A 52,013-nucleotide genomic window follows, 5' to 3' on the forward strand; every position below is an offset into this window, starting at 1 on the left:
GACAAAGCCGGCCAGGAAGACGGTTTCCGTCGTCTGGATGGTGATCGGAAAGCTCTCGACGCCGGCCGCTGGCACAAGATTTGCGCTTAGGCTCACGGTGCGTGCGGACGTCACGGCGGTGATCTTGAGCACGAAGCCGAACTGGGGCACCGCATTTGTCGGATTGCCGATCGTCACGTTCGTCGACGCAGCCAATGAAGCGTTGTTGCCAAGCGACATATCCCACGAGACCGACGCGCCGGACGTAAGTGTCTGGTAGGCTACGGTCGACTTTAATGCGGCCGCCGTGAGAAGCTTGTTTGCCGTGCCGAGCTGGAATTCGCTGTTCGAAGCGATCGCCGCCGAAGCGAGCATGGCATAAGTCACCAGCCCGGCCGGCACCATGCCTGCCGTCAACTGGCCGAAACCCAGCGCCGAGGACACGCGCCGCAGCAGAGTGTCATCCGACCCGGCCGCGATGTCCGCGCGCGTGCCGCTCGAATTGGCCGATCGGCCGAGGACCGACACCGCAGCGCTGTCAGCCAGGGTATTCAGTGCTATGGCGTTCGTCGGCGGGCTGAAGGTGCCGGTGAAAGAGGCATTGGCTTTCGGCGCCAGGCTCGCCACCGCTACGCCGCTGTCCTTCACCAGTTTGCCCGTCGTGCCGTTGAATGTGGCGATGTTGTCGGCCGCGGCCGAGGCCGGCCCTGCCACCAGGCTTCCCACCGCCACCCCACTGTCCTTACCGGCCTTCCCCGTGGTGCCGGCGAAGGTGACGATGTTATCGGTCACGGAGGAGGCCGGGCCTGTGAAGTCACCCACGCCGGTGCCATCCGCACCCTTGTCGCCAGCGCGGGTGAAGATCAGCCAGATGCCGTCGGTGCTGGTCGGCAAAGTGCCGGCGCCGCTGACATAGGCGAGCGTAAGCTTTCGATAGCGTGTCGCGGCCATGAGATCGTCACGCAGCTTCACCACTTGGCCGTTCTTTCGATGAAAAAGCCTGAATTCCTCAAACCATGCGTGAAGGGTGGAAAACACCTTGAAGCGGCCGGACTGCATGCGGTCGAGCATTTCCATCAGCCCGGCCTCGACCGAAACCGAGCCGTCGGCGAAGCGGGCGTGGCTGGTCAGCATGTTCAGCCCGTGGGCGGCATATTGCATTGCCAGCGCCACACCGGCGCCTTCCAGCGTTTCACGGCGGCCATCGCGCGGCCAAGCGAAGGGCAGCCAGTCGCCCCAGCCCTTCAGCGCCAGCGCCTGCATCGCCGGCGTCTGCTGCGAAGCCCGGTGAGCTTTCGTCACATAGACGACATCGGCTTCGGTATCCCAGGCCAGCTCGACCGCGGCCGAAGGATGGTCCCAGCCGAAATCGAGCGCGCCGATGCGCGGCCACCAGCGCGGCAATTTGAAGGGCTCACAGGCGATCGTCTCCTCCGCCACCGGGAAGATGCGGCCGGAGCCCAGCACCGGAATGCCTTTCGCGCGCGCTTCGCGCTCGTGCTCGGGATAGGCCGCGACGATCGTGGCACGCTGCTCGGGCGAATAATGCCCGGCTTCGTCGATGGTCATGAAGGTAACGTGGCGGGACATGGCAAACCTTTCCCTTCTCCCTTGTGGGAGAAGGTGGATCGGCGCGCAGCGCCGAGACGGATGAGGGGTGTTCCAGCGGAGAGACGCGCTGGCGTTCCCTGGAGCACCCCTCATCCGGCCGCTTCGCGGCCAACTTCTCCCGCAAGGGGAGAAGGAAAAGAACTTCACGTCGCGATGTCGTTGACCGGCGCCAGCGGCGCGGGAAGCGCGGCCTCGCCAAGCCCACGCCGCAACTCGATCTCGATGTCGCGGCAGATTTGTGAGATCGGCACGTCGTTGGCGTTGCCTTCGAACGGATTGGCGCTGCTTTCGCCGACCAGGTCCAGCGACATGTAGACCCAGCCCAGCAGCGCGCTGAACGGGATGGTCAGCCAGATCGAGATCCAGCCGAGCACGCCGCCTAGCTTGGCCATGTCGGCAAAGACCGGAACAACGCCGAAGGGCAGCAAGGTGCAGAAGATGATCATGAACATCGAGCTCACGATCGCGTATTGCCGGGGATAGGGATTGTTCTTGATGCGATCGCAACGCGCCTGCTGGTCCTGCAAGTCGCGTATCAGCTTGATCAGCTCGGAGTAGACCTGCGTCGGAACGGCTGAACTCTTCAACAAGCCGTTGACCTCGGCCAATTGCCTGTCGAGAAGCTCTATCGCCGGCTGTGGCGATTTCAGCACGCTTTCGGCTTCCTCGCCCAGCAACCTACGCAGTTCCTCGGCAAGCGAGGTCTTATCCTCCTGGATGTGATAGCGCCGCCGCCGGAACTCGATGTTGGCCGCTTTCGCCAGCGATTCCCAAGGCATCGGCCGCCGCAGCGAAAAGCGCAGCGCCGTCAGCCAGGCGAGATGACGGTAGATCAGCTGGCGGGCGGTGGCAGCATCCATGAAATCCCGGCAGAAGCCGGACAGCATCCGGCTGCTGGCGGTGATCTGCGAGAAGGCCTGCAGAGCCTCGTTGGCGCGGGTGAAGACCTGCGAATTCTTGAATCCGGCGACGAGCGACACCGTGGTGCCGAGCACCAGCACGACCGACCACGGCACCGAGAAGCCCGCGGTCGCCGGAAGGCGGTAGGCGGCGATCGCCAACCCGCTCACCACGACCATGTAGATGACGCTGCGCCGCGACCAGAGCGCGAAGTCCAGCAACCTGTAAGAACGGCCTACATACATTCCTGAAATCCCTTACGGCATGCAAGTCGCGCGACCGCGCGTTCGCGCACCATAAGGGGTGGAAATCGTTTTGACAGAGCCTACGGCAAGCTCCAGTTCGTCGCCCCCACGCAAGTGAGGGAGAGATGGCGCGGCGAAGCGGCGATGGAGTGGCGGCAGCGCTGGCCTTCGATGCAAGAGCGGAAAGCTATTCGTAGAGCTTGTCGCCCTACGAAGCCCCCCTCTCCGGCCGCTGCGCGGCCACCTCTCCCCCGCCTTGCGGGGGCGAGGAACCCAAGTCCTGAACCGCCTCCGCGCTCAAAAACCGCAGCACCACGTCGCTCATGCCGAGCAGCGGCGTGAACGTGACGATCGTGATGCCGTCAGTGGCATTCGTACGGGTGAGGCCCTCGGAATAGATATCCAGCGGCGGTTCCTCGTCAAACCAGACGCCGTGCAGCGTCTCGCCCTGCCATTTCTCGCGGCCTTTTTCGTAGCTCTTGAAGGAAAGCACGCTCTCGCCGGTCTGCACATCGCCGCCACCGCCCCAGCGCACGACGACGCTGTCCAGCGCTCCCGGCGCGCCGCGGCCCATTACCGTGTCGGCGATGGCATCGGCCGGGATCATGCCGGTGCCCCACTCACTTTGCTGCTGCGGCGGGCCGACCAGCACGCGCTGCGGATTGTCGCGCGTGCCCTCGCCTGTGACGCCGGCGGCCCAGAGCCTGACGGGTTGGCCGAACACCTTGCCCTTCCACCAGCCCGGATAGCGACCGGTGAGGTGCATGGCCCATTCCGCGCCCCCTGCCCTGGTCTTGCCGAGCTGGTTTCCGGCCATGAACAGACGCTCGCGGTGCGTCGCGCCTGCCGAATGAAATTCGGCCTGCTGCTTGTAAGGCGCGTAGGCTGCAAGAAGGTTACGGCGACGCCTGCGGTCCAGCTCCTCGAGCAGCGCCAGATAGGTCTGCATCGCTGTCCAGGAGAGGCCGGAGGCTCGTTTCGAGGCTGCGGATGCGGCTGCGGATCTCCTCATTGCTCAATTGCCCGAGGCTGGTTTGCTTGGCATCGACACGTTCCGAGAAATCCTTGGCCGAGAAATCCTTGGGCAGCAGCGTCAGCACGACCTTCAGATACTGCTCGGGTTTTTCGGCGCGCACCGCGGCGATGACGCCGGCGCCATGGACACGGAAATCGGCGCGAAGCGCGGCGGCGAAATCGTCGACGAGCGTCCTTCGCGAGCGCTTGGGGCGGGGGGACGGAGCGGCAGCGGCTTTGGTAGCTTTCGGCTTTCGCCCCGCCCGCTTCGCGCCTACGGGCTCGCGGCGTCTGTTTTCGTCAGTCATGGATGACAGAATCCGATGGCGCTGCTTTCGCCGCCTTCGCCTTGCGGACCTTGCGGGCCGGCTTCCTGCGCGGCCTTGCCATGGCCGGCCTGGCGGGCCGGGCATCGGCGGACGGCGCGGCCATTGCCTTCAGCCCCGCCGTGGCTGTGCGGACCGCAGCCGGGCCGAGGCCCTGGCGCGGGAAACCGAAACCGGCGACGGCTTCATCAAGGCCACCGCGAACCATACCGATGCGCACGCCCGGCGCGACCTGCTCGAAACGGCCCGAGCGGTGCGGAAGGCTTGCGCCTTCGAATTCGCCGATAGCGCTGACGATCTCGGCGTCGTCGTCGGCGGTGACGATGGTGGCATAGCGTGGCATCTGGGCCTCCAGCAGAATGTTGAAAGCGCCGCAGGACAGGGAAGGCGCCGCCAGCGCTTCGAAAGAATGGATGGCGCGAAAAACAAAAAACCCGCCGGCGGCGGGTCGTTGGCGCAAATCAGCACCATGGACAAAATAGTAGCATAGCTGCCTTCACCAGGCAATAGCCTCTAGGTACATTTTCCTAAATTTCTCAAAATACCGGCGGCAAAGCCCCCGTGCGCGCCACACCTATAGATTGAAACGCCGGGCCAGATCACAACAATTTTTGTCGGAACCAACCTTGGTCCGACGGATTCCACCCCTAGTCGCAACGCGACAGATGACCGTCTCGCAACAGAGGAGAAGAGATCATGCTTACAAGGATTCTTGCAGCTTCGGCCTTGACCATCGGCCTCGCGACGGCGGCGATGGCCCAGAACGCGGGTACCGCCGGAAATGACGGCACGGGCAGCGGCCAGACCGTTACCGTCGAGCCGAAGACGCCGGCCGCGCCGTCGCCTGACCAGGCCGCTCCGCCCGATACCGGCACGACCGGCAGCATCACAGGCGGCGACATGAATTCGAACGCCGACAAGAACTGCGCGAATCATCCGCAGGGCGCAATGGGCGATGCCAACAACAGCACCGCCACCACGGTGCAGCCGAACGTGAACGACAACAACTGCGGCAAGTAACTGCGGCAAGCAAGGGCATCGGGCTTGGACCAAGGGCCGTGGAGTTCGCTTCGCGGCCCTCGTCTTTTGGTCTGGCGGCGCGCCTGCGGAAAACCGCGGGGGAACAATGGCACGGCTCGGCCGTTCGTTCCCAGGAGGCAAAAAGGAGAGACCGATGGCAGACAATGACACCAGCACCACCAATTCAGCCAACGGCAACGCGAAAACCGCCGCCGCGCGCGCCACGCGCACCCGTCCCGCGTCCCGCAGCAGCGCACGAGCCTCGCGGGCATCGGAAGACGCGATGAAGAAGCAGATCGCCGAATTGAAGCGTGAGGTGAACCGGCTGAACCGCACGCTTTCCGAACAGGCCGGGGAAGCCGCAGAGACCGCGCATGGTTGGTATCGGGGCGCGGCCGACCGGGCTTCGAACCTTTACAGCGGCGCCTCTGACCGCGCGTCGCGCGCGGCGAGCCAGTTGCGCAGCCAGGCGCAGAGCGTTTCGGAGACCGTGCAGCAGAACCCCGGCACCTTCTCGACCGCGATGTTGATCGGCGGGCTGGTCGGCTTGCTGGCCGGCATGGCGATCAGCCGAAGCTCCGCCCCCGAGCCGGACTGGCTGCATCGTTGGCACAGGTAGGCATTTCCGGCCGGCTATAGAGCCGAGCCGGAAAACAATAGTGAGCGAGGGTTGCCTTGCGGCGACCGCGCGGAAAGGCTGGACCGTCGCGCCCGACCTTTTTCTTTCCCGCCGGTTTTTTAGTTTCCGAGGTTCTGCTGGGCCTGCTCTGTTCCGGCGGCCGTCCCGGGCTGGTCATTAGCCGATGCTTATGGGATCATTCCCTGAGGGGAATCGCGGAGAGCAGGCATGGACAAACCTGCCATGGCATCCGTCTTTCGGATGCGGCATGTGCCAGCAAGCATTTCGGGCGTTCGCAGCCTGGGCCGGGGCCAGGCCGATCCGATCTTCCATTCGAGACCGCTCGGCGAAGCGATCCGCTTCATCGCCCAGGCCGAGGGCCAATATGACCTCAGCGCCGTCGCTGTCTTCTACGGTGACCGCCAGACGCCGCCGCTCGGCAACCGCGAGATCAGGCGGCTTTGGAGCGAATATGGAGAGCGGTGGATGGAGGCCTAAGCGAGGCTCGCGCATCTCCGGATCGTAACCGCGGCTCGCGCGTTTCACCCCGGTCAATGGGAGCAAAAGCCATGAATGTCGCCAATCTGCAGCTCGAGGGCCTACTGATGGCCGTCGCTTCGGTCAACCAGGTGCTGGTGCGCAAGGGCGTGCTGACGGTCGAGGAGATCGACATCGCGTTGCGCAAGGCGGAGGCCAGCGAAACCAGCGAGGAGCGCTCGGAAGGCATGTCGGCCTCGAGCCGCGACGCCGTCAACTTCCCGATCCGGTTGCTCGAACTCGCCAACCAGTGCCAGCCGGAAGCCGACATGCCGTCCTTCTCGAAGCTGGCGCGCATGGTCGGCCAGATGAAAGAGCCGTATAACGATCAGATGTGAGCATGTGGGAAGGCGCCTTGTCTTGAAATGTTGGCGCCGCCCCTCATCCGGCCTTCGGCCACCTTCTCCCGTAGAACGGGAGAAGGAAAGTTCATGCCCTGCCCGGCCAACCCAGCTTGACGGCCAGCACGCTGCCCGGGCCGTGGGCGGCGGCGTAGAGCAGGCCGGCGGCGAACGGGAAATGCGACATGAAGGCGCCAAACTCGGCCTGGTTTCCGGCCCAGTGCGACGGGCCGTGAAAGGCGAAGCCGAGGAAGGTGACGTAGACGGCGCCGATCAACGCCAACGGCGTCAGATAAGCGCCGGTGAGGAAGGCGATCACCAGCAACGCTTCGAGGATCGCCGCGCACCAGGCCAGGAACAGCGGGAACGGGAAGCCGGCGGCCGCGATGTAGCCTGCGGTGGCGCCGATATCCATCAGCTTGAAGGCGACGGCCATCGCGAACATGGCGGCGAAGATCAGGCGGGCGATGAGAATGGCGGCGGTCTGCCAGGTCGACTGCATTTCCACGGTGTCCTCCGGATTGTTGAAGCGGTTGATGCCCCCAAGGACGGGCGGAGAGAGATGGTTCCGACAGGCGCTGGAAAAATTGTTTGGCGGGGCGCCACAACTTTCTCCTTCTCCCCTTGTGGGAGAAGGTGGATCGGCGCTTCAGCGCCGAGACGGATGAGGGGTGTTCCAGCGGAGTGAAACGCTGGCTTTCCCTGGAACACCCCTCATCCGGCCGCTTCGCGGCCACCTTCTCCCACAAGGGGAGAAGGAGAAAGTTGCGGCGGATGGCTGATCGAATCCCGAACGGTGCCGTATTCGGCGCCCCAGCGGTCCGTCATGGCGCAGCGAATGTCCCAGAGCTCGGGGAAGAAGCGGTGGCGGGCGCCGCCTTCGAGGATCTCCACCGGCCTGCCTTTCAGCGACTTCGCGCCGAGCCCGATCGAGCGGTGGATCAGATAGAGGTGGTTGGCGCGGAATTTCTGGAACAGCTCGTCGAACTCGATCAGCGCCTCGGCCACGACATAGGAATCGCCGTGGTCGTAATGCTCGTCATAGATATCCTCCACGGTCAGCCCGCGGCCGTCGAGATAGGCACGCCTGAAGGCCCGCCAAAGGTCCGGCGGCAGGCGCAGCAAAAGCTTGAAGCCCGGCGATTCCTGGCCGCTGCCATTGCCGAGCTGCAGGCGGATCTGCTGGTACTCCTTGGGCGACATGGTCTCCAGGAGGTCGAGCTGCGCCGTCATCATGCGCATCAGCCGGTGTACGCGGCCCATCAGCGTGACGATGCGATGCGTGTCCTGTTTCTCCAGATAGTCGAGGACGTCAACCAGCGTGTAGGCGATGAGCTTCATCCACAGTTCCTCGACCTGGTGCACGATCTGGAACTGCAGCTCGTCGGCGTTGACCATGTCGGAGAGCGGTTTTTGGCAGGCGAGCAGCTGATCGCATTTCAGATAGACGCCGTAGTCGCGCATCTCGGGGGCCTCGATGCGGGCGTGGTAATCGTTCTTGTCCATGGCTTCTCCTCCTCGCGGCAGGTTTTTCGACCGGGCGACAAGGATAGCGCTCTCGGCTTGAACATTGTTCCTTTCTGTTATCCAAATGACGTGGAATGAAGGACGATCGTCGACATCTCCTGTCATATTGGAGAACGAATGACGCTGGATGCTCTCGACCGCAGAATAGTCGCCGCGCTTGAGCGCGACGCACGCATCTCGTTCGGCGAACTCGCCGAGGAGGTCGGCTTGAGCAAGACGCCTTGCTGGAAACGGGTGAAGGCGCTGGAAGAGGCCGGCGTTATCCGGGGATATTCGACCCGCATCGACCCGGCCAGGATCGGCTTCGGCATCGAGGCCTTCATTCAGGTGTCGATCGACTTCGAGGTGTCGGATGCCTTCGAGGCGGCAGTGAAGAAGCACCCGCTGATCCGCCGCTGCTACGCCACCACGGGCGAGGCCGACTATCTGCTCCAGATCGTCACCGTCGACATGATGGCGCTCGACCGGATGCTGCGCGAGGAACTCAGCCGCCTGCCCGGCGTGCGCCGCACGGTGACTTCGATGGCGATGCGCGAGATCAAGGGCGACATCTCGTTCGCCGAGGCGGCGGCGCGTGCGCTGAGGGGATAATGCGAGCGCCAAATTGAGACGTCGGCTCGACGGTATCCCTGTCGGCAATCGAGCCGTGGACGCGGGCCGCGCAGGCCCGCGCCGCATGGTGTCTTTATGGCGACGCAAGGCGCGATCTACTGGTTGGAGGACGCGTGACGAGAATATGGGAGCCTGATCACGGCCGGCTCCCGCTCCACCTTTTCCTTCTCAGCGTCGGCCTTGCGTTTCGGGCATTCCTCGAAATCATGGTCGCGGCCGCCGCAGTATGAGCAGCACTTGGCCGGGGTGTCGGGGTTAAGCATCGAGACCATTCCCAAGAATGCACCAAAACGCTTCCCGTTGCAGCAATCGCGTGAAGACGCTGCAATGGCCGCTCAGCCCGATGCCCAGACGCCGCAGTAGCAGGAGCTCGCCGCTTGCGCGGCGGGCTCCCGCTCAATCACCGCTCACGCATGAGCGTGGGGATGACGGAAGTCCCAGACAGCCCAGGCCGATGCCGCGACCACCAGCACGCCGAGAACAACATGCGTGGCCATGACATACGTGTCAGCCGCGAAGTGTAGCAACCAGGGCGACACGATCAGCCAGAGCCCGAGGACGACGTTTACCCATTCTTCCCATTCGGCGAACACCGAAAGCGTCGCGAGCGCCAGCGCGCCGAGGAGAACGCCGACAATCCAGGCGTTCCACGCGGGCACCGTCGCTGCGGTGAATCCGATGACCCATGGTGAGATGAACAGGCAAATCGCCAGGATCAGGGTGATCCAGTCCTGACTCTTTCTTGCTTCCATCAGTTTGCTTGGCATAACAACCTCCATAGACGAAGCTTGACCAAAGCAACTGTATCCGCGTGGACATTGCACGCTTAGCGATTGATGTAATTACGTTTCTATCAGGCTGCAAGTGGCGGTCAGGCGGGCCCGGACTGCGCGTCGCCCGGCGTGGGACGGCAGAAATCCCGCCGCCTGCCGCTCAGACGCCGAAGTCGGTGTCGCCCTCTGCCCCCAGCTGCGGAACGACGATCGCCTCGAGCGGCGCGTCGAGCGTCCATTTCACGCTGCCGGGCGAGCGTTCGAGGCTTGAGGAACCGCTCAGCGACTGCGGCGCCACCCGCTGCAGCACCACGGTGCCAAAACCCTTGCGCTCACTCGTCTTCTGCTCAGCTCCAGCGGCCGTCGCGCCGGATGTCTCGTGCCACAGAAGATGAAAGCGCCGCTGCGCTTGGGGGCCGGGCTCGACCTGCCAGGTGATTTCGATACGGCCGCCTTCGCCCGCCAGCGCGCCATATTTGGATGAGTTGGTGCCCAATTCGTGGAAAGCCATGCCGAGATTCTGCACGGCGTTGGACTGCAGCGTCAGAAGCGGCCCGGAAAGCGAGATGCGCTCCTCATGGCCGAAAGGCTTCAGATGCTCCTGGATCAGGTCGAACAGGCTGGCGCCGGCCCATTCGGAGGTGACCAGGAGATCGTGCGAGCGCGACAGCGCCATGATGCGCGAACGGATCAGTTCCTCGAACTCGCCCGGATCGGTGGAGCGCTTGCTGGTTTCCCTGATCATCGACAGGATCACGGCGAACTGGTTCTTCACGCGGTGATTGACCTCGCGCATCAAGAGCCGGATGCGGCGCTCGCTTTCCTTGGCAGCGCTGATATCGCGGGCGATCGTCGAGGCGCCGATGATCTCGCCCGCATTGTTCTTGATCGGCGAAATCGTCAGTGAAACGGTGATCAGCGAGCCGTCCTTGCGCCTGCGCACCGTCTCAAAGCTCGGAATGCGCTCCCCCTTGCGAATGCGGCCGATGATCTCGGTTTCCTCGTCTTGCATATGCTCTGGGATCAACATCAGGATCGACCGGCCGATGGCCTCTTCGGCGGTATGGCCGAACATGCGTTCGGCCGCGTGGTTCCAGTCGGTGATCACGCTGTCCAGAGTCTTGCCAACGATGGCGTCGTAGGAAGAATCGACGATCGCGGCCAAGCGCGCATCGGCGTTCGGATCGTGTCGGAACGTCCCCCCGGTATTGGTCATGGACGGTAATTAGGGCCGGCCGAGGTCAAGGCAATCTGCCGCGAGCGAGCGTGCATCTCCTCAGGGTTTCGAGTCGCTGGAGCCATCTGCGACCTTCCGATCCAGCGATATCACGCCGAAATCCTGCGACTTCGCGCCCAGGTCAGCGGTCAGAAACCCATCGGACGCCAGCCCACGGCGCAAAAGCTCGCGCACGGCGGCCGAGCGGCTTGGCATGCGTTTTTCGAAACGCCAGTTTTCCAGCGCCGCCAATTCCTCGTCGGTCAGCATGATCTGCAACCTTTGCGGCCGTTCAAGCTCAACCACTTCCGCCTCCATCCGAGCCGAATACCGGGAGTTAGTATGTGCCTAACTGTGAGTAGAAATAGGAAGCGGCCATAAGGCGTCAAGAGGGGATGATCTGCCGACTGGCAATGAAGCCAACGATGCTAAGGATGCGGTGAAAGCGCGTTTGATATACTTTGCTAACCGGTTGATTTATTTATTGTTTTTAAAATTTGTGTATTGCCAACCGCACTGCTCCAGCGCATGGTCGCAACAGAGGGATAGACCCCCGCGAAAGGAGGGTTTTCCAATGATGCGAGGATTTTCCAACCGGCTGCGCGACGACTCTCACTGCAAGGTCCAGCAGGCCCTGCGGATCGACGGGATCGTCAACATCATTCGGGTTGCGGAAGAAATCAGGCTCAAGAACCTCGCCGAGAACATCGCCCGCGAGGACATAGAAAGCCTGGTGATGCAAATCGCCCAACTTTACGGGGCGGCGATCGAGTTCGACGACCAGGCCTTGACGGCGCTCGACCTGCCGGAAGCCACGGGCGGCGACAACCGCAACGACCTCGAAAGGGCCCTGTGGGAGCACTCGCTGCCCGACGCGCGGCTCGATTTGCTGCAGCTAGACGAATAGCGGGGCGACGCCGGCAGCAGCCTAGTGCCCCCAACGCCGCTCAGTCCCTGGCGGCCAACTCGCCCAGAATGTCGAGGCCCGTCTCATACCGGTCCGGCGCAACGCCCGCCTGATGAGCTTGCCACAGATTGTCGCGCAGGTCGGCTATCTTAACCGGCAGGGCAAGCTCGTTCGAGGCGGCGCGGAAAATGAAACCCTCCTCGCTCTCGTCCATGCGCCTGGTCAGCGCATCGACCGCCGCCACCACCGGCAGGCCGAAGCCGGCGCCGTGCAGCCGCTCGAGACTCCAACCCTCGCCTTTCTCGACCACGTCATGCAGATAGGCAACCGTCTTTTCGTCCAGCGTTTCGACCGCATCGGCAACCCGTCTCAGATGTTCGATGTAGGGTCTGCCGGTCTTGTCTTTCTGACCCCGATGGGCCTGCTCGGCGATTTTGGCGGCTTGGTGAAGCATGGTCCTTCCGATCTCGTCACGATAAAGCCCGTCCCGGCGAGGGACGGCCGAGGCGGGCTTGCTCGGGTCGGAACCCGGTCCGGATGACGGGCCTTCGGGGAAACTGCGCGCCATCCATGCCGCAAGAACCTCGGCACCCGCCTAATGTTCCAACGCTGCCGGATTTTTGAGGATGCGCCATCGCCAATCCGCGCCACCCGTTCCAGGCGGGATGCCAGCACCTGAGGCGCGTCGCTGAAATGAATTCAGACGACACGCTTTAAGTCTTAAGTCTTTGTTTTGATGCCCGTCGTCCCAGAACCGCTGCGCATTCTGGGCGACATGCATTAAAAAGAAGCCCGGACCAGGAGCCGGGCAAGAGAGGTCTTGGGAACATGCTGACCGGGGGTCACGTTCAGCGTTTGCTAATTTGGCGGTTCATTATGACGGCCAGATGAAGGCACATTCGTCCGTGTCGTTGTGCTCAGTGCCTGCCTCGACGCAGAAAGAGCTTTCGACAGGAACTTCGCGGTCGTGTTGCCGTTAGCCCTCCGTGTCCAACAGGAGGTCCGGCCATGGACTGGAACCGCGTCGAAGGCAATTGGAAGCAGGTTAAAGGCAAGGTGAAGGAACAGTGGGGCAAGCTGACCGACGACGATCTCGATCGTATCGCCGGAAAGCGCGACCAGCTCGAAGGCGTAATCCAGGAACGCTACGGCCTGGAGAAGGATCGCGTGCGCCGCGACATCGACGACTGGTACAGGATGCAGAGCTGGTAACAGCCGGCTCCCCAAAACGAAGGGCGTTGCCTCGCGGCAGCGCCTTTGAGTAAGCCGGTCACCCGCGCGACGGCGGCGTGTCCGTTTCGACCTGCAGGTCGGGCGGGATGAATGGCTCTGATGGGCTACCATGGCCGAGTTCCGCCCGCGCCGAAGGCGCGCTGGATTATCCGCATCGGCTTGCCTTCGCGAGGCGCCTGGCGCGCCGCCTTGCGCCGGTTCCAGAAAGGCGCCGCATCGGGGATCAGCCGCGGATCTCATGGTCCGCCGCCAGCGGGACGCCCCCGGATATCAAAATTGCAGAAACGCATGAAACATGCCGCCGCCTCGAAAGTTCCTACCGGAAGGAGTTGGCTCATGATCAACCGAGGCGACGGCGCCGAACCCGGCGATGGCAAAGCGGCTCAACCAGCACAGGGCGATGTGGAATTGCTTGCTCGCCGCCTGGCAAAGGATACCGACATCTCGGAGGACGAAGCTCGCGAACTGATCAAGCTTATCGGCCCTGACTGGACTTCACTGGTGAGAGAGGCGAGGTTCCTCAAGGGACGGCACTGATCAAAGGCTTATCGGGATTTTTCCCGCAGCCGGGGCGACCATCTCAGGAAAGGGTGAACCCAGCCCGGCCGCCACGGCGCCGCTCACGCCGCGCCCTTATTTGGCGGCGGCCTTCTTCTTCATCTTCTTTACCGGCTCCTCCACCGGCTCCTGCGCAAGCCTGGCCTTGCGAAGACGCGCCGTTTTGGCAACCCTGGCCGCCGCCTCGCTGTCGATGATGGCGCGCGCGGTTTTTGTAGTGGCCTCGTTCTTGGCGTCGCCTTTCGGCTTGAACACATTCGTATCAGCCATGTGCTACCTCGCTATGCAAATGAAAAAGGCCGGGCGAACCCGACCTTCCCTCAAAGCCCCAGCGCCTGTGCCGGTACATCCGTGGTCAAAGGCGCCGACGCATGGCTTAGGCTGCCTGGAGGTTCTCCGCGGCGCTCTTGCCGCTGCGAGCGTCCTTGACGACGTCAAAGCTTACCTTCTGGCCTTCGACGAGAGAACGCATCCCTGCGCGCTCCACGGCGGAGATGTGAACGAACACGTCCGGCTGGCCGCCGCCCTGTTCGATGAAGCCAAAGCCCTTGGTGGCGTTAAAAAACTTCACGGTTCCAGTAGTCATACGATTTCCTTTCAAATCGACGCAAATTACCGCCGCTTGGCCGAATGCCAAACGTCACGGTTTTCGAAATTGAGAGGGAAGATCGTCGGGCGCAAAGGCCCTGAAACAACGTTCGTTCAACAAGATCGATGTCACACATATAGCGTTTAAACTGACTCCCGGCAAGACAACCCCCGATATATTTATGTAGGACCCTTTTCGGCACCCGACCCGATCCGCTCTCTGATGCGAAAGTGACGATGACGGCGGAACCGACGTCATCGCCGCCAGTTACTCACCATCTTCGTTAGCTCTTGCTTATCTACGCAAAACACCTGTCCGAGCCTGTCGTGCAAGTCGCTCCGATTACCCCTGGCCTCGGCTGCCATTGCGCTAGCGCTCGGCCGGGCATGGAAGAACCAAGGATGGCCGAAGTCGGTTCGCACATCGAGAGAGAACGAAGCAACACGTCGGCGAAGGGACCTTTGCAACGGTTCTTGCGTACGATCGGCCCCGGTTTTATCACCGGCGCATCCGACGACGATCCCTCCGGTATCGGAACTTACAGCCAAGCCGGCGCGCAGCTCGGTTTCGATATCGGCTGGACCATGCTATTCGCCTTCCCGCTGATGGCGGCGATCCAGGAGATCGCCGCCCGCATCGGCCGCACCACCGGCAGGGGGATTTCCGGCAACCTCAGCAGACACTATCCCTCCCCGCTGCTCTACGTCGTGGTGGTGCTGCTTTCCGTCGCCAACGTCATCAATATCGGTGCCGACCTCAGCGCCATGGCGGACGCGTTGGAGCTGCTCATCGGCGGGCCGAGCCCGCTCTATGTCATCGCATTCGCGATCGTCTGTATCTGCGCGATCGTCTTCATCGACTACACCCGCTACGTGAAAGTGCTCAAATGGACAACTTTGAGCCTCTTCGCCTACGTCATTGCCATGTTCGCCGCGAATGTAGCCTGGGCCGATGCGGCCAAAGGCCTGCTTGTTCCGCACATTGAATGGAGTGGCGCTTTCTTCACCACGCTGCTCGCGATCCTCGGCACGACGATCTCGCCTTATCTGTTCTTCTGGCAGGCCTCGCAGGAAGTCGAGGAGGAGGAACTCAAGCCAAGCGCCAAGCCGCTGCGATGGGCGCCGTGGCAAGCTTCCAGGGCATTCCGGCGGATACGCGCCGATACGCTGGTCGGAATGGCGTTTTCGAATTTGATAGGTGTCGCGATCATCTTCACCACGGCCGCCACGCTTCACAAGGCGGGGGTGACCGATATCGCTTCGTCCACGGACGCGGCCAAGGCTCTGGAGCCGGCCGCCGGAAAGTTCGCCTTCATCATTTTCTCGATGGGAATTATCGGCACCGGGCTTTTGGCTGTGCCGGTGCTGGCGGGGTCAGCGGCTTTCGCCGTCGGCGAAGCCCTGCACTGGACGGTGGGGCTGCAGCGCAAGCCGAAGGAAGCGTTGGCGTTTTACGTCACACTCGCCGCCGCGACCGCTCTTGGCACCGGGATCATGTTTACCCCGATCGACCCGATCAAGGCGCTTTACTGGAGCGCCGTCATCAACGGCATATGCGCCGTTCCCGTGCTGATCGTCATGATGCGGATGGCCGGCCGCAAAGACATCATGGGTGAATTCCCGGTTCAGGGTTGGCTGCGCGCGCTGGGATGGCTAACGACAATGACAATGGCAGCCTCGTCAGTGGGCCTCATCGCGCAGTGGTTTGCGTGAATCCCGAGCAGGGGAAAGCGGCTTTTCAGATGCGACAGTCGGGCGATTCATGCGTCGGTCCGGCCAATTGCCTGGCCGCGGCGGTGCTTCGTCGTCGTCAATAACAATTGATGCTTTTAGCTGTGTCGCCGCATGTATTTCTTTCTGGAACAACTTTGGTCGGGCCGTGTTGGTGGTGATCCAACCCCACCAGGAGATTCAGAATGGCGACGACGAAAGCGGCCTCGAACAAGGGCCTCAACGAACTTTTCCATGACACGCTGAAGGATATCTATTTCGCCGAGAAGAAAATCCTGACGACGCTGCCCAAGATGGCGAAGGCGGCGCAGGACGACGCGCTGAAAATGGCCTTCGAGAAGCATCGCGACCAGACGGAGGAACATGTCGCCCGTCTCGAGGAAGTGTTCGAGGTGATCGATAAGAAACCGGCGGGCAAGACTTGTGCCGCCATCATAGGCATCACCGAGGAAGGTGCCGAGATCATGGACGAGTACAAGGGCTCGCCCTCGCTCGACGCCGGCCTGCTGGCTGCCGCCCAAGCCGTCGAGCATTACGAGATCTCTCGCTACGGCACGCTTAGGACCTGGGCGCAGGAACTCGGCCTGACGGAGGCCGTCACCTTGCTCGACAAGACGCTGAACGAAGAAAAGGAAACGGACGCCGCGCTCACCCAGCTTGCCGAATCCGCGGTCAACGTCGCGGCTGAAGCCGCATAGCGGACGATCCGCTGACGCCGCCGAGCCCCGGCAGCTTGCCAGGGGTCTCTGCCACATTGCAGGTCTAATCGAACGACGGCGGCCGCTGCCCGCGCCACCAACGATCTTAGCTGTTTGTTGGACCGATAATTCGTCGTGGATGGCAGAATTGGCGCGCCGGTTCTTGCAGCGACCCCGGGCCTCTTGACGGTCAAGATCTACAAACCCATATCGCCGCTGAGCTTGGGCCGCTGTCGGCACCAAGCCGTTGCCTGAACTCAATTGTTCGTTCGATTGGAGGACGTTATGAACGATCGCATGTTCGACAGCCCTGTTTTCGTGAAGAGCGGAGACAGCCTCATCCAGGAAATCGCGTGCCTGGAAGATGCCCTGGAATTTCTTTACGCGTGGCCCAAGAACAGGCGCGGAACCATCTTTGAAACGGCACTTCGTGCCTGCCAGCGGGCATTCGACAGCGGCTATCCGCTGACTGCCGCCAGAGATGCCTTTAGCGGTTTCGCAAGGTCGGTCAAAATTCTCGAGGACGTGAGTATGCCCTTGCCATGGATGACCGGCAAAGGCGGCCGCGGCGGCGGACTGACTGTTTGAAAGTTTCGCGATTATGGGAGTTCGCGATGCTTTCCAAACCTTTCGAGAAACCCCTTCGCGTTTGGGTCGGACTGGGCTTTCCCCGGCAACTGAACACCGTCGTCGATGCCTATCAGTTCGCGACCGACTGGTGCGGCAATAGCCCGGAGCAGAAAGCGGCTATCCGTGCCTGCAAGGCGGCTTTGGCCGGTGATGTCGACGCGGAAACCGCACGAGGCGTTTTCGCCGCATTCGCGCGCAAGAAGGATATCCTTGTCGAGGACGGACCAATCCCCCTCGCGATAGAAAAAGCTCGGCCGTCAGATTACCGATGAGGATCGGGGCGCGCCCCGCGACCGCTGTCGGGGCGCCTCACAGCGTGCCGCATGTCATCCGGTCCGCCCCTTGGCACTGGATCGTTGGCCTCGAATGAACGCCCACCAGTCGCGGGAATGATGCGCGTTCAAACAGTTGACGATGAAGGGACTCAAATATCCGTCAAACCGTCCCCCAACCACCAACGGCGGGCCAAGGTTTCACTGCTTGGACCAAAGCGGCGCTGCGTGCGACTTCAGTCCCAAGTGAGTTGTATGTCGCGGCCGGGCCAGCCTGCCTTCCCGGTTTCCAGCAAGTGCCTCATGCGCAACCTTCGTGGAGGAATATCGGCTAGATGGAACCTCGATCCTGATTGTCTGTTCATTGGAAGGCGGGCCAACATGACCAGATCGTCGCTTCATCTTCTCAAGGGTGCAGGGTATCTGATTTCCACAGTGAGCGTGGCGCTGCTGGCGATCGTCAGCTGGGACAGTGCCTCGAAAAGTCCGTTGTTGATTGCTTGTCTGCTCGGCGGAGCCGCTACCTCGGTTATCGGCATGTTCTGCCGCTGGCTGTCCTACGAAATCGAGAAACGGCAGGAAGAACGGCGGTAAGGCACGAGCCTGGCGACGAGGTCGTATCAGCCTGAGCGGCGCAAGACCCGCGTGACAAGCAGAGTGATCAGGCTGCCGAGGACAATCCACAGGACGATCCCGCCGCCGGATGCCCGAGGCGCCGCCGCGCCGACACTTGCACCAGCGTCGGCCGGCATCGTCGTCTCGGGTTTGGCTACTTCTTCGGCATGGTGCAGCGCAGCCCGGTCGGTTGCATTCGCAACGACCGGCGCGAGGTCGCGCCGGCTGCCGCGCCGTACCGAATAGGCGCGGGTAATCTCGGCGCCGAAAAGAAAAATCTGTGCCGAGTAATAAACCCAGACCAGCACCACCATCAGCGCGCCCGCCGCTCCGTAAGACGTCGCTATGGCGCTGGTGCCGATGTACCAGCCGATCAGCGATTTGCCGATGGTGAAGAGCAGCGCCGTGACCGCGGCGCCGATGCCGACATCGCGCCATTTGAGCGTGCGGTCCGGCAGGACCTTGTAGATCGCGGCGAAGAGCAGCGCGATCAATGCGAAGGAGACGACCGTGTTGATGCCGCTGACGATCAGCGTTCCAAACGGCAGGCTGCGGTTAATGACTTCGCCAAGCGCGGCGATTGCGGTGCTGGCTGCAAGCGACACCAGCAGCAGGAAGCCGAGCGCCGCCACAAGTCCGAGGCTCACCGCCCTCGCCCGCACCAGGCGCGAAAACGACACGCTGGTGGGCTTGACCTTCCAGATCTCGTTCAATGTCTGCTGCATCTCGCCGAAGACGCCGGACGCGGTGATTAAAAGCGTGACCAGCCCGATCAAGGCGGCCAAAGTACCGGACCCGCGCTGCGAGGCGGTCTCGACCGTTGCCTTGAGAAGATCAGCGCTCTGCGGTCCCATGACGCCCGATATCTGTGCCGAGAGCGCCAGTTGCGCGGCATCGTTGCCGATGACGAACCCGGCGATCGCGACCACGATCAGCAGGATCGGCGCCAGCGAGGTGGTGGCGTAGAAGGCCATCGCCGCGCCGTGGCTCAGCGCATTGTCGGCAATATAGCCGGAGACGCTTTCCTTGAGGATTGTCCAGCCTTCGTTGGCCCAGCGCGGCATCTTCTTCCTCTATTTTGGGCGTGGATCCTTGAGGTCGGCTCCGATGGTGGGGAATTCCCCTGCCCGGCGCCTCGCCACCGCTTCGGCCAGGGCTAGCGCGGCGTTGGTTACTTCAACCTGAACGTCCTTGTCAGCGTCGAGCTCGTCATGGCTGGTTGCATAGGGCTTCCAGTAGCCAATATAGCGGTCGAGTTCGGCAATCTCGCCGACGGGATCGAGCTTCATCGAACGCAGCCAGTCGGCAAGCGCATGCCGCACGTTCGCAGCGCCTTCCGTATCGCCATGAACGACAACCGAAAACAACCGGCCTTCGAGATGGCGGGGATAGCTCCAGCCAGCGAGTTCGGCTTGCTTGGCAAGCGCTGCATCCTTGCCCTGCGTCAAAGACGGATCGGGATTGCCACCGTCAGCGCAGACCAGCCGGTCCATCATCAACTTCACCGGCGAGGAGGTCTGGTACCAGTTGACGGGCGTGACGATCATCACGCCATGCGCCTCGACCCAAAGGGGATAAATGTCGTTCATCCAGTCGTGCACCTGGCCGAGCGAATGGTTCGGATAGCACGAGCACGGCCAGTGGCAGAGCGCCGCCGCTGTCGAGAAGCAGGCCTTGCAAGGGTAGATCCTGCGGCCATATTCGGAAGCGAGCCGCGACAGATCGAGCACTTCAACGGAAAAGCCCGGCCTGCCGGCAATGGCGCGGCGCGCCAGTTCGACGAGACGAAAGCTTTTCGACATTTCGCCCGGGCAAGTATGCTCGCTGCGTGAGGAGCCGTTGATGATCAGGATGCGCGAGGGTGCAGTTCTGTCCTCGTGGCGCCGTTGCGCGGCCTTGACCGCATCGTGAGCGGCGATCCATTCGACGGAGAGATCGTAGCTTGGGTCGTGAAAACCCTCCCCCGCTTTGCGGGTCACCGGACTTTTGCGTTCCTCGCTATAGGCCTGCCAAGCGATTTCGGCCAGCCTGCCTATGGCTTCGGCCTCCGGCTCGAAGGCCGGATCGTAGAACAGCTTCCTGTAGCGTTGCTTGAACTCGCTCTCGCCGAGACGCGGGCTGGGCATGCCCTTGCGCGGTTCGACGCCGCCACCGTTTAATTCCGTATCCACTGCCATGTACTGCCCCAAGCTCGGAGCGGGCCGGGTGGGACAAGAGCTCGACTGCCTTTTCGTTGGCCAGGGCGGGAAGCCGGAGAAACCAGCCCTGTTCTCTTTGCCACCAGGTCCGGCTGACGCGGCCCGCAAGTCACAATCCTGTGCCGGCGCGATGGTTCCGGCCGCCTGTCGATGCGTGGCCGCGCACGACCAATGCTGAAGCCTAGGCAAAGCAATGGCGTTCAACTAGCCTCAGGCCGGGATCAGGGACGTGTGGGGGCATGCGATGAAGGTCAACGTCGTCTACGCGCATCCGGCGCGCGACAGCTACCTGGCGTCGCTGCACCGGCGTGTCGTGGAGGTCCTGAAGGCCAGGGGCGACGAGGTCGTCGACTTCGATCTCTATGCCATGAAATTCGACCCCGTCATGCAGGTCGATGAGTTGAAGGGGCATGCCGGTCCGTCGCCCGCGCCGGCGGATCTGCAGGTCTACATCGACGCACTGCAATGGGCGGAAGCGTGCGTGTTCTGCTTCCCGACCTGGTGGTCGGGCATGCCCGCTGTTCTCAAGGGATATTTCGACCGCGTGTGGCGGGCCGGGCGTTGCCTTCGAGCTGCCGACGGATGGCGGCACGATCAAGCCGGCGCTTCTGAACATCCGCCGGATGGGCGTGGTCACCACCTTCGGCTCGCCGTGGTGGTACACCAGGCTCTATATGCAGGACCCGGGCAGAAAGGTGCTTTTGCGCGGCTTGAAATCCATGTGCGGACGCACGCAGAAACACCTCTATCTGGCGAAATACTCCGTGGAAAACATCACCCGCGAGGAGCGGGAAAAATTCGCTCGCAAGGTGGAGCGGCGGTTCGAACGATTTTGAGCGGGTCCGTCGTCGGAATTTGCAATCAGAAACAATGGGTTTATATTTAGCTGACTAAGTGATTCATGGCGCGGTGAACCGATGGCCAAGAAGAAGCACAGACGGCCGGCTTCCACTGTTTCGGCGGCTTCCGAGGCCGAGATCCTCGAAGCGGCTTACTTTGCCCGCAAATGCGGCCTCACGCGCGAGGAGGCATTGCAGATGATACGCGAGGCCCACAACTTGCCGGCCGCCAAGGCGACCGAGGGCGAGAAGCGCAAGCATTGAACCCTTGTTGTTGAAGACGGCCTCATTGGCCGGTCTGCGGCGGAATTTCGCCCGGCTTGATCACCGGCATGTCGCTGCCTGTCGGGGGCGGCGGCGTCGCGTTCTTGTCGCCGGTCGGCGGCGGCTTCAGCACGCCGCCGCAATTGCCGAGTTTTTTCGACAGCTCATCCGTGTCGGCCTGCTGCTTCTGTTTCTGCTGCTGGTCGTTGGCGTCGGGCTTGGCCTGGCAGTTCTGCGCCTGCTGATCGTTCGGCTGGGCGGCATTCTGGGCCACCGCCGGCAGGGCCGGAATCAGGGTGACTGCAATGAGAAGCGCTTTTTTCATGAGATCCTCCTCATGGGTGTCAGTAACCCCCGATGATCGGCAGGATTTCGCCGGTGATGTAGCTCGAGCATTGCGGCGAGGCCAGGAACACATAGGCCGGCGCGATCTCCTCCGGCTGGGCGGGCCGCTTCATCGGCGTCTTGGCGCCGAACTGCGAAACGTCTTCCGCTTGTTTTTCGGATGGGTTGAGCGGCGTCCAGACCGGACCCGGTGCCACCGCATTGACGCGGATGCCCTTCGAGATGAGGTTGCCGGAGAGAGCGCGGGTGAAGGCGTGAATGCCGCCCTTGGTCATCGAGTAGTCGACCAGTTCCTTCGAACCCTCGATGCCGGTGACCGAACCCGTGTTGATGATGGCAGAACCCGGCGCCATGTGCGGCACAGCTTCCTGAGCCATATGGAAATAGCCGTAGAGATTGGTCTTCAGCGTGGTGTCGAAATGCTCCTCGGTCAGATCGGCGAAATCGGCCGAGTGGATTTGAAAGGCAGCATTGTTGACCAGCACGTCGAGCTTGCCGAAGGCCTTGAGTGTCTCAGCCACCGCCTTGCGGCAGAAGGCGCGTTCGGCGACATCGCCGCGCAAGGTGATGCAGCGCCTGCCCTCCGCCTCGATCGCATGCTTAGTCGCCTCGGCATCGCGGTCCTCGCTGAGATAGGCGATGGCGACATCGGCACCCTCGCGTGCGAACAGCACGGCCACAGCGCGGCCGATGCCGGAATCGCCGCCGGTGATCAGCGCGACCTTGTCCTTGAGCTTGCCCGACCCTTGCCAGAAGGGCGCATCATAAAGCGGCGCGGGCTCGATCGCCCATTCCTCACCGGGCTTGGGATGATGCTGCCTGGGGAAAGGCGGCGTGGGGTATCTGCGCGCGCCGGCCTGCATGGCGCCCGGCGCTTCCGGCTTCGGCTTGCTGCGGTCCGTGGCATCGACCTTGCGCTGCACGCCGCGCTGCCTGTTCGCGGCCTTCGCCGTGTCTGTCTTCTTGGCGGTCGCTGATTTTCTGGCTGTGTCGGTTTTCGTTCGGCTGCTGGTCGGCATGGTCATCTCCTTTCGGAGGACAACGCATGCCAACGGAAAAGGTTGGCCCTTGGATCGCCGCACCTCGCCAAGATGCCTGCGCGTACATCAAAGTTAAATGCGGCCGCCTGGCCGCGGTGCTAACGCTTGGTCGCTGGGGGACTCTTCAGGAGGAGTCCACATGGACGTTCGAACTCTCATCGGCAGTCTCTCGGCCGCAATGCTGCGCCGGCGCGCTGCAGCGCCACCGGTCCCCGTCAGGGTGATCCGCGCTTCGCTGGCCGAGGTGCCGCTCAGGCCGCGCCCACGTCCGCCGCACCGCCCGGCGCCGCCGGCCCGGCCCGCGAGCAATATGTAGCCTCGGATTTGCAGCCTCGGACCAGTCGGCCGGATGCAACCGACTGCCGAAGTCATCGTTTACTGCCATCCGCAATTTTTACGGTGAAACATGAAATCCATGCGTACGAACAGCCCGCTTTTTGTCCTCGCCGCCGCCATGATCACGGCCGCGCCCTTTGTCGGTCTTGCCTGGCGCACGCGCGAATGGCTCGGATGGTGAAAGACCGATGAGCCGTTTCCTGCCCCTCACGATACGCTTCGTCAGCGGCGGCACGATGGTTGTCACCACCGTCGCCGAGGCCAAGAAGGCGCTCGGAGGCGCGTGGAAGAACAAGGAGGCGCCAGCCTATCTCGAAGCGGCCCGGCTGGTGGACGACGCGATCGCCGGCACCTGCCGTCCGGCCATCGCTTTTGCCGCCTTCAAGAAGGTCGCCGCGCAGCAGGGCCTGCTGAGGCCTGCCCAGCCGAGTGCCGCACTTACCATGCTGGACGAGTTGTGGTCGCGCTCCAAGACTCCGCGCAGCTAGATGCCTATCTCGGCTCGCGCGTCATGCTGAGATAGGTTGGATCGAATTCGGCAATCGCAACCAGCCGCTCCCATTCGAGGATCGTGATCATATGGTTCGTCCAGCTGACCACGTTCATGCGGCGCAGCGTGCCGATGACCCGGTTCATATGGACGACGGAGAGGCCGAGCACGTCGGCGAGCTCGGCCTGCGACAGCGGCAGATGGAAGCTCATCTCGCGCGTCTTTTTCACCACCTGCAGCCTGACGAACAGCTCGCATATCAAATGCGCGAGATGGGAGGTCTTGGAGCGCCGGCCCATGGCCACGATCCATTCGCGATGGATGGCGCCATCGACCAGCGTGTCCAGCCACAACAGCCGGGTAAGGTGCGGCGCCTGCTCGGTAATCGTCTTGAGCTTGCTATGCTCCGCTGCGGCGACGTGGCAGGGAGATAGCGCGACGATGCCATGGTCCATCGTCTTCAGCAAAAACGCATGAAGGTCGACGAAATCGCCCGCGACCTGCAGCGAGGTGAACTGGCGGCCGCCATGCTCCAACACCTTGTAGCGGGCGGCAAACCCGTCGATGATGAGCGTGCTGTAGGTCGGCCGCGTGCCTTCCGTGACGATATCCTCGCCGGCGGCGACGTATCTTTCGAGCGGCATGGCGCCGGCGAGCAGTGCCTTCTCTTCTTCTGACAGCGCGTCATGCTGGCCGAGGTTGAGGTAAAGCGATTCCAGCATCCGCGGTTCTCCATGCGCAACAGCTAACGCCGCAGGGCTGGGCCGGTTGCATGCGGCCGCGCAGCAAGGGCCGGTGCGCCGCGGATTCCCCTGAGGATCAACTGCTTGGAACCATGATCGGGGCCAGGGATTGAACTTGCCAAACGCCCGGAGTGCTTCACCGATGGAACGCTATTATTTCGACCTCCATAACGCCGAGCATGGCCAGATTGACGACCACGGGCAGCTTTTTGCCGACCGCGAGCGTGCCCGTCTTGAGGCGTTGCGCATCCTGCACGACATTGCCCGCGACGAGGCGCCCGGGACCGAACAGTTGAAGATCACCGTGAAGCTGCGCACCGAGAAGGAGCAGATATTCGAGGCGTCGCTGACGCTGGACTCGGCCTGGAAGTGAGGCCTTTGCCATCAGCATCGCATCCCGCCGGAGCCAAGCATGTTCGCCGATTTTGACACATTGGAAGTAGACACCGGCGAGGCGCGTATCTTCGTCCGCCATGGCGGCAGCGGGCCCGGCCTGCTCCTGCTGCACGGCTTTCCCGAAACGCATGCGATGTGGCGCGACGTGGCGCCCAGCCTGGCGCGGGATTTCAGCGTCGTCTGTGCCGATCTGCGCGGTTATGGGCAAAGCTCCTGCCCGCCATCGGCCACCGACCATGCGCCCTACGGCAAGCGCGCCATGGCCGCCGACATGGCGGCGCTCATGGGGGACCTCGGCTTCCAACGTTTCCTGGTCGCCGGCCATGATCGCGGCGGGCGCGTCGCCTACCGGCTGGCGCTCGATCATCCGGACCGCGTCGAGAAGCTCGCCGTGCTCGACATCGTCCCTACCGCCGAGGTCTGGGACCGGGCCGATGCCAGGCTGGCGCTAGGCTTTTGGCCATGGTCGCTGCTGGCGCAGCCCGAGCCGCTGCCGGAGACGATATTGGCGGCGACGGCCGAAGCAATCATCGACAATGCGCTTTCCGGCTGGGGATCCGCCGCCGACGCGTTCCCGCCCGGCGTGCGGCAGGCTTATGTCGATGCGCTGCGCGATCCGGCGCATATCCACGCCATCTGCGAAGAGTATCGCGCGGCGGCTTCGCTCGACCGGCTGCACGACCATGCGGACCGCGAGGCCGGCCGGCGTATATCCTGCCCCGTGCTGGCGCTGTGGAGCGAGCATGGCGCGCTGGCCGAATGGTATCGGGACGAAGACGGACCGCTGGGCATATGGCGGAACTGGGCCGACGATGCCAGCGGCGGGGCGATGCCCGGCGGCCATTTCTTTCCGGAGGAATCGCCGATCGAAACGGCGGCCACGCTCGACGCCTTCTTTTCCGGAAGATAGAGACGATCCTTTCCGGCAGATAGCGCCGGCCGGCCAAGCGGCCGGTCGGCCTGGCTCACCTCAGCATCAGCCAGAGCAACGGCAGGGCCGCCAGGCCGATCGCCATTGTGATGAGCGCGGCATGGCCGAGACGCTCTGCGCGCCTGGCAATATCGGCGACCTCGTCCTCGTCATTGATGATGTCGAGGAACGAAAGATCGGCAAGGGTGGTACGCTGGTTGTCATTGGCAGGCAGGCTTTCGGCATCCTGCCGAGCGGGCTTTGCAGAGATATAGGTCAAAACGTCGTCTCGCTCCGAGGTCGGCTGCGCGGCCTTCTGTTTATGGATAACGGTGCCCGCCGGAATTGCGCGGGGCTGACCGGCGGGCACCATGATAGCCGGCGATGGAGGGGGCTTTCTCGTCGGCCGCTCACCAATTCGCAAAAGGAGGTTTGGTTGCACAAGCCAGCCCAATGCGCTGGCCGGATCGGACTTCAGTCTGACGAGTCACAAAATGTTTCGACCGGAACATCGGTTGCCGACGCCTGTTGCCCTTACTCAGGGATGTTGGACGCGTCCTTGAATTCACCCTCAAGAAAAATCCGAATTAACGGAGAATTCGATATGCCCAATCAAGGCGGAACCCACGAACAGCACGTCAAGGCCGGCCAGCAGAGCCACAAGAACCGCGAAGACCAGCATCGCGGCAGCGGGCAGCAGCAGGCCGAGGACCGCAACATGGGTCAGCGGAGCGCCGGCCAGCACCGAGGTGGCAGCGGCAACTTCGCCGAAGACCGCCAGCGCGCCTCCGAGGCCGGCCGTAAAGGCGGTCAGCGCTGAATTCAAATGGCGTCCGTGTCCTTCACGGACGCCATTTCATCTGCCCGCGGGATCTCCCCCGCGATGGAACTTCTGCCCCGCCCTCCAGTTCCTCTTCAGTCGGTTGCCCAGGCTGCCGCCGCAGGATGTTTGAACGGAGGCATCAATGTCGCTGCAAACGCTTCATCCCGAACAGGTCGATGAGACCCGCATGCAAGCCTACTCGACCTTCGGTCCGTTGCTGATCCAAGCTCTGGCGCAGAAACTTGGGCACTGCCAGGGCATGCGCGAGTTGGACAAGCTCGAACAATCGCTTGTTCGCCTGGTCGAGGAGACCGACGTCGCCGCCCCGCACGGCGAGGAGATGAAGGAATTCGCCGTCGAACTCGTCGTGTCGACGCTGCGCAATGTGCGCGAGCATCCCGACGCCAAGCAAGATCTGGAAGAGATCGAGGGACGTCGCGCCGAAGGCCGTTCGGAAGACCCGGATACGCTGGAGGAGCAGTTGCAGTCCGGCCTTGAGGACTCCTTTCCGGCAAGCGATCCGCCGGCCGTGGTCTCGACCGCGATCACCGGCGGCTCGAAGGACATCGTCGGCACCGACGAGGTGCTGCGCCGCAAGAAGGAAGCACGCCGCAGGCAGTCCCAGACGGCGAACTGATACGGCGGAAATCGAAGGAGGCCTGCGATGACCCAGGCGAACGACAATATACCGAACCGGCCGGGCGCCGCCGATGCGACGGCGACCGGCAATTTGCCGACCAAGGGCGGCGACGATCCCGACGTACGCTTCCTGGCGGAGAACACCGATCTGTCGCCAAAGCAGGCGCGCGAACTGATCCGCGAGCACGGGCACGACCGCGACAAACTCTTGAAGATTGCACGGACCATGAAAGCGGAAGGCTGACGGATCTCCAAGGATGGAGGCCAAACGGCTTTCTCGAAAGCGAGGTTAAGATGAGCAATTCACCCAATACCGGACGTCCCGGAACCTCCGATCAATGGCCGCGCTGGGAAGGCCCGAAGGCCAACAAGCCGCGCGGCTATCTGCCGGCCAAGGATGATCCCGACGAGGATCGCGACGCGGCCGACGAGAACAACAAGGATCCGCAACGGGCCGACCTCGGCGACGTCGCCAAGAAAAAGGGTTCCTGAGACTCTCATTCACTCAGCGCAACAAGGAGCAGGACAATGCCACGCGGAGATAAATCGAAATACACCGACAAGCAGGAACGCAAGGCCGACCATATCGCCGAAGGGTACGAGAAGCGCGGCGTGTCCGAGAAGGAAGCCGAGCGCCGCGCCTGGGCGACGGTCAACAAGGACGACGCCGGCGGCAAGAAGGCAGGCGGCTCCGGCCGCGGCAAGCACACCGGCCATCCGGCGGCGCATAAGGGCGGGAAGGCTGGCGGCAAGGCGTCGGGCGAGCGATCCGCGGCCGCGCGCTCCGCTTCCGCGAAGAAGGCAGCGGCCACGCGCAAGCGCAACGCGGAGCACCACGCCCATCATTAAGGACTTTGCCTTCTCCCCTTCTTGTGGGAGAAGGCAAGAGCCTCACAGCGGCATCTCCGAGGTCTGCTTGATCGTCTGGCTTGGCACATCCGTCTTGACGTTCTGCACGCCCTTGATGCGGCTCAGATGCTCCGACTGGAAGCGGCGGTAGTCGTCGATGCCGGCCGCCACGATCCGCACCATCGCGTCGCAGTCGCCCAGCATCAGATAGCACTCCATCACTTCGGGGAATTTCGCCACCTCGGCGGCGAAATGCTCGATCGTGTCCTCATCCTGCTGCTTCAGCCAGATGCGGGTGAAGAAGGTCTGGCCGCGGCCGATCTTGGCCGGGTTGAGCACCGCGACGTAGCGGTCGATGACGCCGGCCTCCTCCAGTAGCTTGACGCGCCGCAGGCAAGGCGACGGCGAGAGGCCGACTTCCTTGGCTAGAACGTTGTTGGCCATGCGTCCGTCGCGCTGCAAGGCGCGCAGGATGCGCCTGTCGATCTCATCCAGCTTCATGGTGTCAGATTCCAATCTTTTTTCTGAATGCGCCATTCAATGCCAAATCTTGGCAGGAACGACGCATATTCGCAACCCGATTGCGAGGCAATTCGGCTATGGTGTCCCACCGATAGCAACCCACAACCGAGCGGGAGAACGGCGGCCGCGAGGCCAGCCGAAAGCAAAGCCATGAGCGTTTCCGAGATCGCCCTCGCCGAGGGTCAAAGCGCCGATGGACGCGGCGGCGAGTTCCGACGCGGGCTCGCCGCTTCGACGCCGGTGCTGCTCGGCATCATCCCCTACGCGCTGGTGCTCGGCGCGCAGGCCGCGCAGAAGGGCCTGAGCGTGGCCGAGGTGCCGCTGATGACCGGCCTCAACTTCGCCGGCGGCTCAGAATTCGCCGCGATCCAGCTCTGGACTTCGCCGCCGCATATCCTGTTGATCGCCGCCATCACCTTTCTGGTCAACAGCCGGCATTTCCTGATGGGCGCCGCACTCGCGCCGTTCATCAACCATCTGCCGAAGCGGCAGGTTTTTCCGGCGCTGTTTCTGATGTGCGACGAGAGCTGGGCCGTAGGCCTCGCGGATGCGCGGCGGCGCGCCGACGTCGGCATGCGGCCGGCCTTCAGCCTGGCCTTTTATCTGGGCGCCGCGCTGCCCTTCTATCTCGCCTGGGTGGCGTTTACGACCTGCGGCGCGGCACTCGGGCCGGTGCTTGGCGACGTCGAGACCTACGGTTTTGCCTTGGCTTTCCCTGCTGTCTTCCTGGTGTTGCTTCGGGGCATGTGGACGGGCTTTGCCGCGGCGCGGCCCTGGCTGGTCAGCCTGGCGGTGGCGGCGCTCACCTATCTCGTCGTGCCCGGCGCCTGGTATGTGGCGGCCGGTGCGCTGTCCGGCCTGGTGGCCGCGTGGTTCCTGGCAGGTGAGAGATGATCGATCCGATGACCGTGCTCGCCATCCTGGCGATGGCCGGCGTGACGTATCTCACCCGCGTCGGCGGCTATGTGGTGCTGAGGAACCGCGCGCTCGGCCCGCGCGCCACGGCGGTGATGGAAGCCGCGCCCGGCTGCGTGCTGATCTCGGTGATCGCTCCGGATTTCGTCTCGAAGAATCCGGCCGATCTGGCGGCGCTTGCAATCACGGTGCTGGCGGCGACACGGCTGTCGATGCTGCCGACGGTGGTGATCGGGGTGGCTTCGGCGGGCATGCTGAGATGGCTGATAGGCTAGCTGCCTCAGCCGCCGTAAAGCCCGAGCTCGTCCAGCTGGATCGATGCGGCGTCGCCTTCGCCAGGTCCGTCCGCATGCTGCTTCAACGCGGCATCCAGCCTTTTGCTATCGCTGCCTCGCGGATCGGCTATCGCGTCGACGAGCCTATCGAGAGAAACGCCAAGCTGGTCCAGGCCAAGCTGTCTCTCGATCTCGGCGATCGCCGACGGCGATTGCCGTTTCAACGCTTCGACGGCGTTCTTGATCGCCGTACCGTAGGACGACACTGACTCATATTCGGCCTGATCGATGCGGAACTCATTGCCCGCACGTTCCATCAGTCGGACCTTCGTCGCCGTGATATTGAGGTTGTCGAGGCTGAACTTGGATGCTGGGGCCGTGGGCTCCGCCTGCATGAGCGGCGAAGCCGCGGCGCCGACGGCGCTGTGGCTACTGGCAGCCGGCCTGGCCGTCGGCAACAAGCGCTGCGGCTGCAGGGTCACAATGGCGATGTTGACGGTCGAGGACATTACGGGTCTCGCAGGCGGCCCTCCGTCATGGTTCGGACGCCGGACAGTCGAGCCAAGACGTCATGTCCCGAGCAAAGCGTTTCACAGGCAATTAGCCCAGTTGTCCTAAGAGTTCGATAGAAGGATGGCTCACCTTTTAACGATGGGCGCGTTATCACCCCAAGAGTCAGTCGTCCCCGCCGCCGTCGTGGCCGCCGCTGTCTGCGCCGCCGTCATGGCTGGCACCGTCCCCGCCTTCGTGATCGCCATCATGATCGTCGCCGTCATGATCGTCGCCCTGATGATCGCCGTCCTGGTCGCCTTCATGCGAGCCGGTAGCGGCGCCGTCGCCCTTGTGCCCGGCCTCATCATTGTCGGCGGCTTCATTGTCGTCGCTGACGCTGGATGTATTGACCTGATCGTCGTCAGGGTCGGCTGCGGACGCCGCCGTCAACCCGCCGCCATTGTCGGAGCCCGCATAGGACGACTGCGTGGCGAAGATGCCGAGCAGGCCGATTGCAGTTGCCGCAAACAAGGGAAGGGTTTTCATCCACGCGCTCCGGTCCGTTTTGTGAGATCGGATCATCGTCGCGCCGGATTACGACGCCCTTAAATGAGTGATTGCAATTTTAGGAACGTCTTATTTTTGTGCCGACCTAGCATGCGGCCGCGACGGTGACGCAGTGCCGCTTACGGCTCTCGCCACGATCGCCTCCAGCGGCTCGGGCCGGTGCAGGAGATAGCCCTGGCCATAGGCAACGCCCATGTCCATGAGAATATCCAGCGCGTTCCTGTCCTCGACCTTCTCTGCAACCACGGCAGCACCCATCGAGCGGGCGATACCGGTGATCGCCGAAACGATCTCGCGGTCGAACCGGCTTTCGGCGATGTGCTCGACGAAGGAGCCGTCGATCTTGATAGCATCGACGGGGAAGCGCCTGAGATATTCGAACGAACTCATCCCGGCGCCGAAATCGTCGAGGCTGACGCGGCAGCGGCGTTGCCTGGCCTTGCGCACGAACTCGGCCGCGGCATCGAAATTGGTGACGGCGGCGGTTTCGGTGATCTCGAAGCCGATGGCCGGGGCCGACGCGCCGCCGTCGGCGATGGCCTCGTCGACGAAATCCCAGAGCTGCGGATCGGAAAGCGTCTGCGCCGACAAATTGAAGTCGAGCGAGATGGCGCCCGCGCGCATCGCCTCGCCGTGGCGCGTCAGCGCGGTGCGGATGATCCAGCGGTCGAGCCGGGCGGCAAGGCCGAAGCGTTCGGCGACCGGCATGAAATCGCCGGGCGGGATCATCTTGCCGTTGCGGGCCTCGAGCCTGGCCAGCACCTCGACGTGGCGGCTATCTTCCCATGGCTGGCCGAGCCGATGGATTTGCTGACCGAACAGCTTCAACCGGCCGTCCTCCATCGCATCGACAAGGTCCGCGGCCAACCGTGCGGCATTGAGGCCGGCGCCCGACGTCGTTTCCGGCGAGAACACCGCGAAGCGGTCCCGGCCGCCGGCCTTGGCGGCGTAGCAGGCATCGTCGGCGCAGGCGAGCGCGTCGGCCACGCTCATGTTGGGGTCGCGCACGAAGGCGATGCCGATGCTGGCGGCAAGCCTGCGCGAGGTGACGGCAGTGCCGATATCGGCGTCGCGCACCGCGGCAAGCACCGCGCGGGCAAGGTGCTCGGCACAGGCGTCATTGCAGTTCGGCACCAAAAGCGCGAATTCGTCGCCGCCGAGGCGCGCCGCCTGCGCCGACGCGGGCAGGCTGGCGAGGATGCCCGCCGCGACGCTCTTCAGCGCGAGGTCTCCGGCGGCATGGCCGGCATAGTCGTTGAGCGCCTTGAAGTAGTCGAGATCGACATAGAACACGGCAAGCGGCAGCCGCCCGGCCATGGCAATGTTCTCGGCAAGCAGCCGGTCGAAGGCCGAACGGTTGAACAACCCAGTCAGCGCGTCGTGACGCGCGGCGAAGGCAAGCTCCTCGGCGCGCGTCTTCTCCTCGGTGATGTCGCGTACCGTGCCCAAAATCTGGCCGGCCGAGCCGACGCCGGCAATGAAACGCACCAGCGACTCGAGATGGCGGACCTGGCCGTCAGGCAGGACGATCCGGTATTGCGAGGCGACGACGCTGTTCGAGCCGGGGGCGATCAGATGCGCTCGCTCGGTAGCTTCCTTGTCGTCGGGATGAAGGTAGGTGTGCCAGAGGTCGGCCGTCACCTCATCGGTATCGGCAATCAGGCCGAAGATCTCGCGCGTGCGCGCGTCCCAATAGCTCTTCTTCGTACCGATATCGTGGTGCCAGATGCCCGTGCCGCTGGCGGCAATCGCGAGGCGGAAGCGGATGTTGACCTGCTCGAGCGCCGCCTCGGCCTCTTTCTGCCGGGTGATGTCGGTCTGCACGCCCATCATCCGAAGCGGCTTGCCGTCGGCGTCGCGCTCGACAATGCCGCCGCGGTCGAGCACCCAGACCCAGTGGCCGTCCTTGTGGCGCAGGCGCAGCTCCGTCTCGATGGAATCGACGAGGCCCGCAATATGCCGGTCGCCGCTTTCCTGCGCGCGCCGGCGATCGTCGGGATGGGTCAGCTTCAGCCAGAGATCGGACGTGTTGGCGAGCTCGTTCGCCTCATAGCCCAACATCTTCGACCAGGTCGGCGAATAGTAGCAATCGCCGGTCGACAAATTCCAGTCCCATAGGCCGAGATGAGCGCGATCAAGCGCCAGCGCCCAGAACTTACCGTTGCGTTTATCGTCGTCCGCCATTCTTTGTTCTTGCCATCCCGTCCCGGCAATATTGCATGAAAGCAGAGAAAAAAGGGTTACCGGGAGTGGTTCAGTTAGTCTCCCCCCAAGAGGGGGAGATGGCCGGCAGGCCAGAGGGGGGCGTGAAGGATCGCGGCGTTGATTTTGTTGGGGTAGAGCTGGTCGCTACCGGCTTGGCTGTGACTGCAAAAAAACTGAAACGCCGGTGGGACAGCGCCCCCTCTGGCCTGCCGGGCATCTCCCCTCTTGGAGGGAATTTAGCGCTCGACCGCCGTCGCCGATCGCCTAGCCACTGCGAACCTTCTTCGCACCACCGTCGCAACTTTTCCTGGAATTGCTCTCAGGCAGTCTGCAGGAACACCTCTGCCGGCGCCATCCCGACCAGCTCGGCAAACCGGCCATGGTCGGTGGCGCCCTCCGAGTTGACGACGAGCACGCGGGAGCCGGCATCGAGACCTAACGCCGCGCGCATCTGCCCGTCGCCCACAGCGCGGACCAGTCCGGCGAGCCCGACGCCGCCGCTCTCGCCGGAGACGATGGCCGGATCGTTGCCCAAGGGCTGCGCCAGCCGCTTCATTACGGCGACTGCGTCCTCTTCTTCGACCGTCATGAAGGCGTCGCCGACGCGCGCCAGCACGCGCCAGGCGACCAAGGACGGCTCGGCACATTCGAGCATCGTCATCACGGTCGGCTGCTGCTGGGCGATCGTCACCGGACGTCCGGCCTCAGCCGAGGCGTAGACGCAAGCCGAGCGCCGCGGCTCGACCACCACGGCTTTCGGCCGCCTGGAGCCAAGCATGACCGCCACATGGCCGGCGATCGCCGCCGCGAAGCCACCGACGCCGGCCTGCAGGAAGACATGCGTCGGTGGCTCGGCCAAGCGCCGCAGCGTCTCGCGCACGATCACCGTGTAGCCCTGCATGACCAGTCCGGGGACGCGCTCATAGCCGAGCCAGGACGTGTTGGAGACGATCTTCCAGCCGCGCTCGGCACCGACGCGGGCGACTTCGCGCACCGCATGGTCATAGCCGCCCTCGACCTCGACAATCTCGGCGCCGAAGCGAGCGATGGCCGCGACACGCTCGCGGCTTACGCCAGCATGGACGTAAATCACCGAACGCGCGCCGACGAGGCCGGCCCCCTGCGCCACCGAACGGCCATGGTTGCCATCCGTTGCGCAGCAGAATGTCATCTGAGCAGCGATGGCGCGCAGCTTGGGATCGTTGATCTCGCCGATATCGACATCGCGCCCGAAGCGTTTGCCCGCCTCCTCCAGCACCAGTCGCATGACGGCATAGGCGCCGCCCAGCGCCTTGAAGCTGCCAAGGCCGAGACGCTGGCCTTCGTCCTTGACATAAAGCGCCGCGACGCCGAGGTGATCGGCCAGCGCCGGCAAGGCGTGCAGCGGCGTTTCGGCATGATCGTCGCGCGCCTTGAGGTAACGCTCGGCCCGCTCGCCCCCCGCGATGCCGAGCGACTCGGCATCGGCGGCAATCAACGGCTGGTTGTGTTCGGGACGTTGGTTGAGAAGCAACATGCTAGTCTTCCTGCGAGGCACTGAACTCTGTCGGCGGGCGCGATTCGGGCGCGATTTTGGATGCTTTAATTGGCTAAGTGATTGAAGTTTGTTTCGATTGGATGTCGCCGGATATTCGCTTCAGGACGACCAGATACAGCCAGCATGACTATTTTTGGTGGTATTTCACCCCCAGCGGTACGCCTATCTGATTCCTCCCGCGATCAGTCGGCCGCCAGCCGGGCGGCGACGCCAAGCAGGATGTTGGCGCCGGCGACCAGTTCGTCGGGAGCGGTGAACTCGGTGGGGTTATGGCTGATGCCGCCCCGGCTCGGCACGAAGATCATCGCGGACGGCGCGATACGGGCGATCATCTGCGCGTCGTGGCCGGCGCCCGAGGTCATGCGCCGGCACGAAAGGCCGGCGGCCCTGGCGCCGTCCTCGATCAGCGAGACGATGCGGGCATCGAAGGTCACCGGCTCGAAACGCGCCAGGCTTTCGGCATGGACGGTGACGCCGGCGCTTGCGGCCAGCTTGTCGAGGAAGGCGGCAAGCGTCGCCTCCTCTTCGCGAAGATGCGTTTCGTCGGGATCGCGCAGGTCGATGGTGAAGATCGCCCGCGACGGGATGACGTTGATGGCGTTCGGCTCGAACGCGATGGTGCCGACGGTGGCGACGGTGCGCGTCGACGAGGCGCTGGCCCGGTCCGCCAAGAAGCCGATCACGCGGGCGGCGGCGACGCCTGCGTCCTTTCGCATCGACATCGGCGTGGTGCCGGCATGGTTGGCCTCGCCGTCGATGGTAACGCGCTGCCAGGAAATGCCCTGCAGGTTTTCGACCGCGCCGATGGCGATGCCCTCGCGCTCGAGCACCGGCCCCTGCTCGACATGCAGCTCGACATAGGCATGCGGCTTGAGGAAGCCGGGCTGATGCCGACCGGCATAGCCGATGCGCTCCAGCTCCTTGCCCAGCACCGTGCCGTCGGTGCCGACCGAGGCCAGCGCTTCCTCGAGGTTCCGACCGCCAGCAAAGACCAGCGAGCCCATCATGTCGGGCGAGAAGCGCACGCCCTCCTCATTGGTGAAGGCGGCAACCACGATCGGGCGCGCCGGCGCGAAGCCGGCCTCCCTCAGGCTCTCGATCGCTTCGAGGCCGGCAAGCACGCCATAGCAGCCGTCATAGATGCCGGCGTCGATCACCGTGTCGATATGCGAGCCGAGCATGACCGGCGGCTGGCCCGCATTGGCGTCGTCCCGCCAGATGCCAAAAATGTTGCCGATGCGGTCGACGGCGACCTCGAGCCCTGCCTCTTCCAGCCAGCCGACGAAGCGGTCGCGGCCGAGCCGGTCCATCTCGGAGGCGGCGACGCGGACCAGCCGCCCCTGCGCATCGCGGCCGATTCCGCCGAGTTCCTGGATGCGGCCTAGAAGCCGGTCGGCGTTGATCATCAGATTGCTCATGCCGGCAGCCTCGCTTGCGCGACTTCTTCCGGCGCCATTCCGACCAGCTCGGCATAGCGGCCGGGATCGGTCGCGCCTTCGGAATTGATAATCAGCGCGCGGGAGTTCCCGTCGAGGCCGAGCGCCGCCCGCATTTTCTTATCGCGAGCGGCGCGGATCAGCCCGGCGAGCCCTGCCCCGCCGCTCTCGCCGGAGACGATCGCCGGGTCATTGCCCGAAGGCCGCGCCAGGCGGTTCATCACGGCGACAGCATCTTCCTCGTCCACGGTCATGAAGGCATCGCCGATCCGCGACAGCACGCGCCAGGCGACCAGAGACGGCTCGTAGCATTCGAGCATCGCCATGACAGTGGGCTTGCTGTGCGCGATCGTGACCGGGCGTCCGGCCTTGGCCGTCTCATAGACGCAGGCCGCGCGCGCCGGCTCGACCACGATTGCCTTCGGGCGATCCTCGCCAAGCATGATGGCGAGATGGCCGGCGACCGCCGCGGCGAAGCCGCCGACACCGGCCTGAAGGAAGACGTGGGTGGGTGGCTCAGGCAAACGCTTCAGTGCTTCACGCACGATCACTGTGTAGCCCTGCATCACAAGCCCGGGTATGCGCTCATAGCCCGGCCAAGACGTATCGGAGACGACGGTCCAGCCGCGCTCGGCGGCGACGCGGGCGGCCTCCCTGACCGACTGCTCGTAATCGCCGGCGACGCGCACCATTTCGGCGCCGAAGCGGGCAATGGCCGCCACGCGTTCGTTGCTGACGCCGGAGTGGACGAAGATGACGGAGCGCGCGCCGACAAGGCCGGCACCCTGCGCCACCGAGCGTCCATGATTGCCGTCGGTGGCGCAGGCGAAAGTCATCTGCCCGGCCATCGCCTTCACCTCAGGCTTGTGCAGGTCCTCGACCGCGACGGCGCGGCCGAGCTGCCTGCCTGCCTGCTCCAGCACCAGATGCATGACGGCATAGGCGCCGCCCAACGCTTTGAAGCTGCCGAGGCCGAGGCGCTTGCCCTCGTCCTTGACGTGCAGCGCGCCGATGCCGAGTTCGCCCGCCAGCGCCGGCAGGGCGTGCAGCGGCGTCTCGGCATGGTTGTCGCGCGCGGCAAGGAAGCGCTCGGCCTCGTCGGCCCCGGCGAGCCCAAGCGTCGCGGCGTCCTCCTCGGTCAGCGGATGGCGATGGTCCGGGTGGCGGTTGAGCAGGAACATGGTCGGCTTTCTCCTCTTGACGACTGAAATTTATTGCAGGCCAAGCGAGAAAGGCGCTCTGTTTTGGCGCTTGAATTGCAAGTTTGTTTCGTTGGGAAACGCTGCCATGTCCATTTCGCCCGAACTCGACGCCTTCGACCGCGCCATCCTCACCATCCTGCAGAAGGACAACGCCACGCCGCAGCGCACGATCGGCGAGAGGGTCAACCTGTCGGCGCCCGCCGTTCAGCGGCGCATCAAGCGCATGGAGGAGACCGGCGTCATCCGCGCCAATGTAGCGCTGGTCGATCCGGCCAAGGTCGGCCACCCGATCACGATCTTCGTCGAGGTGGAGGTGGAGAGCGAACGCGCCGAGCTGATCGACGCCGCTAAGCGCGGCTTTGCCCAAGTGCCCGAAGTGCAGCAATGCTACTACGTCACCGGCGAGGCCGATTTTATCCTGGTCGTCACCGTAGCGACGATGGCCGATTACGAGGCGCTGACCAGGCGGCTGTTCTTCGAGAACAACAATGTCAAAAGGTTTCGCACGTTCGTGGCGATGGACCGGGTGAAGGTGGGAATGGAGGTGCCGGTGGGATGAGGCGCCGAAGCTGCCGACCTCCCCAACAAGTGGGAGATCGGCTGCCGTCCTGGTTTTCGCCAATCTCCAACCTCTACTGGGTCGGCGACGCCGCGTGTTCGCACGACACCTTCGGGTTCATGTCGGCGAAGGTGCAAGCGCCGTGGCTGTTTGTGCTTGATGATCCCGGGTTCGATGCGGCGGCCGCCGATCATCCCTTCGGCAGGTATGAAATCGTTCCGGCTAGGTCGGTGTTGTCGATCAGCTGAAAGCGGCTGTCGCTGCCGCCCTGGCGGGCCGACACGAAGGGGGCGTAGGCCGGATCATTGGTGAAGGCGTGCGCCGCCGCTTCCGATGGGAAGGCCATCAGCGCGATCAGTGTCGTGTCGAGCGGCTTGCCCTCGAGCGTCTTCACATTGCCGCTGCGCGCCAGATACCTGCCGCCGTGCTTGTGAACGAGGTCGTGCACGGTAGCGGCGTAGTCCGGTATCCATTTCGGATCTTTCACCTTGATGTCCGCGATAAGGTAAGCGGTCATGGTCATTCTCCTGGTTGCTGCGCACAGGGAGATCCCGTGCGTCGGCCAAACGGCTCGCACGGCAGGGCTCGCGCCAACCAGTCCTGGATCTGTACCGGCCCGGTACAGTTTCTGTACTCGCCGCTTCATTCATGAAGGTCTAATGTCCGGCCAACTCTGGAGGAGGCGCCGATCATGACCCAGCACGGTTACAAGCAGTTCTGCCCGCTATCGATGGCCGCCGAGGTGCTGTGTACCCGCTGGACGATGGTGTTGATGCGCGAGCTGGTGGCGGGCTCGACCCGCTTCAACGACCTGCGCCGCGGTGTGCCGAAAATGTCGCCGACCCTTCTGTCGCAACGGCTGAAGGAGCTGGAGTTGGCAGGGATCGTGGAGCGCCGGGAAGTCCCGGGCGAGAAGGGTATCTTCGACTACCGGCTGACCGAGGCGGGACGCGACTTGCGCCCTGTTGTCGAGGCGATGGGTTTTTGGGGACAGAAATGGGTCGAGTCCCGGCTGTCGTTGAAGAACCTCGATCCATCGCTGCTGATGTGGGATATGCGGCGTAATCTGAACCCCTCGCCGCTGCCCGATGGAAGAACCGTGATACAATTTCTGTATCAGGACCTCCCAGCCTCGAAACGCTCGTGGTGGCTGATCGTCGAGAAGCATGGTGAGGTCGATTTGTGCTGGTACGATCCGGGCTTCGAGGTCGACCTCTACGTCTCGACCGATCTCCACACGATGACCGCAATCTGGATGGGCGTGCTGACTGTCGAGAAGGCCGGCGTGAAGGTCGTCCTGACCGGCGACAAGGCCATTGGCAGGAAGATGCAAAGCTGGCTCGGGCTCAGCCCGTTCGCGGTCGAACCGAAGCGCGCGGCGTAGCCGGGCACCACCTTGGCTGTCGCACGTTTATGGCGATGGACCGGGTGAAGGTGGGCTGGAAGTGCCGGCGGGCGCACCTTGCCTCAATATAATCCCTTCGGGGCGTTTCGTATCACGACATGATACTTTACGCTTGATCTTGGAGACGCATCATGAGAAGATACGTTTCGGGGGAAGTGGATGATACGCTCGTTCAGAGACAGGATCACTGAGGCGGTTTCGACAGGCAAAGCTCCGAAAGGATTCCCGGCAGATCTCGTTCGTGTCGCTCAACGGAAACTGTTCATGTTGGACAACGCTCCCGAACTGGCCGACCTCAAGGTCCCACCGGGAAACCGGCTTGAAGCGCTGAAGGGCGATCGCGCCGGTCAGTACTCGATCCGTATCAACGACCAATTTCGCGTTTGCTTTCGGTGGACGGATGGCGGAGCGGACGATGTAGAGATCACCGACTATCATTAGCTGAACCAACCAGCTCTATCCCGACAGGAGCGGAACCAAATGATCAACCTCGACAAGCCTATCCATCCCGGCGAGATATTGAGGGCCGAGTTCCTCGAACCACTCGGCCTGAAGCCCTACACTTTGGCGAAGAAGCTTCACGTCCCACGTACGCGTATCGAACGCCTTGCCAACGAGACCACGCCCGTTACGCCAGACACCGCTTTGCGCCTCGCAAAGTTCTTTGGAACGACTCCGCAGTTCTGGATGAACATGCAGGCCAGCTATGACCTCGCCGTCGAGGGCACCTCCATACGGGATGAACTCAAAGAGATTGAGCGGTTCGGGGCGGCCGCAGCTTAGGAGTTCTTGCCGCCCGCCCTGCGCCCCAGCCATCTTGCATAGATCTCTCCGACAATCCCACGCCGGAATACCAGCACGCAGACCATGAAAATCAGCCCCGTGGCGATGGTCACCGGAAAGCCGGATGTCGCGAGCGTATTCTCCAGTCCGACGACGAGGCCGGCTCCGACCGCCGGGCCGGCCATGGTGCCGATGCCGCCGAGCAGCGTCATCAGGATCACTTCGCCAGACATCTGCCAGGTGACGTCGGTGAGCGTGGCGAACTGGAAGACGATCGCCTTGGTCGCGCCGGCAAAGCCGGCAAGCGCGGCCGACATGACGAAGGCGGCGAGCTTGTAGCGGCCGACGGAATAGCCGAGCGAAATGGCGCGGTTCTCGTTCTCGCGGATGGAGCGCAGGATCATGCCGAAAGGCGAGTTGACGATGCGCCAGACGGCGAAGACGCCGATCAGGAAGACGGCGAGCACGAAGAAATACATGTTCATCGTGACGTTGAGGTCTACGACGCCGAACAGGTGGCCGCGAGGCACGCCCTGGATGCCGTCCTCGCCCTCGGTGAAGGGCGCCTGGACGCAGAAGAAATAGAACATCTGCGCCAGCGCCAGTGTGATCATAGAGAAATAGATGCCCTGCCGGCGGATGGCGAGGAAGCCCATGACGAGGCCCATGCCCGCGGCACCTGCGGTGCCGAGCAGGATGCCGGCCTCTGGCGGCCAGCCCCAGGCCTTCACCGCATAGGCGCAAAAATAGGCCGCGCCGCCGAAGAAGGCGGCATGGCCGAAGGAAAGCAGGCCGGTGTAGCCCAAGAGCAGGTTGAAGGCGCAGGCGAACAGCGCGAAGCACAGCATCTTCATGACGAAGATCGGGTAGATGACGAAGGGCGCGGCGACCAGCGCCACGATGCCCAGCACCACCAGCGCCCGTTCGAGCCTCAAGGAGGCGGCGGCGCGTTCTGCGTGAAGGGTCGCTTGGCTCATCTCAGGCGTCCCTTCCGAACAGGCCGGCGGGCCTGAGCAAAAGCACGATCGCCATGATGACGAAGACGACGAGGTTCGAGGCCTCGGGATAGAAGACCTTGGTCAGGCCCTCGGCGAGGCCGAGCAAGTAGCCGGTGACGATGGCGCCGAGGATCGAGCCCATGCCGCCGACCACGACGACGGCGAAGACGACGATAATGAGATCCGAGCCCATCAGCGGGCTGACCTGATAGACGGGAGCGGCAAGGATGCCGGCTAAGCCCGCAAGGGCCGCGCCCAGCCCGTAGGTGAGCGTGAGCAGAAGCGGCACGTTGACGCCGAAGGCCTGAACCAGTTCCGGGTTCTCGGTCGCGGCGCGCAGGTAGGAGCCTAGCTTGGTCTTCTCGATCAGCAGCCAGGTGCCGATGCAGACGATGAGCGAAGCCGCCACCACCCAGCCGCGATAATTGGGCAGGAACATGAAGCCGAGATTGGTGCCGCCGGCGAGCAGCGTCGGCACGGCATAGGGATTGCCGGAGACGCCGTAATAATAACGGAACACGCCTTCGATAACCAAGGCGAGGCCGAAGGTGAAGAGCAGGCCATAGAGCGGGTCGAGGCGGTAGAGCCGCGACAGGGCCATGCGCTCGACCGCCATGCCGAACAGGCCGACGGCAAGCGGCACCAGGACCAGCGCCGGCCAGTAGCCGATGCCCAAATGCACCAGCAGCAGATAGCCGATGAAGGCGCCCAGCATATAGAGCGCGCCATGGGCGAAATTGATGATGCGCAGCAGGCCGAAGATGACGGCGAGCCCGAGGCTGAGCATGGCGTAGAAAGAGCCGTTGATCAGGCCAACGAGGAGTTGGCCGAGGAGCGCCTGGATTGGGATGCCGAAGATCATGGTCATGGCACCATCATACCCCCAGCACCTCGTGCAGCTTGTCGGTATGCGCCGTCAGCTGGCCGACGGCAAAATCCTCCACCACCTTGCCGTGGTCCATCAGGTAGAAGCGGTCGGCGATGCGGGCGGCGAAGCGGAAGTTCTGCTCGACCAGCAGGATGGTCATGCCGCGCTTCTTCAGCGCCGCCAGCAACTCGCCGATTCGCTGGACGATGACGGGCGCCAGGCCCTCCGTCGGCTCGTCGAGCAAAAGCATCTCGACGCCGGTCCGCAGGATGCGGGCGATGGCCAGCATCTGCTGCTCGCCGCCCGACAGCTTCGTGCCCTGGCTGTTGCGGCGTTCCTTGAGGTTCGGGAAAAGTTCGAATATCTCCTCAACGCTCATGCCGCCCTTGGCCACGACCGGCGGCAGGATCAGGTTCTCGTCGACGGTAAGAGTGGCGAAGATGCCGCGCTCCTCCGGCACCAAGCCGATGCCCTGATGCGCGACGCGGTGCAACGGCAGGCGGATCAGGTCCTTGCCGTTGAAGGTGACGGAGCCGGTGCGCTTGCGGATCAGGCCCATGATGGCCCGCAGCGTCGTCGTCTTGCCGACGCCGTTGCGGCCAAGCAGCGTCACGGTCTCGCCGCGCATGACGTCGAGGTTGACGCCATGCAGCGCATGGCCCTCGCCATACCAGGCGTGGAGGTCGCGCACGGCAAGCAGCGGCTCACTCATGCTCGGTTCCCATGTAGGCGACGCGGACGCGCTCGTCCTGGCTGACGGCGGCGTAGTCGCCAGCCGCCAGCACCTGGCCGCGCTGCATGACGGTGATCCAGTCGCAGAGATCGGCAACGACGGTCAGATTGTGCTCGACCATCAGCACGGCGCGGTCTTTTGCTAGCGCGCGGATGATGCCGGAGATGGTGCCGACATCCTCATGCCCCATGCCGGCCATCGGCTCATCGAGCAGAAGCACCTTCGGGTCGAGCGCCAAGGTGGTCGCGATCTCCAGCACGCGCTTGCGGCCATAGGAGAGATCGCCGGCGAGACGATGCGCGGCGTCATCGAGGCCGACGATGGCGAGCAGCTCGCGCGCCCTCGGCGTAAGCCGATCCAACGCCGAGACCGGGCGCCAGAACTGGTAGCCCAGCCCGCTTGGGCGCTGCAGCGCGACGCGCACATTGTCGAGCACGGAGAGATGCGGAAAGATCGCCGAGATCTGAAAGGAGCGGACGAGGCCCATGCGCGCCACTTTCGCCGGCGGCGTGCGGGTGATGTCGGTGCCGAGCAATTCGATCCTGCCGCTGGTCGGCTGCAGGAATTTGGTCAACAGGTTGAAGATGGTCGTCTTGCCGGCGCCGTTCGGGCCGATCAGCGCATGGATCTTGGCGTGATGGACGTCGAGGTCGACATCCTTCACCGCGACGAAGCCGGCGAAGTCGCGCCGCAGGCCGCGGGCGGAAAGCACCACCCGCGGCATCTGGTCCGTGCTGTCCGGGCGGACAGCGGTGGCGGTGTCGAGCGTCACTTGGCGACGAGCGGACAGCCGCTGTCCTCGGCCTTCATGAAGGCCTTGTCGCCCGGAATGGTGGCCAGATAGGTGTAATAGTCCCAGTCCTTCTTCGACTCTTCCGGCTTCTTGACCTGGTAGAGATACATGTCGTGCACCATCGAGCCGTCGGCCTGCACCTTGCCGTTGGCGGTGAAGACGTCGTTGACCGGCATCTCATGCAGCTCCTTGGCAACCGCCTCTGTCCCGTCGGTGCCTGCCTTGTCGATGGCCTTCAGATACTGCGTCACCGCCGAATAGGTGCCGGCCTGGATCATGTTCGGCATGCGGTTGGTGCGCTTGAAGAAGCGCTGGGCGAATTCACGGCTCTTGTCGTCGCGATCCCAGTAGAACCCTTCGGTTAGCACCACGCCTTGCGCCGCCTGCAGGCCCAGCCCGTGCACTTCGGCGAGTGTGAAAAGGAGCGCGGCCAGCCGCTGGCCGCCAGCGACGATGCCGAATTCGGCTGCCTGCTTGATCGAGTTCGAGGTGTCGAGGCCGGCATTGGCGAGCCCGACGATCTTGGCGCCGGAGGACTGCGCCTGCAGCAGGAAGGAGGAATAGTCGGTGGAACCGAGCGGATAGCGCACCTCGCCCAGCACTTTGCCGCCGCTCGCCTCGACTAGCTTGGCGGTCTGGTCCTTCAGCGAATAGCCGAAGGCATAGTCGACGGTGATGAAATACCAGCTGTCGCCGCCCTGCTTGACCAGTTGGCCGCCGGTGCCGACCGCTTGGGAGTGCGTGTCGTAGGCCCAATGGAAGCCATAGGGCGAGCACTGCTTGCCGGTGAGGTCGGTGGAAGCCGCCCCGGTGACGATATCGATCTTCCTCTTTTCCTTAGAAAGCCCCTGCACGGCCAGCGCCACGGACGAGGTGGTGAGCTCCATGATCGCGTCGACCTGCTCGGTGTCGTACCACTGGCGCGCGATGTTGGAGGCAATGTCAGGCTTGTTCTGATGGTCGGCGCTGACGATCTCGACCGGCGCGCCCTGCACCTTGCCGCCGAAATCATCGACCGCCATCTTGGCGGCCTCGACCGACCACTTGCCGCCGAAATCGGCATAGACGCCCGACTGGTCGTTGAGGATGCCGATCTTGACCTTGCCATCGGAGATTTCGCCAGCCGCGGCCGGCATTGCGGATGCCGCAAGGAGCGCGGCCGAGACGAGATAGGATGCTTTCACTGGTGGTTCCTCCCATGTGGCAACCACGGGAAACGCGGCTGCCTCGCGATGGTTCAACAGTTCCTTCGGATTTTGGATTGGAGCCTCGATCCCGCTCTGCCGCTCCTCCTCTGGCGGGCCCTCCTGTTGCGAGCTGGGCCGCAGCGTGCCTTGGGTGCACGGGCGCGAGCCTAGCACCACATGTCGCGGGCCGAGAATGCTATTTTCGTAGCATGGCTATGGGCAGACCAGCGTTTACCAAACAGACAGGCGATATGCAGGCTAAGTGATTGCATTGGCTGGCTTTTCCACCCTCACGCTCACTTTTCGACGCCCGAGTGGAAAATTTATACTTTTCAACGGCTTGTCTTAAGCTTCTATTTTCTGCTCACCACGCCAGCCGCTTGCCGTCGCGAAAAAAGCCGCCGGTCGGACCGTCGTCCGGCAGGGTAGCGGCCCAGACGATGCCGGCCGCCCCTTGCACGACCGGCCTGCCGCCGGGGCCGCCCATATCGGTCGCGACCCAGCCGGGGCAGATCGCATTGACCAGGACGCCTGCACCGCGCAGCTCAGCCGCCAGGATGCGGGTCAGCGCGTTGAGCGTCGCCTTGCTGGTCGAATAGGCAGGCGCGCCGGCGCCCATCGAAGCGAGCGAGCCGCCTTCCGACGAGACGTTGACCAGCCGGCCGTGGCCGGAAGCGCCAAGCAGCGGCGCCAAGGCGGCAGCGACGCGCCAGGCGCCGAAGACATTGGTCTCGAATGCCTCGCGGATCACCGTCCAGTCGGGCCTGAGCGCCTGCGCCGAAGGGTCGTAATGGATGGCGGCGTTGTTGACCAAAACGTCCAGCCGGCCGAACCGGCTCTCGACCTCGGCCGCGGCGCGGTCTGCGGCCTCGGACGCGGCGACATCCAGCTCGATGGCTTCGACGGCGCTGCCAAGTGTCCTTGCCGCCGTCTCGCCCTTGGCGAGGTCGCGCACACCGATGAGCACGGTGAAGCCGAGTTCCGCAAGCTGGCGCGCCGTCTCCAGACCGATGCCGCGATTGCCGCCGGTGACGAGCGCCACCTTGCCGGAATGATCTGTGTTGGTGGTCATTGTTCCTGCTCCTGTTGGGTATGTCGGCAGCAAGATGGCATCGATCGGATCGAATGATTAGGGCGCGGAATTCGCACGCGTCGTGCGATTGGGTTCATGAAAGCTCCCAGCCGGGTGCACCGCCGCCTTCATCACAAGTGGGTGCTTGATCGCCAGGCGACCGTTGCGGCCCGCGCTTGCGAAGCGGCCATCCCATTCCGCAAGAGGAAAGCGCCAGACACAATCCGGAAACAAGATTCAACAGTCGGGAAAAACTCCCGAAAAGAGCCGGTGTCATAATGGTACCCGCAGCAGCCGACCCACTACGGCGCGCAACAACAGACATTGATCCGAACCCAAGGAACGCCGATTATGAAAAAGACCCTTCTTTCCGCACTCGGCCTGGCCATCGCCCTCGCTTTCGCGGTGCCGGCGCTCGGCACCACCGAAGCCAACGCCGCAGCAACCGCACCCGCTGCGACCACGACGACCGCCACGACCACTGCTCCGGCCTCGGCCACCGAGACGGCGAAGCCTGCCGCCAATGGCCCGCACAAGAAGCTCAGGAAGCACCACCGTCATCATGCTCGCAAGCATCATCACGTGAAGAAGCACCACGTGCGCAAGCACCATGTGATGAAGAAGCATGTTGCGAAGAAGGCCGCATAAGGCCTGACGCGTTGCGGCCTTCATGACCGGATGATCCGAGACCGCTTGCTAAGGGTTCAGGATCATCGCTTCCCGAAAACGCCGCCCTCCCTCCCGGGCGGCGTTTTTGTTTGCGGACTTAGTGGGCAACCCTGCAACCATTTCGGGATCCTGCCTTATTTCTTCTGCGGGTGGATCGTCTCGCCGCGCTTCAACATCGCCACCAGATCAGCAATCTTCTTCTTGCGGCCGGCCTCGGTCTTCATATTGTGGACGCGGAAGGCGAGCGCGAAGCGGTTCTGTGCCGAAAGCTTCTCCAGCACCGCTTTCGCCTTCGGTTCGGCATCGATCGCGGCCTGCAGGTCGGGCGGGATGGTCATCTCCTTCGATCCGCCATAGGCGCGGTCCCAGCGACCGTCGGCCTTGGCGGCCTCGACCTGCTTGAGGCCATGCTCGGTCATGCGGCCCGCCTCGATCAGGCGCGCGACATTGTCGATGTTGATCTTGCTCCAGATGCTCTTCCTGCCGCGCGGCGTGTAGCGCTGCAGGAAACTCCTCTCGTCGAGCGACTTGCGTACCGCGTCGATCCAGCCGAAGCAAAGCACGACGTCGATCGCCTCCTTTGGCGTGATCGAGGCGAGACCAGAACCGACCTTGTTGATCTTGATCCAGACCTCGCTTTCGCTGGCGTGGTTGTCGGCAAGCCAGGCATAGAAGCTTTCGGCATCCGCGAATTCGCGCACCTTGTTCGGATCGACCTTGATCGGCGCCATCGTCACCTCGTCTTTCGTCGCAACAGTGTGGATGATTCCGATGCTTTGTAGCGCTGCCCTGGTGCCAGTTTCTGTCAGCAGGCGGTACATGATGCCATCGGAGGCTCCGATACCACCATCGATTTCTTCCGTTTCCGCTTCGCGCGGCGACCTGCCAAGCCATGTCCATGCAAAGGAAAGGCATGGACATGGAGAAGCAAAAAATCCTGATCGCCGGCGGCAGCTCGGGCATGGGGCTGTCGCTCGCCAGGCGATGCCTTGGGGAAGGCGCGCGCGTCATCATCGCCGGGCGCGGCGAAGCGAAGCTGGACGCGGCGCGGGAAGGACTGGGCCAGCCGGACACGCTCGAAACAGCCGTGGTCGATATCAGCCGCGAGGATGAGGTCGCCGCACTGTTTCAGCGCATCGGCAGGCTTGACCACATCGTCAGCACGGCGGCCGATATCGAGGGCGCCTACCGGCTGTTGCCCGAGATCGAGCTTTCAGCCGCGCAAAAGGTGGTGGAGAGCAAGTTCTACGGGCCGCTTTTGCTCGCCAAGCACGGCGCGCCGAAGCTGCCGTCAGCCGGCTCGCTCACCTTCGTCTCGGGCATTGCCGCCAACCGGCCGGCGGCGCGCGGCGCGGTCGTCGCCGCCGTCAACGCCGCATTGGACGGGCTGGTGCGGGCTTTGGCCGTCGAACTGGCGCCGATCCGGGTCAACGCCGTCTCGCCCGGCTGGGTCGACACGCCGATCTGGGAGTTCGTCGTCGGCGACAGAAAGGACGACACGCTTGCGGCGATGGCGAAACGACTGCCGGTGGGTCGGGTCGGAAAGCCGGAGGACATCGCCGACGCAATCCGCTTCCTGATCGGCAATGGCTTTACGACGGGAGAGACGCTGCATGTCGAGGGCGGGCACCGCCTGGCGTGACCAAGGTGAAGCCCTCCCCTAAAGCGGTGAGCAGTGCCTTCAGCGCTGGCGACTGGACGCGCCGGCGGCGCCAGATCATCACCACGTCCGCCGAGCGGACCGCCCCAGGCCAGGCAAGCTCGGCCACCTCGCCGCGATCGATCGCGGCGGCGACCGCGATCCGCGGAACGAGACCAAAGCCAGCGCCGGCCGCCACCAGCCCGGCAATTGCGTCGATGCTGCCGGCTTCGGCGGCGAGGTTGGGATTGCCGAGGCCTGCCTCGGCGAATGCCTTGTCGACCATGGCGCGGTAGACGCAGCCTGTCTCGGTGGCGACGAAATGCTTCTCGGCCAGCGTCGCCAGATCGACATCCGCGCGATTGTCGCCGGGCGGCGCTATCAGCGCCAGCGGCTCGACCGCCACGACGCGCCTGGCAAGGCGGCGGTCCGTCTCACCAACATCGATCTCTGGGGGCCGCTCGAAGCAGAAAGCGACGTCGATCTCGCCGTCGCCCAGCCTGCGCAGCAACTCGCCGCTTCCGGCTATCTTCAGCTTGATGTCGATGTCCGGATGACCGGCGCGGAAACCGGCAAGCCAGCCGGCCAGCCTTGCCGAGGCGATCGTCTCCAGCGTGCCGATCGACACTGTGCCGGCCGTCCCGGCCCTCGTGGCATCGATGGCGGCCCGCGCGTCGCCGGCGAGCGCCAGCAGCTCCTCGGCATAGGGTTTCAGCGCCTCGCCGGCCGGCGTCAGGGAGAGCCCCTGTCGCGAGCGGGTGAAGAGGTTGGCGCCAAGCTCGATCTCCAGCGCCTGGATCTGGTCGCTGACGCTCGACTGGGCAAGATGGATCTCCCGCGCCGCGCGCGTGACGTTGCGGGTACGCGCGACCGCGAGAAAGGTCTTCAGCAACCTGGGATGCACCGGCGCTCCGAGCCTACTGCAGCTGCGGCTTCTTCAAGAAGGAATTGCGGTCCGCGGATTTGACGCGCAGCCAGGTCTCGCGGCCGTCGCGCACGACGCGCAGCGGAATTTCCGCACCGGCCGGGTTCTGCCAGAGTTTTCTGTAGAAATCGGCCAGACCATCGACTTCGCCGTCGCGCACATCGGAGATGATGTCGCCCTGGCGCAGGCCCGCCTGTGCGGCCGGACCGCCTTCGGCAACGCTCATCACCACCACCATGCCGTTCGACTCGGCCGAGAAGGCGCCGAGCCACGGACGCGGCGCCTTCGCCGCCTGGCCGCGCTTGATCAGATCGTCGAGGATCGGCGTCAGAAGATCGATAGGCACGACCATGTTGATGTCGGCTACCTCGCCGGCGCGGCTCATCTGCAGGCGCAGCGAGCCGACGCCGAGCAGCTTGCCGGCGCGGTCGAACAGCGCGGCGCCGCCCCAGGACGGATGCGCGGGCGCCGTGAAGATCGCCTCGTCGATCAGATACTCCCAATAGCCGGCGAATTCCTGCTTGGTCACGATGTGGGCATCGACCTGCTGGCCGATTCCGTCGGCGAGCGTCACGGCATCGCCGATCTTGGCTTTCCTGGCATTGCCGAGCTGGACAGCCGGCAGGCCGAGCGGCGACAGCGCCTGCACGAGGCCGAAGCCGGTCTCCTGGTCGTAAGCCAGCGCATGCGCGGCCACCACACGGCCATCCTGGTCGGTCAGCCACACTTCCTCGGCCTCGGTGATGAGATAGCCGATGGTGAGCACCAGCCCATTGTCGCGGATCACCACGCCGCTGCCCTCGCGGCGCGTGCCCAGCGCATTGGCGGTGAAGGCGTCGTCCGGAACCGTGGCGCGCACGGCAACAACGGAGCGCGAAATTTTCTCGATGGTCATCGATCCATCCTGCGTTGCGGGTCTCTGCCTATAAGTATGGCCGAAGGAGCGCCGTGCAAGGGCGGATTTCCCCTCGCCCAAGCTGGCATAAGCGCTAGTTCAATGAAGATTGAACTTTTTTCTTTGACGCGCGCGGAACCGCACCTAAGTCTATCGGCATCCGTGGCAGATGCCGCCCTTCACGAAACACAAGGCCTTCAACATGAACCAATACGTCCCGCCGAAAGTCTGGACCTGGAACAAGCCAAATGGCGGTGAGTTCGCCTCGATAAACCGGCCGATCGCGGGCCCCACGCATGACAAGAAACTGCCGGTCGGCAAGCACCCGCTGCAGCTCTACTCGCTGGCCACGCCCAATGGCCAGAAAGTGACGATCATGCTGGAGGAGCTTCTGGCGCTCGGCCACAAGGGTGCGGAATACGATGCCTGGCTGATCAAGATCAGCGACGGCGACCAGTTCGGCTCGGGCTTTGTCGAGGTCAATCCTAATTCGAAGATCCCGGCGCTGATGGACCATAGCGAGCCGAAGCCGGTGCGCGTGTTCGAATCCGGCTCGATCCTCACCTACCTCGCCGAGAAGTTCGGCGCATTCCTGCCGACCGAACGCGCGGCGCGCGCGGAAACCTTCTCATGGCTGTTCTGGCAGATGGGCTCGGCGCCTTATCTCGGCGGCGGCTTCGGCCATTTCTATGCCTATGCGCCCGAAAAGATCGAATACGCCATCGACCGCTTCGCCATGGAGACCAAGCGGCAGATGGATGTGCTCGACCGCCGGCTGGCGGAGAGCGAATATCTCGCGGGCCCCGACTACACGATCGCCGACATTGCGGTCTGGCCCTGGTATGGCGGGCTCGCCAAGGGCCGCAGCTACACCAACTCCGCCGAGTTCCTCTCGGTGCACGAATACAAGAATGTGCAGCGCTGGGCCGACGCGATCGACGCGCGGCCTGCGGTGAAGCGCGGCCGCATGGTCAACCGCATGTCCGGCGATCCGGCCTTCCAGCTGCGCGAGCGCCACGACGCCAGCGACTTCGAGACCAAGACGCAGGATAAGCTGCAGGCGGCGGAGTAATGTAATCTCGCCTCGTGCGGGAGATTGGCCGCCCCGTTACCTCCCATATGTGTATGTCACGGTCGCCTGGCCGAGCGCAGAGCTTTTAGCGGCGACCGAGATCATCTCCGGCAAGGGGTTGGCCGGTATGCGCAATGTCTTTTCACCCAGCGCATAGAGCGTGAAGACATAGTGATGGTCGCCGCTGCCGGGCGGCGGGCACGGGCCGAAATAGCCGGCGCGGCCGACGCCGCCTTTGCCCTGCACGGAGCCCTTGGGCATGCGCTTGCCGCCCTGCGCGCCGGCGCCCTCGCGCAGACCCTTGGCGCTCGCCGGGATGTTCCAGGCCAACCAGTGCCAGAAGCCCTTGCCGCCATTGGCATCGGTGTCGAACATGGTCAGCGCGTAGCTTTTCGTTCCGGCCGGCGGATCCTTCCAGGCAAGCGCGATCGAGACGCTCTGCCCGCCACAGCCGGCTTTGTCGCCGAGATATTTCGCGTCCCATTTGCCGTTCGACACCGACGGGCTGGATATCTCGAAGGCCGCCGCCTGACTGGCGAAGGCGACAAGGGCAAGCAAAGTGAAGCCGAGGCGCAAGGTCATCTGATCCTCCCTGAATGACGCAGCGTAGCCGAAAAGCGGCCCGAAAAAGGGCAAGCTAGCGCGGCCGGCTGCCGGGACAATGAAAAAGCCCCGCCGGTGGAGGCCGTCGGGGCTCTTTCGTTCGGACCGTGGAGGTGGGACCCTACGGCCGGGTCGATCCAGGGGGTTGGATCGGTCGCGACACTAGCCGAGGAATCGGGCGCGCGGACAATCACGCCTGCGCACGACCAATCACGCCTGCGCGAGTGGACGGCCGGCTGCTGATCTCCCCTTGAGGATCAGCCCCGCAGCAGCTTTGCCAGTCTCGGCACGCCTTCGTTCACCGCGCGGTCGTCAGCAAGCGTGAATGACATGCGCAGCGTGTTGCGGCCGGTGCCGTCGGCGTAGAAGGCGTTGCCCGGCACGAAGGCGACGCGCGCCTCCTTGACCGAACGCGCGAGGAGCCCGGTGGCCTCCGTGCCTTCCGGCAGCGTCAGCCAGACGAACATGCCGCCGTCCGGGCGGCTCCAGGAAATGCCGTCGGGCATATTGGCTTCGAGCGCGGAAAGCAGCGCATCGCGGCGCTTGCGGTAGGCACCGATCAGCTTGTCCACCTGGGCGTCGAAGATGGTTTCGGCGACGCGGTGCATGACCATCTGGTTGATCGACGGGCTGTGCAGGTCGGAGGCCTGCTTCATCAGGACCAGCTTTTCCACCACATGGCGCGGCGCGCAGACCCAGCCGACGCGCATGCCGGGCGAGAGTATCTTCGAGAAGGAGCCGCAATAGAGCGTGCGCGCATGATCGATGCCGCCGGAGCGGGCGCAATCGAGCGCAAGGATCGGCGGTTCGCCCTCGCCGTCATAGCGCAGCGCGCGG

General features: G+C 63.8%; 70 protein-coding genes (2 of these 70 only partly in view). 32 read left to right on the forward strand and 38 right to left on the reverse strand.

Features of this window, described 5'->3' with window-relative positions; all coding sequences use genetic code 11:
• From LB538_RS25300 to LB538_RS25320, 5 genes are all read right to left on the reverse strand, one after another.
• On the reverse strand, positions 1-1,683 hold the 5' portion of the coding sequence (locus tag LB538_RS25300) for a terminase large subunit domain-containing protein (RefSeq protein ID WP_224685872.1). Its footprint begins 45 nt before the window's first position; the window shows 1,683 of its 1,728 coding nt (coding positions 1-1,683); it begins with the start codon at positions 1,681-1,683; its stop codon lies beyond the left edge, outside the window.
• 50 nt (positions 1,684-1,733) lie between these two features.
• Positions 1,734-2,735 carry a bestrophin family protein gene (locus LB538_RS25305; RefSeq protein ID WP_224530922.1) on the reverse strand — a complete coding sequence of 334 codons (1,002 nt, stop codon included), beginning with the start codon at positions 2,733-2,735 and terminating at the stop codon, positions 1,734-1,736.
• Positions 2,736-2,943: 208 nt separating this feature from the next.
• Complete coding sequence (locus tag LB538_RS25310) at positions 2,944-3,684, reverse strand: terminase large subunit domain-containing protein (protein ID WP_224530920.1); 741 nt, start codon at positions 3,682-3,684, stop codon at positions 2,944-2,946.
• A complete protein-coding gene (locus LB538_RS25315) occupies positions 3,632-4,057 on the reverse strand; it encodes a hypothetical protein (RefSeq protein ID WP_224530918.1) in 426 nt (141 codons plus the stop codon). Before LB538_RS25315 ends, LB538_RS25310 begins: the two co-directional genes overlap by 53 nt.
• Entirely contained in the window at positions 4,050-4,418 is a 369-nt protein-coding gene (locus LB538_RS25320) for a hypothetical protein (protein ID WP_224530916.1), read from the reverse strand. Before LB538_RS25320 ends, LB538_RS25315 begins: the two co-directional genes overlap by 8 nt.
• A 353-nt stretch (positions 4,419-4,771) precedes the next feature.
• On the opposite strand from LB538_RS25320, the gene LB538_RS25325 reads away from it, so the two are divergent.
• From LB538_RS25325 to LB538_RS25340, 4 genes are all read left to right on the forward strand, one after another.
• Positions 4,772-5,095 (forward strand): hypothetical protein, encoded by a 324-nt coding sequence (locus LB538_RS25325; protein WP_095768412.1) that lies wholly within the window; start codon positions 4,772-4,774, stop codon positions 5,093-5,095.
• Between the two features lie 154 nt (positions 5,096-5,249).
• On the forward strand, positions 5,250-5,714 hold the full coding sequence (locus tag LB538_RS25330; protein WP_095768411.1) for a hypothetical protein: 465 nt from the start codon (positions 5,250-5,252) through the stop codon (positions 5,712-5,714).
• 228 nt (positions 5,715-5,942) lie between these two features.
• Positions 5,943-6,212 (forward strand): hypothetical protein, encoded by a 270-nt coding sequence (locus LB538_RS25335; protein ID WP_095768410.1) that lies wholly within the window; start codon positions 5,943-5,945, stop codon positions 6,210-6,212.
• 71 nt (positions 6,213-6,283) lie between these two features.
• Entirely contained in the window at positions 6,284-6,589 is a 306-nt protein-coding gene (locus LB538_RS25340) for a hypothetical protein (RefSeq protein ID WP_095768409.1), read from the forward strand.
• A gap of 91 nt (positions 6,590-6,680) precedes the next feature.
• Here the strand turns inward: LB538_RS25340 and LB538_RS25345 are convergent, their stop codons facing one another.
• Entirely contained in the window at positions 6,681-7,094 is a 414-nt protein-coding gene (locus LB538_RS25345; RefSeq protein ID WP_095768408.1) for a DoxX family protein, read from the reverse strand.
• Positions 7,095-7,306: 212 nt separating this feature from the next.
• Entirely contained in the window at positions 7,307-8,098 is a 792-nt protein-coding gene (locus tag LB538_RS25350) for a tryptophan 2,3-dioxygenase family protein (RefSeq protein ID WP_224530913.1), read from the reverse strand.
• Between the two features lie 138 nt (positions 8,099-8,236).
• Between LB538_RS25350 and LB538_RS25355 the strand changes: the two genes are divergently transcribed.
• Entirely contained in the window at positions 8,237-8,710 is a 474-nt protein-coding gene (locus LB538_RS25355) for an Lrp/AsnC family transcriptional regulator (RefSeq protein ID WP_095768406.1), read from the forward strand.
• A gap of 428 nt (positions 8,711-9,138) precedes the next feature.
• Here the strand turns inward: LB538_RS25355 and LB538_RS25360 are convergent, their stop codons facing one another.
• The 3 genes from LB538_RS25360 to LB538_RS25370 form a co-directional block, all read right to left on the reverse strand.
• On the reverse strand, positions 9,139-9,498 hold the full coding sequence (locus LB538_RS25360) for an SPW repeat protein (protein ID WP_095768502.1): 360 nt from the start codon (positions 9,496-9,498) through the stop codon (positions 9,139-9,141).
• Between the two features lie 166 nt (positions 9,499-9,664).
• Positions 9,665-10,720 carry a sensor histidine kinase gene (locus LB538_RS25365; RefSeq protein WP_224530910.1) on the reverse strand — a complete coding sequence of 352 codons (1,056 nt, stop codon included), beginning with the start codon at positions 10,718-10,720 and terminating at the stop codon, positions 9,665-9,667.
• Positions 10,721-10,780: 60 nt separating this feature from the next.
• A complete protein-coding gene (locus LB538_RS25370; protein WP_095768404.1) occupies positions 10,781-11,026 on the reverse strand; it encodes a hypothetical protein in 246 nt (81 codons plus the stop codon).
• A gap of 268 nt (positions 11,027-11,294) precedes the next feature.
• On the opposite strand from LB538_RS25370, the gene LB538_RS25375 reads away from it, so the two are divergent.
• Complete coding sequence (locus tag LB538_RS25375) at positions 11,295-11,627, forward strand: hypothetical protein (protein WP_224530907.1); 333 nt, start codon at positions 11,295-11,297, stop codon at positions 11,625-11,627.
• Positions 11,628-11,667: 40 nt separating this feature from the next.
• Here LB538_RS25375 and LB538_RS25380 read toward each other — a convergent pair whose 3' ends face one another.
• Entirely contained in the window at positions 11,668-12,081 is a 414-nt protein-coding gene (locus LB538_RS25380; RefSeq protein ID WP_140840707.1) for an HD domain-containing protein, read from the reverse strand.
• Between the two features lie 554 nt (positions 12,082-12,635).
• Here LB538_RS25380 and LB538_RS25385 point away from each other — a divergent pair.
• Both LB538_RS25385 and LB538_RS25390 read left to right on the forward strand, forming a co-directional pair.
• Positions 12,636-12,839 (forward strand): CsbD family protein, encoded by a 204-nt coding sequence (locus LB538_RS25385; RefSeq protein ID WP_224530904.1) that lies wholly within the window; start codon positions 12,636-12,638, stop codon positions 12,837-12,839.
• A gap of 357 nt (positions 12,840-13,196) precedes the next feature.
• Positions 13,197-13,397, forward strand: coding sequence for a hypothetical protein (locus tag LB538_RS25390; protein WP_095768501.1), 201 nt, complete (start codon positions 13,197-13,199; stop codon positions 13,395-13,397).
• Positions 13,398-13,493: 96 nt separating this feature from the next.
• On the opposite strand, the gene LB538_RS25395 is transcribed toward LB538_RS25390, so the two are convergent.
• Together LB538_RS25395 and LB538_RS25400 are read right to left on the reverse strand one after the other, a co-directional pair.
• Positions 13,494-13,688, reverse strand: coding sequence for a hypothetical protein (locus LB538_RS25395; RefSeq protein WP_224530901.1), 195 nt, complete (start codon positions 13,686-13,688; stop codon positions 13,494-13,496).
• Positions 13,689-13,794: 106 nt separating this feature from the next.
• Positions 13,795-14,004, reverse strand: coding sequence for a cold-shock protein (locus LB538_RS25400; RefSeq protein WP_095768399.1), 210 nt, complete (start codon positions 14,002-14,004; stop codon positions 13,795-13,797).
• Between the two features lie 404 nt (positions 14,005-14,408).
• Between LB538_RS25400 and LB538_RS25405 the strand changes: the two genes are divergently transcribed.
• The 5 genes from LB538_RS25405 to LB538_RS25425 all read left to right on the forward strand — a co-directional run bounded on the left by LB538_RS25405 (position 14,409) and on the right by LB538_RS25425 (position 17,931).
• The gene (locus LB538_RS25405; protein WP_224530897.1) at positions 14,409-15,719 is read left to right on the forward strand and encodes an Nramp family divalent metal transporter; all 1,311 of its coding nucleotides are present in this window, start codon (positions 14,409-14,411) and stop codon (positions 15,717-15,719) included.
• A gap of 203 nt (positions 15,720-15,922) precedes the next feature.
• Positions 15,923-16,435 carry a ferritin-like domain-containing protein gene (locus tag LB538_RS25410; protein ID WP_224530884.1) on the forward strand — a complete coding sequence of 171 codons (513 nt, stop codon included), beginning with the start codon at positions 15,923-15,925 and terminating at the stop codon, positions 16,433-16,435.
• Between the two features lie 285 nt (positions 16,436-16,720).
• Positions 16,721-17,023: a DUF982 domain-containing protein gene (locus LB538_RS25415; RefSeq protein WP_140840699.1), complete on the forward strand. Its 303-nt coding sequence runs from the start codon at positions 16,721-16,723 to the stop codon at positions 17,021-17,023.
• Between the two features lie 26 nt (positions 17,024-17,049).
• Positions 17,050-17,337, forward strand: a complete 288-nt coding sequence (locus LB538_RS25420; protein ID WP_224530880.1) for a DUF982 domain-containing protein — start codon at positions 17,050-17,052, stop codon at positions 17,335-17,337.
• Between the two features lie 381 nt (positions 17,338-17,718).
• On the forward strand, positions 17,719-17,931 hold the full coding sequence (locus LB538_RS25425) for a hypothetical protein (RefSeq protein ID WP_224530878.1): 213 nt from the start codon (positions 17,719-17,721) through the stop codon (positions 17,929-17,931).
• 26 nt (positions 17,932-17,957) lie between these two features.
• On the opposite strand, the gene LB538_RS25430 is transcribed toward LB538_RS25425, so the two are convergent.
• Both LB538_RS25430 and LB538_RS25435 read right to left on the reverse strand, forming a co-directional pair.
• Positions 17,958-19,016, reverse strand: a complete 1,059-nt coding sequence (locus tag LB538_RS25430) for a YihY/virulence factor BrkB family protein (protein WP_224530875.1) — start codon at positions 19,014-19,016, stop codon at positions 17,958-17,960.
• A gap of 9 nt (positions 19,017-19,025) precedes the next feature.
• Positions 19,026-20,129 (reverse strand): flavodoxin family protein, encoded by a 1,104-nt coding sequence (locus LB538_RS25435; protein ID WP_095768393.1) that lies wholly within the window; start codon positions 20,127-20,129, stop codon positions 19,026-19,028.
• A gap of 265 nt (positions 20,130-20,394) precedes the next feature.
• Here LB538_RS25435 and LB538_RS25440 point away from each other — a divergent pair, with 265 nt between their 5' ends.
• Both LB538_RS25440 and LB538_RS25445 read left to right on the forward strand, forming a co-directional pair.
• Positions 20,395-21,036 (forward strand): NAD(P)H-dependent oxidoreductase, encoded by a 642-nt coding sequence (locus tag LB538_RS25440; RefSeq protein WP_224530873.1) that lies wholly within the window; start codon positions 20,395-20,397, stop codon positions 21,034-21,036.
• Between the two features lie 31 nt (positions 21,037-21,067).
• Positions 21,068-21,253, forward strand: a complete 186-nt coding sequence (locus LB538_RS25445; protein WP_095768392.1) for a hypothetical protein — start codon at positions 21,068-21,070, stop codon at positions 21,251-21,253.
• 22 nt (positions 21,254-21,275) lie between these two features.
• Here LB538_RS25445 and LB538_RS25450 read toward each other — a convergent pair whose 3' ends face one another.
• Both LB538_RS25450 and LB538_RS25455 read right to left on the reverse strand, forming a co-directional pair.
• Positions 21,276-21,578 (reverse strand): hypothetical protein, encoded by a 303-nt coding sequence (locus LB538_RS25450; RefSeq protein ID WP_224530870.1) that lies wholly within the window; start codon positions 21,576-21,578, stop codon positions 21,276-21,278.
• Positions 21,579-21,597: 19 nt separating this feature from the next.
• Positions 21,598-22,617: an SDR family oxidoreductase gene (locus LB538_RS25455; RefSeq protein WP_224530867.1), complete on the reverse strand. Its 1,020-nt coding sequence runs from the start codon at positions 22,615-22,617 to the stop codon at positions 21,598-21,600.
• A gap of 545 nt (positions 22,618-23,162) precedes the next feature.
• On the opposite strand from LB538_RS25455, the gene LB538_RS25460 reads away from it, so the two are divergent.
• A complete protein-coding gene (locus LB538_RS25460; protein ID WP_095768390.1) occupies positions 23,163-23,462 on the forward strand; it encodes a DUF982 domain-containing protein in 300 nt (99 codons plus the stop codon).
• A 4-nt stretch (positions 23,463-23,466) separates the two neighbouring features.
• Here the strand turns inward: LB538_RS25460 and LB538_RS25465 are convergent, their stop codons facing one another.
• Positions 23,467-24,186 carry a Crp/Fnr family transcriptional regulator gene (locus tag LB538_RS25465; RefSeq protein WP_224530865.1) on the reverse strand — a complete coding sequence of 240 codons (720 nt, stop codon included), beginning with the start codon at positions 24,184-24,186 and terminating at the stop codon, positions 23,467-23,469.
• 163 nt (positions 24,187-24,349) lie between these two features.
• On the opposite strand from LB538_RS25465, the gene LB538_RS25470 reads away from it, so the two are divergent.
• Positions 24,350-24,580 (forward strand): DUF6894 family protein, encoded by a 231-nt coding sequence (locus LB538_RS25470; RefSeq protein WP_095768388.1) that lies wholly within the window; start codon positions 24,350-24,352, stop codon positions 24,578-24,580.
• A 39-nt stretch (positions 24,581-24,619) separates the two neighbouring features.
• Positions 24,620-25,513, forward strand: coding sequence for an alpha/beta fold hydrolase (locus LB538_RS25475; protein ID WP_224530863.1), 894 nt, complete (start codon positions 24,620-24,622; stop codon positions 25,511-25,513).
• 55 nt (positions 25,514-25,568) lie between these two features.
• Here LB538_RS25475 and LB538_RS25480 read toward each other — a convergent pair whose 3' ends face one another.
• The gene (locus LB538_RS25480) at positions 25,569-25,793 is read right to left on the reverse strand and encodes a hypothetical protein (RefSeq protein ID WP_140840687.1); all 225 of its coding nucleotides are present in this window, start codon (positions 25,791-25,793) and stop codon (positions 25,569-25,571) included.
• Positions 25,794-26,117: 324 nt separating this feature from the next.
• Between LB538_RS25480 and LB538_RS29395 the strand changes: the two genes are divergently transcribed.
• The 5 genes from LB538_RS29395 (at position 26,118) to LB538_RS25505 (ending at position 27,824) form a co-directional block, all read left to right on the forward strand.
• Positions 26,118-26,333: a KGG domain-containing protein gene (locus tag LB538_RS29395; protein WP_095768385.1), complete on the forward strand. Its 216-nt coding sequence runs from the start codon at positions 26,118-26,120 to the stop codon at positions 26,331-26,333.
• A 145-nt stretch (positions 26,334-26,478) separates the two neighbouring features.
• On the forward strand, positions 26,479-26,973 hold the full coding sequence (locus LB538_RS25490; protein ID WP_224531104.1) for a hypothetical protein: 495 nt from the start codon (positions 26,479-26,481) through the stop codon (positions 26,971-26,973).
• Positions 26,974-27,000: 27 nt separating this feature from the next.
• Positions 27,001-27,219: a hypothetical protein gene (locus tag LB538_RS25495; RefSeq protein ID WP_140840683.1), complete on the forward strand. Its 219-nt coding sequence runs from the start codon at positions 27,001-27,003 to the stop codon at positions 27,217-27,219.
• A gap of 50 nt (positions 27,220-27,269) precedes the next feature.
• Complete coding sequence (locus tag LB538_RS25500) at positions 27,270-27,467, forward strand: hypothetical protein (RefSeq protein WP_224685874.1); 198 nt, start codon at positions 27,270-27,272, stop codon at positions 27,465-27,467.
• Between the two features lie 36 nt (positions 27,468-27,503).
• Positions 27,504-27,824 (forward strand): plasmid stabilization protein, encoded by a 321-nt coding sequence (locus LB538_RS25505; protein ID WP_095768382.1) that lies wholly within the window; start codon positions 27,504-27,506, stop codon positions 27,822-27,824.
• A 42-nt stretch (positions 27,825-27,866) separates the two neighbouring features.
• Here the strand turns inward: LB538_RS25505 and LB538_RS25510 are convergent, their stop codons facing one another.
• Positions 27,867-28,325 (reverse strand): Lrp/AsnC family transcriptional regulator, encoded by a 459-nt coding sequence (locus LB538_RS25510; protein ID WP_224530861.1) that lies wholly within the window; start codon positions 28,323-28,325, stop codon positions 27,867-27,869.
• 171 nt (positions 28,326-28,496) lie between these two features.
• On the opposite strand from LB538_RS25510, the gene LB538_RS25515 reads away from it, so the two are divergent.
• On the forward strand, positions 28,497-29,240 hold the full coding sequence (locus LB538_RS25515; protein WP_224530859.1) for an AzlC family ABC transporter permease: 744 nt from the start codon (positions 28,497-28,499) through the stop codon (positions 29,238-29,240).
• Positions 29,237-29,536, forward strand: a complete 300-nt coding sequence (locus LB538_RS25520) for an AzlD family protein (protein ID WP_224530856.1) — start codon at positions 29,237-29,239, stop codon at positions 29,534-29,536. Before LB538_RS25515 ends, LB538_RS25520 begins: the two co-directional genes overlap by 4 nt.
• Positions 29,537-29,541: 5 nt before the next feature.
• On the opposite strand, the gene LB538_RS25525 is transcribed toward LB538_RS25520, so the two are convergent.
• The 6 genes from LB538_RS25525 to LB538_RS25550 all read right to left on the reverse strand — a co-directional run bounded on the left by LB538_RS25525 (position 29,542) and on the right by LB538_RS25550 (position 36,954).
• Positions 29,542-30,018 (reverse strand): hypothetical protein, encoded by a 477-nt coding sequence (locus LB538_RS25525; RefSeq protein WP_140840675.1) that lies wholly within the window; start codon positions 30,016-30,018, stop codon positions 29,542-29,544.
• Between the two features lie 193 nt (positions 30,019-30,211).
• Positions 30,212-30,574, reverse strand: a complete 363-nt coding sequence (locus tag LB538_RS25530) for a hypothetical protein (RefSeq protein ID WP_224530854.1) — start codon at positions 30,572-30,574, stop codon at positions 30,212-30,214.
• Between the two features lie 90 nt (positions 30,575-30,664).
• A complete protein-coding gene (locus LB538_RS25535; protein WP_224551690.1) occupies positions 30,665-32,779 on the reverse strand; it encodes an EAL domain-containing protein in 2,115 nt (704 codons plus the stop codon).
• 340 nt (positions 32,780-33,119) lie between these two features.
• Positions 33,120-34,316, reverse strand: coding sequence for a diaminopropionate ammonia-lyase (locus LB538_RS25540; protein WP_224530848.1), 1,197 nt, complete (start codon positions 34,314-34,316; stop codon positions 33,120-33,122).
• Positions 34,317-34,519: 203 nt separating this feature from the next.
• Positions 34,520-35,755, reverse strand: coding sequence for a Zn-dependent hydrolase (locus tag LB538_RS25545; protein ID WP_224530844.1), 1,236 nt, complete (start codon positions 35,753-35,755; stop codon positions 34,520-34,522).
• On the reverse strand, positions 35,752-36,954 hold the full coding sequence (locus LB538_RS25550) for a diaminopropionate ammonia-lyase (RefSeq protein WP_224530841.1): 1,203 nt from the start codon (positions 36,952-36,954) through the stop codon (positions 35,752-35,754). Before LB538_RS25550 ends, LB538_RS25545 begins: the two co-directional genes overlap by 4 nt.
• Before the next feature lie 106 nt (positions 36,955-37,060).
• Here LB538_RS25550 and LB538_RS25555 point away from each other — a divergent pair, with 106 nt between their 5' ends.
• Positions 37,061-37,534, forward strand: a complete 474-nt coding sequence (locus tag LB538_RS25555; RefSeq protein WP_224530838.1) for an Lrp/AsnC family transcriptional regulator — start codon at positions 37,061-37,063, stop codon at positions 37,532-37,534.
• Between the two features lie 190 nt (positions 37,535-37,724).
• Here the strand turns inward: LB538_RS25555 and LB538_RS25560 are convergent, their stop codons facing one another.
• Positions 37,725-38,051, reverse strand: a complete 327-nt coding sequence (locus LB538_RS25560) for a DUF1330 domain-containing protein (protein WP_140645515.1) — start codon at positions 38,049-38,051, stop codon at positions 37,725-37,727.
• Between the two features lie 174 nt (positions 38,052-38,225).
• Here LB538_RS25560 and LB538_RS25565 point away from each other — a divergent pair, with 174 nt between their 5' ends.
• The 3 genes from LB538_RS25565 to LB538_RS25575 all read left to right on the forward strand — a co-directional run bounded on the left by LB538_RS25565 (position 38,226) and on the right by LB538_RS25575 (position 39,722).
• Complete coding sequence (locus LB538_RS25565) at positions 38,226-38,918, forward strand: winged helix-turn-helix transcriptional regulator (RefSeq protein WP_140840661.1); 693 nt, start codon at positions 38,226-38,228, stop codon at positions 38,916-38,918.
• Between the two features lie 180 nt (positions 38,919-39,098).
• A complete protein-coding gene (locus LB538_RS25570) occupies positions 39,099-39,380 on the forward strand; it encodes a type II toxin-antitoxin system RelE/ParE family toxin (protein ID WP_224530836.1) in 282 nt (93 codons plus the stop codon).
• Between the two features lie 39 nt (positions 39,381-39,419).
• A complete protein-coding gene (locus LB538_RS25575) occupies positions 39,420-39,722 on the forward strand; it encodes a HigA family addiction module antitoxin (protein WP_140840657.1) in 303 nt (100 codons plus the stop codon).
• Here the strand turns inward: LB538_RS25575 and LB538_RS25580 are convergent.
• The 6 genes from LB538_RS25580 to LB538_RS25605 form a co-directional block, all read right to left on the reverse strand.
• Entirely contained in the window at positions 39,719-40,699 is a 981-nt protein-coding gene (locus LB538_RS25580) for a branched-chain amino acid ABC transporter permease (RefSeq protein WP_224530833.1), read from the reverse strand. The two genes, LB538_RS25575 and LB538_RS25580, sit on opposite strands and share 4 nt — an antisense overlap.
• 1 nt (position 40,700) lies before the next feature.
• On the reverse strand, positions 40,701-41,588 hold the full coding sequence (locus LB538_RS25585; RefSeq protein ID WP_224530831.1) for a branched-chain amino acid ABC transporter permease: 888 nt from the start codon (positions 41,586-41,588) through the stop codon (positions 40,701-40,703).
• A 7-nt stretch (positions 41,589-41,595) separates the two neighbouring features.
• Positions 41,596-42,300, reverse strand: coding sequence for an ABC transporter ATP-binding protein (locus LB538_RS25590; RefSeq protein ID WP_224530830.1), 705 nt, complete (start codon positions 42,298-42,300; stop codon positions 41,596-41,598).
• The gene (locus tag LB538_RS25595) at positions 42,293-43,045 is read right to left on the reverse strand and encodes an ABC transporter ATP-binding protein (protein ID WP_224531099.1); all 753 of its coding nucleotides are present in this window, start codon (positions 43,043-43,045) and stop codon (positions 42,293-42,295) included. Before LB538_RS25595 ends, LB538_RS25590 begins: the two co-directional genes overlap by 8 nt.
• Before the next feature lie 44 nt (positions 43,046-43,089).
• Complete coding sequence (locus LB538_RS25600) at positions 43,090-44,298, reverse strand: ABC transporter substrate-binding protein (RefSeq protein ID WP_224530828.1); 1,209 nt, start codon at positions 44,296-44,298, stop codon at positions 43,090-43,092.
• A 367-nt stretch (positions 44,299-44,665) separates the two neighbouring features.
• Positions 44,666-45,373 carry an SDR family NAD(P)-dependent oxidoreductase gene (locus LB538_RS25605; RefSeq protein WP_224530826.1) on the reverse strand — a complete coding sequence of 236 codons (708 nt, stop codon included), beginning with the start codon at positions 45,371-45,373 and terminating at the stop codon, positions 44,666-44,668.
• A 351-nt stretch (positions 45,374-45,724) separates the two neighbouring features.
• On the opposite strand from LB538_RS25605, the gene LB538_RS25610 reads away from it, so the two are divergent.
• Positions 45,725-46,021, forward strand: a complete 297-nt coding sequence (locus LB538_RS25610; protein WP_224530824.1) for a hypothetical protein — start codon at positions 45,725-45,727, stop codon at positions 46,019-46,021.
• A gap of 155 nt (positions 46,022-46,176) precedes the next feature.
• Here the strand turns inward: LB538_RS25610 and LB538_RS25615 are convergent, their stop codons facing one another.
• Positions 46,177-46,773, reverse strand: coding sequence for a YdeI/OmpD-associated family protein (locus LB538_RS25615; protein ID WP_224530822.1), 597 nt, complete (start codon positions 46,771-46,773; stop codon positions 46,177-46,179).
• 182 nt (positions 46,774-46,955) lie between these two features.
• Here LB538_RS25615 and LB538_RS25620 point away from each other — a divergent pair, with 182 nt between their 5' ends.
• Positions 46,956-47,684 (forward strand): SDR family oxidoreductase, encoded by a 729-nt coding sequence (locus tag LB538_RS25620; RefSeq protein ID WP_224530819.1) that lies wholly within the window; start codon positions 46,956-46,958, stop codon positions 47,682-47,684.
• Here LB538_RS25620 and LB538_RS25625 read toward each other — a convergent pair.
• Together LB538_RS25625 and LB538_RS25630 are read right to left on the reverse strand one after the other, a co-directional pair.
• Positions 47,635-48,585 (reverse strand): LysR family transcriptional regulator, encoded by a 951-nt coding sequence (locus LB538_RS25625; RefSeq protein ID WP_224530816.1) that lies wholly within the window; start codon positions 48,583-48,585, stop codon positions 47,635-47,637. The two genes, LB538_RS25620 and LB538_RS25625, sit on opposite strands and share 50 nt — an antisense overlap.
• A 13-nt stretch (positions 48,586-48,598) precedes the next feature.
• A complete protein-coding gene (locus LB538_RS25630; RefSeq protein WP_095768364.1) occupies positions 48,599-49,501 on the reverse strand; it encodes a S1C family serine protease in 903 nt (300 codons plus the stop codon).
• Between the two features lie 202 nt (positions 49,502-49,703).
• Here LB538_RS25630 and yghU point away from each other — a divergent pair, with 202 nt between their 5' ends.
• Positions 49,704-50,573 carry a glutathione-dependent disulfide-bond oxidoreductase gene (yghU, locus tag LB538_RS25635; RefSeq protein ID WP_095768495.1) on the forward strand — a complete coding sequence of 290 codons (870 nt, stop codon included), beginning with the start codon at positions 49,704-49,706 and terminating at the stop codon, positions 50,571-50,573.
• Positions 50,574-50,609: 36 nt separating this feature from the next.
• Here the strand turns inward: yghU and LB538_RS25640 are convergent, their stop codons facing one another.
• Complete coding sequence (locus LB538_RS25640) at positions 50,610-51,155, reverse strand: YbhB/YbcL family Raf kinase inhibitor-like protein (protein WP_140840635.1); 546 nt, start codon at positions 51,153-51,155, stop codon at positions 50,610-50,612.
• A gap of 278 nt (positions 51,156-51,433) precedes the next feature.
• On the reverse strand, positions 51,434-52,013 hold the 3' end of the coding sequence (locus LB538_RS25645; protein ID WP_224531097.1) for a PLP-dependent aminotransferase family protein. It continues 590 nt past the right edge of the window; 580 of the gene's 1,170 nt are visible here — the last part of the coding sequence; its start codon lies off the right edge, out of view; the stop codon is at positions 51,434-51,436.

This window comes from Mesorhizobium sp. Ca11 (assembly GCF_020165275.1).
GTDB lineage: Bacteria > Pseudomonadota > Alphaproteobacteria > Rhizobiales > Rhizobiaceae > Mesorhizobium.

Bases quoted from the DNA above. Each gene is read 5' to 3' on its own strand.
- LB538_RS25605 (WP_224530826.1), bottom strand. From the start codon at position 45,373: ATGACCACCAACACAGATCATTCCGGCAAGGTGGCGCTCGTCACCGGC.
- LB538_RS25340 (WP_095768409.1), top strand. From the start codon at position 6,284: ATGAATGTCGCCAATCTGCAGCTCGAGGGCCTACTGATGGCCGTCGCT.
- LB538_RS25575 (WP_140840657.1), top strand. From the start codon at position 39,420: ATGATCAACCTCGACAAGCCTATCCATCCCGGCGAGATATTGAGGGCC.
- LB538_RS25510 (WP_224530861.1), bottom strand. From the start codon at position 28,325: ATGAAGCTGGATGAGATCGACAGGCGCATCCTGCGCGCCTTGCAGCGC.
- LB538_RS25570 (WP_224530836.1), top strand. From the start codon at position 39,099: ATGATACGCTCGTTCAGAGACAGGATCACTGAGGCGGTTTCGACAGGC.
- LB538_RS25390 (WP_095768501.1), top strand. From the start codon at position 13,197: ATGATCAACCGAGGCGACGGCGCCGAACCCGGCGATGGCAAAGCGGCT.
- LB538_RS25565 (WP_140840661.1), top strand. From the start codon at position 38,226: ATGACCCAGCACGGTTACAAGCAGTTCTGCCCGCTATCGATGGCCGCC.
- yghU (WP_095768495.1), top strand. From the start codon at position 49,704: ATGAACCAATACGTCCCGCCGAAAGTCTGGACCTGGAACAAGCCAAAT.
- LB538_RS25630 (WP_095768364.1), bottom strand. From the start codon at position 49,501: ATGACCATCGAGAAAATTTCGCGCTCCGTTGTTGCCGTGCGCGCCACG.
- LB538_RS25385 (WP_224530904.1), top strand. From the start codon at position 12,636: ATGGACTGGAACCGCGTCGAAGGCAATTGGAAGCAGGTTAAAGGCAAG.
- LB538_RS25360 (WP_095768502.1), bottom strand. From the start codon at position 9,498: ATGCCAAGCAAACTGATGGAAGCAAGAAAGAGTCAGGACTGGATCACC.
- LB538_RS25465 (WP_224530865.1), bottom strand. From the start codon at position 24,186: ATGCTGGAATCGCTTTACCTCAACCTCGGCCAGCATGACGCGCTGTCA.
- LB538_RS25330 (WP_095768411.1), top strand. From the start codon at position 5,250: ATGGCAGACAATGACACCAGCACCACCAATTCAGCCAACGGCAACGCG.
- LB538_RS25335 (WP_095768410.1), top strand. From the start codon at position 5,943: ATGGACAAACCTGCCATGGCATCCGTCTTTCGGATGCGGCATGTGCCA.
- LB538_RS25550 (WP_224530841.1), bottom strand. From the start codon at position 36,954: ATGTTCCTGCTCAACCGCCACCCGGACCATCGCCATCCGCTGACCGAG.
- LB538_RS25405 (WP_224530897.1), top strand. From the start codon at position 14,409: ATGGCCGAAGTCGGTTCGCACATCGAGAGAGAACGAAGCAACACGTCG.
- LB538_RS25540 (WP_224530848.1), bottom strand. From the start codon at position 34,316: ATGTTGCTTCTCAACCAACGTCCCGAACACAACCAGCCGTTGATTGCC.
- LB538_RS25350 (WP_224530913.1), bottom strand. From the start codon at position 8,098: ATGGACAAGAACGATTACCACGCCCGCATCGAGGCCCCCGAGATGCGC.
- LB538_RS25590 (WP_224530830.1), bottom strand. From the start codon at position 42,300: ATGAGTGAGCCGCTGCTTGCCGTGCGCGACCTCCACGCCTGGTATGGC.
- LB538_RS25535 (WP_224551690.1), bottom strand. From the start codon at position 32,779: ATGGCGGACGACGATAAACGCAACGGTAAGTTCTGGGCGCTGGCGCTT.
- LB538_RS25400 (WP_095768399.1), bottom strand. From the start codon at position 14,004: ATGACTACTGGAACCGTGAAGTTTTTTAACGCCACCAAGGGCTTTGGC.
- LB538_RS25505 (WP_095768382.1), top strand. From the start codon at position 27,504: ATGCCACGCGGAGATAAATCGAAATACACCGACAAGCAGGAACGCAAG.
- LB538_RS25470 (WP_095768388.1), top strand. From the start codon at position 24,350: ATGGAACGCTATTATTTCGACCTCCATAACGCCGAGCATGGCCAGATT.
- LB538_RS25460 (WP_095768390.1), top strand. From the start codon at position 23,163: ATGAGCCGTTTCCTGCCCCTCACGATACGCTTCGTCAGCGGCGGCACG.
- LB538_RS25475 (WP_224530863.1), top strand. From the start codon at position 24,620: ATGTTCGCCGATTTTGACACATTGGAAGTAGACACCGGCGAGGCGCGT.
- LB538_RS25450 (WP_224530870.1), bottom strand. From the start codon at position 21,578: ATGAAAAAAGCGCTTCTCATTGCAGTCACCCTGATTCCGGCCCTGCCG.
- LB538_RS25395 (WP_224530901.1), bottom strand. From the start codon at position 13,688: ATGGCTGATACGAATGTGTTCAAGCCGAAAGGCGACGCCAAGAACGAG.
- LB538_RS25445 (WP_095768392.1), top strand. From the start codon at position 21,068: ATGGCCAAGAAGAAGCACAGACGGCCGGCTTCCACTGTTTCGGCGGCT.
- LB538_RS25515 (WP_224530859.1), top strand. From the start codon at position 28,497: ATGAGCGTTTCCGAGATCGCCCTCGCCGAGGGTCAAAGCGCCGATGGA.
- LB538_RS25490 (WP_224531104.1), top strand. From the start codon at position 26,479: ATGTCGCTGCAAACGCTTCATCCCGAACAGGTCGATGAGACCCGCATG.
- LB538_RS25365 (WP_224530910.1), bottom strand. From the start codon at position 10,720: ATGACCAATACCGGGGGGACGTTCCGACACGATCCGAACGCCGATGCG.
- LB538_RS25580 (WP_224530833.1), bottom strand. From the start codon at position 40,699: ATGAGCCAAGCGACCCTTCACGCAGAACGCGCCGCCGCCTCCTTGAGG.
- LB538_RS25305 (WP_224530922.1), bottom strand. From the start codon at position 2,735: ATGTATGTAGGCCGTTCTTACAGGTTGCTGGACTTCGCGCTCTGGTCG.
- LB538_RS29395 (WP_095768385.1), top strand. From the start codon at position 26,118: ATGCCCAATCAAGGCGGAACCCACGAACAGCACGTCAAGGCCGGCCAG.
- LB538_RS25320 (WP_224530916.1), bottom strand. From the start codon at position 4,418: ATGCCACGCTATGCCACCATCGTCACCGCCGACGACGACGCCGAGATC.
- LB538_RS25520 (WP_224530856.1), top strand. From the start codon at position 29,237: ATGATCGATCCGATGACCGTGCTCGCCATCCTGGCGATGGCCGGCGTG.
- LB538_RS25355 (WP_095768406.1), top strand. From the start codon at position 8,237: ATGACGCTGGATGCTCTCGACCGCAGAATAGTCGCCGCGCTTGAGCGC.
- LB538_RS25375 (WP_224530907.1), top strand. From the start codon at position 11,295: ATGATGCGAGGATTTTCCAACCGGCTGCGCGACGACTCTCACTGCAAG.
- LB538_RS25620 (WP_224530819.1), top strand. From the start codon at position 46,956: ATGGACATGGAGAAGCAAAAAATCCTGATCGCCGGCGGCAGCTCGGGC.
- LB538_RS25430 (WP_224530875.1), bottom strand. From the start codon at position 19,016: ATGCCGCGCTGGGCCAACGAAGGCTGGACAATCCTCAAGGAAAGCGTC.
- LB538_RS25610 (WP_224530824.1), top strand. From the start codon at position 45,725: ATGAAAAAGACCCTTCTTTCCGCACTCGGCCTGGCCATCGCCCTCGCT.
- LB538_RS25560 (WP_140645515.1), bottom strand. From the start codon at position 38,051: ATGACCGCTTACCTTATCGCGGACATCAAGGTGAAAGATCCGAAATGG.
- LB538_RS25420 (WP_224530880.1), top strand. From the start codon at position 17,050: ATGCTTTCCAAACCTTTCGAGAAACCCCTTCGCGTTTGGGTCGGACTG.
- LB538_RS25315 (WP_224530918.1), bottom strand. From the start codon at position 4,057: ATGACTGACGAAAACAGACGCCGCGAGCCCGTAGGCGCGAAGCGGGCG.
- LB538_RS25555 (WP_224530838.1), top strand. From the start codon at position 37,061: ATGTCCATTTCGCCCGAACTCGACGCCTTCGACCGCGCCATCCTCACC.
- LB538_RS25310 (WP_224530920.1), bottom strand. From the start codon at position 3,684: ATGCAGACCTATCTGGCGCTGCTCGAGGAGCTGGACCGCAGGCGTCGC.
- LB538_RS25435 (WP_095768393.1), bottom strand. From the start codon at position 20,129: ATGGCAGTGGATACGGAATTAAACGGTGGCGGCGTCGAACCGCGCAAG.
- LB538_RS25440 (WP_224530873.1), top strand. From the start codon at position 20,395: ATGAAGGTCAACGTCGTCTACGCGCATCCGGCGCGCGACAGCTACCTG.
- LB538_RS25380 (WP_140840707.1), bottom strand. From the start codon at position 12,081: ATGCTTCACCAAGCCGCCAAAATCGCCGAGCAGGCCCATCGGGGTCAG.
- LB538_RS25325 (WP_095768412.1), top strand. From the start codon at position 4,772: ATGCTTACAAGGATTCTTGCAGCTTCGGCCTTGACCATCGGCCTCGCG.
- LB538_RS25345 (WP_095768408.1), bottom strand. From the start codon at position 7,094: ATGCAGTCGACCTGGCAGACCGCCGCCATTCTCATCGCCCGCCTGATC.
- LB538_RS25495 (WP_140840683.1), top strand. From the start codon at position 27,001: ATGACCCAGGCGAACGACAATATACCGAACCGGCCGGGCGCCGCCGAT.
- LB538_RS25500 (WP_224685874.1), top strand. From the start codon at position 27,270: ATGAGCAATTCACCCAATACCGGACGTCCCGGAACCTCCGATCAATGG.
- LB538_RS25640 (WP_140840635.1), bottom strand. From the start codon at position 51,155: ATGACCTTGCGCCTCGGCTTCACTTTGCTTGCCCTTGTCGCCTTCGCC.
- LB538_RS25425 (WP_224530878.1), top strand. From the start codon at position 17,719: ATGACCAGATCGTCGCTTCATCTTCTCAAGGGTGCAGGGTATCTGATT.
- LB538_RS25595 (WP_224531099.1), bottom strand. From the start codon at position 43,045: ATGCCGCGGGTGGTGCTTTCCGCCCGCGGCCTGCGGCGCGACTTCGCC.
- LB538_RS25415 (WP_140840699.1), top strand. From the start codon at position 16,721: ATGAACGATCGCATGTTCGACAGCCCTGTTTTCGTGAAGAGCGGAGAC.
- LB538_RS25615 (WP_224530822.1), bottom strand. From the start codon at position 46,773: ATGGCGCCGATCAAGGTCGATCCGAACAAGGTGCGCGAATTCGCGGAT.
- LB538_RS25455 (WP_224530867.1), bottom strand. From the start codon at position 22,617: ATGCCGACCAGCAGCCGAACGAAAACCGACACAGCCAGAAAATCAGCG.
- LB538_RS25545 (WP_224530844.1), bottom strand. From the start codon at position 35,755: ATGAGCAATCTGATGATCAACGCCGACCGGCTTCTAGGCCGCATCCAG.
- LB538_RS25410 (WP_224530884.1), top strand. From the start codon at position 15,923: ATGGCGACGACGAAAGCGGCCTCGAACAAGGGCCTCAACGAACTTTTC.
- LB538_RS25530 (WP_224530854.1), bottom strand. From the start codon at position 30,574: ATGAAAACCCTTCCCTTGTTTGCGGCAACTGCAATCGGCCTGCTCGGC.
- LB538_RS25585 (WP_224530831.1), bottom strand. From the start codon at position 41,588: ATGACCATGATCTTCGGCATCCCAATCCAGGCGCTCCTCGGCCAACTC.